The 57,671-nt window shown below is 46.3% G+C and carries 44 protein-coding genes; 33 read left to right on the forward strand and 11 right to left on the reverse strand.

Annotated features, from left to right (window positions below; translation table 11 throughout):
- From HMPREF3190_RS04730 to HMPREF3190_RS04745, 4 genes are all read right to left on the reverse strand, one after another.
- The coding region (locus HMPREF3190_RS04730) for a type II toxin-antitoxin system RelB/DinJ family antitoxin (RefSeq protein WP_066781290.1) at positions 1-299 on the reverse strand (299 nt) is incomplete at its 3' end.
- 236 nt (positions 300-535) lie between these two features.
- Positions 536-1,975 carry a ribosomal protection-like ABC-F family protein gene (abc-f, locus tag HMPREF3190_RS04735; RefSeq protein ID WP_066780870.1) on the reverse strand — a complete coding sequence of 480 codons (1,440 nt, stop codon included), beginning with the start codon at positions 1,973-1,975 and terminating at the stop codon, positions 536-538.
- Between the two features lie 487 nt (positions 1,976-2,462).
- The gene (locus tag HMPREF3190_RS04740; RefSeq protein WP_449676236.1) at positions 2,463-2,957 is read right to left on the reverse strand and encodes a Csac_0668 family 2Fe-2S cluster-binding (seleno)protein; all 495 of its coding nucleotides are present in this window, start codon (positions 2,955-2,957) and stop codon (positions 2,463-2,465) included.
- A gap of 21 nt (positions 2,958-2,978) precedes the next feature.
- Positions 2,979-3,230 carry a MerR family transcriptional regulator gene (locus HMPREF3190_RS04745; RefSeq protein ID WP_066780872.1) on the reverse strand — a complete coding sequence of 84 codons (252 nt, stop codon included), beginning with the start codon at positions 3,228-3,230 and terminating at the stop codon, positions 2,979-2,981.
- 266 nt (positions 3,231-3,496) lie between these two features.
- Here HMPREF3190_RS04745 and HMPREF3190_RS04750 point away from each other — a divergent pair, with 266 nt between their 5' ends.
- A complete protein-coding gene (locus tag HMPREF3190_RS04750) occupies positions 3,497-3,739 on the forward strand; it encodes a prevent-host-death protein (RefSeq protein ID WP_066780874.1) in 243 nt (80 codons plus the stop codon).
- Positions 3,736-4,113 carry a type II toxin-antitoxin system death-on-curing family toxin gene (locus HMPREF3190_RS04755; RefSeq protein WP_066780879.1) on the forward strand — a complete coding sequence of 126 codons (378 nt, stop codon included), beginning with the start codon at positions 3,736-3,738 and terminating at the stop codon, positions 4,111-4,113. The genes HMPREF3190_RS04750 and HMPREF3190_RS04755 overlap by 4 nt, the downstream gene beginning before the upstream one ends.
- Positions 4,114-4,410: 297 nt before the next feature.
- On the opposite strand, the gene HMPREF3190_RS04760 is transcribed toward HMPREF3190_RS04755, so the two are convergent.
- Positions 4,411-6,309 (reverse strand): class I SAM-dependent RNA methyltransferase, encoded by a 1,899-nt coding sequence (locus HMPREF3190_RS04760; protein WP_066780881.1) that lies wholly within the window; start codon positions 6,307-6,309, stop codon positions 4,411-4,413.
- Between the two features lie 223 nt (positions 6,310-6,532).
- Here HMPREF3190_RS04760 and HMPREF3190_RS04770 point away from each other — a divergent pair, with 223 nt between their 5' ends.
- Positions 6,533-8,017, forward strand: a complete 1,485-nt coding sequence (locus tag HMPREF3190_RS04770) for an aldehyde dehydrogenase family protein (RefSeq protein WP_066780883.1) — start codon at positions 6,533-6,535, stop codon at positions 8,015-8,017.
- Between the two features lie 500 nt (positions 8,018-8,517).
- On the opposite strand, the gene HMPREF3190_RS04775 is transcribed toward HMPREF3190_RS04770, so the two are convergent.
- From HMPREF3190_RS04775 to HMPREF3190_RS04785, 3 genes are all read right to left on the reverse strand, one after another.
- Positions 8,518-9,627: a TetR/AcrR family transcriptional regulator gene (locus HMPREF3190_RS04775; protein ID WP_449676240.1), complete on the reverse strand. Its 1,110-nt coding sequence runs from the start codon at positions 9,625-9,627 to the stop codon at positions 8,518-8,520.
- A gap of 181 nt (positions 9,628-9,808) precedes the next feature.
- Positions 9,809-11,884 carry a YhgE/Pip domain-containing protein gene (locus HMPREF3190_RS04780; RefSeq protein ID WP_066780892.1) on the reverse strand — a complete coding sequence of 692 codons (2,076 nt, stop codon included), beginning with the start codon at positions 11,882-11,884 and terminating at the stop codon, positions 9,809-9,811.
- Positions 11,874-13,019 carry an ATP-binding cassette domain-containing protein gene (locus HMPREF3190_RS04785; protein WP_066780893.1) on the reverse strand — a complete coding sequence of 382 codons (1,146 nt, stop codon included), beginning with the start codon at positions 13,017-13,019 and terminating at the stop codon, positions 11,874-11,876. Before HMPREF3190_RS04785 ends, HMPREF3190_RS04780 begins: the two co-directional genes overlap by 11 nt.
- Positions 13,020-13,719: 700 nt before the next feature.
- Between HMPREF3190_RS04785 and HMPREF3190_RS04790 the strand changes: the two genes are divergently transcribed.
- A complete protein-coding gene (locus HMPREF3190_RS04790; protein ID WP_082715173.1) occupies positions 13,720-15,186 on the forward strand; it encodes a cytochrome ubiquinol oxidase subunit I in 1,467 nt (488 codons plus the stop codon).
- Positions 15,186-16,280, forward strand: a complete 1,095-nt coding sequence (gene cydB / locus HMPREF3190_RS04795; RefSeq protein WP_066780894.1) for a cytochrome d ubiquinol oxidase subunit II — start codon at positions 15,186-15,188, stop codon at positions 16,278-16,280. Before HMPREF3190_RS04790 ends, cydB begins: the two co-directional genes overlap by 1 nt.
- A 502-nt stretch (positions 16,281-16,782) precedes the next feature.
- Here cydB and HMPREF3190_RS04800 read toward each other — a convergent pair.
- Entirely contained in the window at positions 16,783-17,919 is a 1,137-nt protein-coding gene (locus HMPREF3190_RS04800; protein WP_066780900.1) for an ABC transporter substrate-binding protein, read from the reverse strand.
- 237 nt (positions 17,920-18,156) lie between these two features.
- Between HMPREF3190_RS04800 and HMPREF3190_RS04805 the strand changes: the two genes are divergently transcribed.
- From HMPREF3190_RS04805 to purB, 7 genes are all read left to right on the forward strand, one after another.
- The gene (locus tag HMPREF3190_RS04805; RefSeq protein ID WP_449676242.1) at positions 18,157-19,266 is read left to right on the forward strand and encodes a FecCD family ABC transporter permease; all 1,110 of its coding nucleotides are present in this window, start codon (positions 18,157-18,159) and stop codon (positions 19,264-19,266) included.
- On the forward strand, positions 19,266-20,072 hold the full coding sequence (locus HMPREF3190_RS04810) for an ABC transporter ATP-binding protein (protein ID WP_066780903.1): 807 nt from the start codon (positions 19,266-19,268) through the stop codon (positions 20,070-20,072). Before HMPREF3190_RS04805 ends, HMPREF3190_RS04810 begins: the two co-directional genes overlap by 1 nt.
- Positions 20,073-20,182: 110 nt before the next feature.
- Entirely contained in the window at positions 20,183-21,481 is a 1,299-nt protein-coding gene (locus HMPREF3190_RS04815; protein ID WP_066780905.1) for a hemolysin family protein, read from the forward strand.
- A 20-nt stretch (positions 21,482-21,501) separates the two neighbouring features.
- A complete protein-coding gene (locus tag HMPREF3190_RS04820) occupies positions 21,502-22,422 on the forward strand; it encodes a PspC domain-containing protein (RefSeq protein WP_066780907.1) in 921 nt (306 codons plus the stop codon).
- Positions 22,423-22,693: 271 nt separating this feature from the next.
- A complete protein-coding gene (locus HMPREF3190_RS04825) occupies positions 22,694-23,353 on the forward strand; it encodes a potassium channel family protein (RefSeq protein WP_066780909.1) in 660 nt (219 codons plus the stop codon).
- Positions 23,354-23,372: 19 nt separating this feature from the next.
- Positions 23,373-24,044: a potassium channel family protein gene (locus HMPREF3190_RS04830; RefSeq protein ID WP_066780911.1), complete on the forward strand. Its 672-nt coding sequence runs from the start codon at positions 23,373-23,375 to the stop codon at positions 24,042-24,044.
- 239 nt (positions 24,045-24,283) lie between these two features.
- Complete coding sequence (gene purB, locus HMPREF3190_RS04835; protein ID WP_066780915.1) at positions 24,284-25,642, forward strand: adenylosuccinate lyase; 1,359 nt, start codon at positions 24,284-24,286, stop codon at positions 25,640-25,642.
- Between the two features lie 84 nt (positions 25,643-25,726).
- Here the strand turns inward: purB and HMPREF3190_RS04840 are convergent, their stop codons facing one another.
- A complete protein-coding gene (locus HMPREF3190_RS04840) occupies positions 25,727-27,481 on the reverse strand; it encodes a hypothetical protein (RefSeq protein ID WP_066780920.1) in 1,755 nt (584 codons plus the stop codon).
- A 203-nt stretch (positions 27,482-27,684) separates the two neighbouring features.
- Here HMPREF3190_RS04840 and HMPREF3190_RS04845 point away from each other — a divergent pair, with 203 nt between their 5' ends.
- The 16 genes from HMPREF3190_RS04845 to HMPREF3190_RS04920 all read left to right on the forward strand — a co-directional run bounded on the left by HMPREF3190_RS04845 (position 27,685) and on the right by HMPREF3190_RS04920 (position 47,808).
- Positions 27,685-28,404: a response regulator transcription factor gene (locus HMPREF3190_RS04845; protein WP_066780922.1), complete on the forward strand. Its 720-nt coding sequence runs from the start codon at positions 27,685-27,687 to the stop codon at positions 28,402-28,404.
- A gap of 98 nt (positions 28,405-28,502) precedes the next feature.
- Entirely contained in the window at positions 28,503-29,837 is a 1,335-nt protein-coding gene (locus tag HMPREF3190_RS04850) for a sensor histidine kinase (protein ID WP_449676245.1), read from the forward strand.
- Positions 29,838-30,073: 236 nt separating this feature from the next.
- Complete coding sequence (locus HMPREF3190_RS04855; protein WP_156425727.1) at positions 30,074-30,946, forward strand: phosphoribosylaminoimidazolesuccinocarboxamide synthase; 873 nt, start codon at positions 30,074-30,076, stop codon at positions 30,944-30,946.
- Between the two features lie 97 nt (positions 30,947-31,043).
- A complete protein-coding gene (locus HMPREF3190_RS04860; RefSeq protein WP_066780926.1) occupies positions 31,044-31,634 on the forward strand; it encodes a DUF805 domain-containing protein in 591 nt (196 codons plus the stop codon).
- A 285-nt stretch (positions 31,635-31,919) separates the two neighbouring features.
- Positions 31,920-32,627: a queuosine precursor transporter gene (locus tag HMPREF3190_RS04865; RefSeq protein ID WP_066780929.1), complete on the forward strand. Its 708-nt coding sequence runs from the start codon at positions 31,920-31,922 to the stop codon at positions 32,625-32,627.
- Positions 32,628-32,881: 254 nt separating this feature from the next.
- Positions 32,882-34,312, forward strand: a complete 1,431-nt coding sequence (locus HMPREF3190_RS04870) for an alanine/glycine:cation symporter family protein (protein WP_082715199.1) — start codon at positions 32,882-32,884, stop codon at positions 34,310-34,312.
- A 70-nt stretch (positions 34,313-34,382) separates the two neighbouring features.
- Positions 34,383-34,877: a preQ(1) synthase gene (gene queF, locus HMPREF3190_RS04875; RefSeq protein ID WP_066780931.1), complete on the forward strand. Its 495-nt coding sequence runs from the start codon at positions 34,383-34,385 to the stop codon at positions 34,875-34,877.
- Between the two features lie 331 nt (positions 34,878-35,208).
- Positions 35,209-35,634: a TOBE domain-containing protein gene (locus tag HMPREF3190_RS04880; RefSeq protein ID WP_066780932.1), complete on the forward strand. Its 426-nt coding sequence runs from the start codon at positions 35,209-35,211 to the stop codon at positions 35,632-35,634.
- A 614-nt stretch (positions 35,635-36,248) separates the two neighbouring features.
- On the forward strand, positions 36,249-38,624 hold the full coding sequence (locus HMPREF3190_RS04885; RefSeq protein WP_066780934.1) for a cell wall-binding repeat-containing protein: 2,376 nt from the start codon (positions 36,249-36,251) through the stop codon (positions 38,622-38,624).
- Positions 38,625-38,829: 205 nt separating this feature from the next.
- Positions 38,830-39,894, forward strand: a complete 1,065-nt coding sequence (gene ychF / locus HMPREF3190_RS04890) for a redox-regulated ATPase YchF (RefSeq protein ID WP_066780936.1) — start codon at positions 38,830-38,832, stop codon at positions 39,892-39,894.
- A gap of 174 nt (positions 39,895-40,068) precedes the next feature.
- Entirely contained in the window at positions 40,069-40,401 is a 333-nt protein-coding gene (gene gatC / locus HMPREF3190_RS04895) for an Asp-tRNA(Asn)/Glu-tRNA(Gln) amidotransferase subunit GatC (protein WP_066780938.1), read from the forward strand.
- Entirely contained in the window at positions 40,401-42,035 is a 1,635-nt protein-coding gene (gene gatA, locus HMPREF3190_RS04900; RefSeq protein ID WP_082715175.1) for an Asp-tRNA(Asn)/Glu-tRNA(Gln) amidotransferase subunit GatA, read from the forward strand. Before gatC ends, gatA begins: the two co-directional genes overlap by 1 nt.
- Before the next feature lies 1 nt (position 42,036).
- Positions 42,037-43,623 (forward strand): Asp-tRNA(Asn)/Glu-tRNA(Gln) amidotransferase subunit GatB, encoded by a 1,587-nt coding sequence (gene gatB, locus HMPREF3190_RS04905; RefSeq protein WP_066780940.1) that lies wholly within the window; start codon positions 42,037-42,039, stop codon positions 43,621-43,623.
- Between the two features lie 135 nt (positions 43,624-43,758).
- Positions 43,759-44,865 (forward strand): glycosyltransferase family 2 protein, encoded by a 1,107-nt coding sequence (locus HMPREF3190_RS04910; RefSeq protein ID WP_449676250.1) that lies wholly within the window; start codon positions 43,759-43,761, stop codon positions 44,863-44,865.
- Positions 44,862-46,094 carry a glycosyltransferase family 2 protein gene (locus tag HMPREF3190_RS04915; protein WP_066780944.1) on the forward strand — a complete coding sequence of 411 codons (1,233 nt, stop codon included), beginning with the start codon at positions 44,862-44,864 and terminating at the stop codon, positions 46,092-46,094. The genes HMPREF3190_RS04910 and HMPREF3190_RS04915 overlap by 4 nt, the downstream gene beginning before the upstream one ends.
- Positions 46,095-46,461: 367 nt before the next feature.
- Positions 46,462-47,808, forward strand: coding sequence for an ATP-binding protein (locus HMPREF3190_RS04920; RefSeq protein WP_066780946.1), 1,347 nt, complete (start codon positions 46,462-46,464; stop codon positions 47,806-47,808).
- Positions 47,809-47,874: 66 nt separating this feature from the next.
- Here the strand turns inward: HMPREF3190_RS04920 and HMPREF3190_RS04925 are convergent, their stop codons facing one another.
- Positions 47,875-49,164: a polysaccharide deacetylase family protein gene (locus tag HMPREF3190_RS04925; protein ID WP_066780952.1), complete on the reverse strand. Its 1,290-nt coding sequence runs from the start codon at positions 49,162-49,164 to the stop codon at positions 47,875-47,877.
- Between the two features lie 505 nt (positions 49,165-49,669).
- Here HMPREF3190_RS04925 and fsa point away from each other — a divergent pair.
- The 5 genes from fsa to HMPREF3190_RS04955 all read left to right on the forward strand — a co-directional run bounded on the left by fsa (position 49,670) and on the right by HMPREF3190_RS04955 (position 57,587).
- Positions 49,670-50,353 carry a fructose-6-phosphate aldolase gene (gene fsa / locus HMPREF3190_RS04935; protein WP_066780956.1) on the forward strand — a complete coding sequence of 228 codons (684 nt, stop codon included), beginning with the start codon at positions 49,670-49,672 and terminating at the stop codon, positions 50,351-50,353.
- Positions 50,354-50,381: 28 nt separating this feature from the next.
- Entirely contained in the window at positions 50,382-52,604 is a 2,223-nt protein-coding gene (gene rho / locus HMPREF3190_RS07655; RefSeq protein ID WP_449676252.1) for a transcription termination factor Rho, read from the forward strand.
- A 178-nt stretch (positions 52,605-52,782) separates the two neighbouring features.
- Complete coding sequence (gene sppA, locus HMPREF3190_RS04945; protein WP_066780958.1) at positions 52,783-53,919, forward strand: signal peptide peptidase SppA; 1,137 nt, start codon at positions 52,783-52,785, stop codon at positions 53,917-53,919.
- Between the two features lie 67 nt (positions 53,920-53,986).
- Positions 53,987-56,350: a class I tRNA ligase family protein gene (locus tag HMPREF3190_RS07660; RefSeq protein ID WP_066781302.1), complete on the forward strand. Its 2,364-nt coding sequence runs from the start codon at positions 53,987-53,989 to the stop codon at positions 56,348-56,350.
- A gap of 121 nt (positions 56,351-56,471) precedes the next feature.
- Complete coding sequence (locus HMPREF3190_RS04955; RefSeq protein ID WP_066780960.1) at positions 56,472-57,587, forward strand: coiled-coil domain-containing protein; 1,116 nt, start codon at positions 56,472-56,474, stop codon at positions 57,585-57,587.
- Positions 57,588-57,671: the final 84 nt, after the last annotated feature.

The following is a 57,671-nucleotide window of genomic DNA, read 5'->3' on the forward strand; positions in this document are numbered from 1 at the left end:
AGACCCTGTTCAAGCTCTTCAAAAACATCATCTATAGGATAACTATCACCTTGAACTGCCTGATCATAGCCTTTAGCCATCAGCGCATTAAACGTTTTCTCATCCATATCATCTTGTGCCGGAAGCGACTTTGGAATAGTAAGCGAAAACGGAATACCCTTATTAAGAATGATTTGACGGTAAAACATGTCAATAGCTGTAGCTCTAGGAACTCCAATCGTTGCTAAAATCTGCTCAGCCTGCTGCTTAATATTTTCTTGTATTCTCACATTCACATTCGCTGTTTTAGTAACTGCCATATCAATCAACCTCCATGCGCATATCATAATTTATTGTGTCGCATATTGCAACACAATTGCACGAATGGGATTTTTCGACTGTCACACACGCTTTTCGTGTTCGCATTCCTGCATCTTATGGTACGGTCAAGTGCCATGATAGTGGGGAAGACCCGCCTATTTTTTTTGAGTTTGAACATAAAAATAGCAGATAAAGGGAAGGAAATGAATTTACACCAAAGTTAAGACTTGACCGTCTAAACCTCATTTTCCTCATTATATTGCTGCAAATTACTTTCAAAACTAGTAATCTTTTCATTCTCGATAAGTAACAAAGAATCCGCTACATTATTGATAAAGGACACATCATGCGTCACGAAAAGCAAGGGTCTGTCGTAGCCTTGAAGCAGCTCTTCTAAGGCTTCTATGGCACGAATATCTAAAAAGTTAGTTGGCTCATCCATCACCAAATAATTAAAGTTACCTGTTAGAAGCTTCGCCAATTTCACCTTGGCTTTTTCACCATCACTAAGCACATTTACTTGCTTGAACACATCATTTGTTTTGAAACCTAGACGAGCCAAGATGATTCTCGTTATTGACTGGTCATAGATTGAATAAGGTAATACGTTGTCTAGAATCGTTTTTGTATAGTCGAGTGTTTCTCCTAGCTGACTATAGTAACCAATTCGTAAATTCGGATGTGTCCACGTTTCACCGTTAAGAATCATGTTGAGCAAAGTGGTTTTCCCTGAACCGTTGTCACCTAATAAGGCAACTTTATTTGTATTGTCTATCGTAAAATTGACATTTTTAAAAATCACCTTGCTATCAAAGCTCTTATTGAGATTTTCTGCCCTGATGAGTACCTTGGAATGAATTTTTTCTCGCTCGTCCATATTGAGCTTGATGGCTGCATTTTGATATGGCTTACTCTTCACCTCTAGTTGATTTACTCTTTCTAAAGTGGCTTTTACCTGCTTGTCGAGCTTCTTCTTATTTTGTTGCCCACCCATTTTATGCAACCTAGCTTCTGAGTTACCCATCCTTTTGGGTGTGGTTTTTACTTTTGCTGACTGATATTTTATTGCATTTGCAACCTGTAAAAGACGCTTCTTTTCTTTTACATAACTCTCATATTCCCTCTCAGCACACTTATACCTCTTTTCTCTTTCGCATAGGTAAAACGAATAATCACCGCTATAAACCTCAATTTTCCCATTGACCAATTCGAAAATTTTCGTACAGGTTTGATTAATAAAATCTCGATCATGGGAAACAAGAATAAAACCCTTATTGCGAGAATAGAGCCGTTTAGTTAATAGCTTTCTTTGTTTAATGTCTAAATGTGATGTAGGCTCGTCAATAAGCAAAAATGCTTTATTATCAACTAAAAGGTGCTCCAGTTTCAATTTTTGCTGCTCGCCTGGACTACTACAATGCTGCTGAAAACGACGCTGATATATAAAACCGAGTTCATCTTCTAAATTGTTGAGCAAATAACTAATCTCGTTGTTCGTTTGAACTCGCCCCGCGTAGTCAGTATCAAGACTTGAAAGTATGCGTAAAAAGGTGGTTTTGCCTGTGCCGTTATCACCAATTAAACCAACCTTGTCACAAGCACCAATAGATAGATGATCAATCGCGAATAAAGTTCTTGCACCTACAACTTTTGTTAAATCATCAATACGTATCATAAATTCTCCTTGAAAATACCGAGAGGATTTAACCTCTCTACATTAGTTAGAACAGGATTTATTAATTACCATCTTTTGATACCTCCGAAAATAATTGTCACTATCATACCATGTCTTCATATATAACTTAGTACCTCAAGCAACTTAACTATCTTCTTACTTATTTAACAAAGCTGGGTGCAAAGTGTGTGCACCTTTTAACGTTAACATCCTGTGCACTCGACCCTAGAGCGTCGATATCTTCCCTCATACAGAAAAATCGCGCTCAAAAACCGCAAGAATCCAGCCTAAAGCCGCCGCACGCTAAACCTTTTAACGATAGCCTTCGCAAACCCCTGCTACACAAAGCCTTCAATACACCCACCTATTAAGCCCGTGACATCAATACAACACTCTCAACCCCTATGGTTATGGGGAACATATCCACGCTCGTAGATGGAAACATATCAAAGATTGGCTCTCGTTTGTAGGAACATATCGACTGTAACTATTTCATTTTCAAGCCTTTATCGATAGCTTCCTGAATAATCTTATGACAACAAACTCCCAACGGATTGTTTTCTTTACAATTAGAATTTTTCATTGCCCCAGTGATGGCATTTACTTCTTTTACGGATTTCGCGCCATGCTTTACAACTGCTTCAATTACCTGATTTTCTGTGACTTCGCTACAATAACAAGCATACTTAGGATCTGCATCTTTCTTAAACCAGATAGGAACTCTAACTTGGTCTTTCAAGAATTTTATTTCATTATCTAAGTTATAGTAAACAACGTCGCAGTCCTCGTTCATGCAAATCTTATATTGATCTCCGTTAACAGCATTACGATAATCATCCACCACTAGATGTTCAACAGTTACTTTACTAACGGAAATCCCTTCATTATTACATACAGGACAATTGTCTTTAATTTGATCCGACTTTTCTGTTTTGCATCCACAACAACATTCATTATTAATCTTCATATTCTTAGCTTCCATATTTTCATTATAATTTCTTTTTTAAACTTTGTCCTTTAGCTTCAAATTCCTTGAATAATGCTTACTGGTTATTATTTCTTTAATTTCTTTGAGCGGGAATTCCAGAGCTTTAAACAGCAAAATGGATTGTAGTACCTTTAGATCCTCATCACCATACAACCTATATCCTGACTCCGAATAAGCGGACGGTTTTAACAAACCGATTTTGTCGTAATACTGAAGAGTACGAATACTAATTCCTGCTATCTTGCTGACTTCATTCACTGTTTTCACTATCTCACCTCCTTCCTTATCACCAGAATAAAGTATTACGCAACGTCATAGTCAAGTATTTTTTGCAAGCATTTTTTGCTAGCGTTGCCGTCTAATGCTCAACCTAAGACTGTTGTATTTATACAGCCTCAATCGGCAAACCATGAGTTTCTATTGACACCTGTCACATCTTTTCTGAGTTAATAGTTATGACGTAGATTTGAAATACTTAGGATTGATTAATCCTAAAATATAGGGTATAATCTTCTTAAAAGGAGGCTATCGTTATGAATGTAAATACAGATACGCTGATTTCAATTTCTGAAGCCAATCAAAACTTCTCAAAGGTTGCTCGTCTTGTCGATAAATACGGCTCAGCTGTAATACTAAAAAACAACTCTCCGCGCTATGTGATTTTAGAGTTCCCTAAAGCCGAAGAGGTTTCTGCTCCAGCTGATAATGAGGTCATGGCTTTATCCGACATGTTCATCAAAAAGAACAAAAAAGTCTATGAAGAATTAGCTAAATGAAGTATTTAACTCAAGATCAAGTAGTTAGACTTCATCAAGCTCTGATTGAAACAAGTGGTGGCTCGTTAGGTATTCGTGATGAGGGAATGCTCAACTCTGCGATAAAAACTCCACTACAAACTTTTGATAAAAGCGAACTTTTTCCTTCACTACTGGATAAAGCTACACGGCTAGCCTTTGGTTTGATCAAAAACCACCCTTTTATTGATGGCAATAAGCGTATTGGCACCCACGCCATGCTAATCTTTCTGGCTCTAAATGGCATCACGCTTTCTTACAATGATGAAGATTTGATCGATATCATCCTCAAAGTCGCATCTAATCAAGCCAATGAAAGCGATCTTTATCAGTGGATAGAAAACCACCAAGAATAATGCCCCCTCATTCGAGAGCATTTTTTACAACTTGTCAAAGTCTGCCTGACCTGCAAAGCCTATCTTTTGTTTTACCTTCCGAGCTGTATTTTCCCACTTCACCACCCTGGGTGCAAGGTGGGTGCACTTTTTAACGTTAACATCCTGTGCGCTCAACCCTAAAGCGTAGACATGTTCCCTCAAACAGCCAAACTGCGCTCAAAAACCGCAAGAACCCAGCTTAAAGCTGCTTCGCATTAAACCTTTTAACGATAGCCCTCGCTAAACCCTGCTACATAAGGGCAAACTTGCACCCACCTAATCAGCCCTTGACATCAACACAACACTCTCGACGTGAGGAGTGTGGGGAAACATGTCAACTGGTGTTATGTCGGTGGCAGTGTAGCCAAACTCCTGAAACTGCAGGATATCGCGCACCATCGTTTTTGGGTTGCATGAGATGTACACAATCAGGCGTGGCTGCAAATGCGCTGCTCCCTCGATGAATTCAGGAGTTGAGCCACTGCGCGGAGGATCCATAATAATGCAGTCGAAGGGACGTGTGGCGTTCGTGTCGTTTTTGGTGGTGAACTGGGAAAATGCGTAATGCTTGCGGGTGCTGCTGCTGGAGGTGTGATCATCAGTACTTCCAGCAGGACACGCTTCTGCACCATCAACAATATCCCGAACAGGCACATCTGCACCATCAACAACATCCCGAACAGGCACATCTTCGATAGGAGCCACAAATTCCTGCGTACTCGCTAGCATGTCCGCGTGCAGTTCGTGCATGAACTGTGTGGCATCGGCGCAGATAAACGAGCAGCGTTTCTTCACGTGATTGGCTTGCGCGTTTTTGCGAGCGCACTCAATTGACTGTTCCACCTGGTCAACGCCAAGAACGTGCGCGTGGGGAAGGTGTTTTGCAACGCACACGGAAATGGTGCCACATCCGCAGTAGGCGTCAAGGACGGAGATGCTGTTCGCGGAGCGCGTTTCGGAATTGAACGTGACGGAAGGCTGCATGTTAAGGGTTCGCATCTCGGGTTGCGGTGTGTCGAGAGTTTGCATCTCGGTTTGCTGCGCGTTGAACTGGGGCGCTGCGGGTTTCTGCACATCGAGTTTCGGCGCTGCGGGTTTCTGCACATCGAGCTTCTGTAGAGCACGTATTGCGCACAAATACAGGCGCTCTGTTTGCGCTGGGTTCGTTTGGAAAAACGTGGTTGCACCAATCGAAAATTGCGCTCCCAGCAGCGTGTCTTTCACGAACCCCGACCCGAACAGCACGCGGTTCGTGCTTGAGAGCACCGCGTTTGTGCGGCGTGTGTTGATGTTTTGCACAATGCTGCAAATGGCGGGGAAGCGCTTCAAAATCCTGCTGATAAGCGCTTTTCGTTGCGGAATGTGCGCGCCATTGGTTACCAGCACACACAAAATGCTGCCGTCATGCTTGCTGATGCGCAACAGCGCGTGGCGAAGCAGGCCGGTATGCTTGTCTTCGTCATAGGCGGAAATTCCCAGTTCAGAAGCTGTTTTTGCGAGGTAATTCAGAAGTTGGCGCCCCACATGCGGCTCGGATGGGCAGTTAAAACACGGAACAATGGTGTGCGTGCCTGGCATATAAAAACCGCAGGCTATGTGGGCACATTCACGGCGCGTTGGCTTGCGCTGCGCTGCCGTTTGCGCTGCATTGCGCCTTGGCTGCGTGCGTTGCGTTTTCGCTGGTAAAGGTGCAAAAGGCGTCACAATTTTATGGCGAAACGCGCGCGGATTGTCGCTATCCATGGGAACAATCGCATGCAGTGTCGGCGCCGGAAATGGCGTATCGTTTAACGGTTCAAGCAGCTGTTTTAGAGCATTTTGTTTGCGCTCGAGCTGCTGATCATAGGGAACATCTATCCACTCGCATCCGCAATACAGCTTTGCACTGCGGTTATAGGAACTGCTGTTGGCTTGCTGTTGCGTTAATGGTGAACGCAGCGCAGTGATACGGTTATGGGAGTGGAGTTCGGAATTGCGCTGTGTAGATGTGGAACGCGGTTTTGCACTGCGCTTGTGAGAACAACCGTTAGACGCTTGCTGGTTTGGATTGGCGTTTGACGTTACGCCGCGTTTATGGTCGCTTGCGGGCGCTTTCTGCACTGGCTCGTAATATGCCTTTAAACTGCGGTTATTGTGGCGTTTTGTGGACGTGTGGCGCTTTGTGGTGGTGCTCATCATTTCCCAATCTGGTACCTAAAAATAAAACAATTCTGGAACTTTATTCCATATCAGATGTGCGATACGGTGTAAACGTAATGAAGAAGCCGAGCGCTTTACCTGCAAGAAACATTGCAAGCCACGCGGCCTTTTGAGGCATCGCACCGAGGCACTTCGCAAGCTTGCAACCGCGCACCGAGGCACACCGCTTCACACGTACCTTAATTGTAAGGAGTTTATCATGAATGCACAACTGAAAGATACATATAACCTGTTTATCGGCGGAAAATTTGTTCCTGCGTCCGACGGCGCAACCTTTGAAACCACAAACCCCGCCACCGGCGAGCACCTGGCTTACGTTGCCGAAGCCACCAAAGAAGACGTCGACAGCGCCGTGAAAGCTGCGTGGCGTGCGTTCCCCGCGTGGAAAAACACCTCCGTTGCACAGCGCAGCGCCATCCTGAACAAAATTGCCGACGTCATCGACGCTAACAAGGAGCGCCTTGCTACCATCGAAACGCTCGACAACGGCAAGCCCATTCGCGAAACCATGAACATCGACATTCCGCTTTCGGCCGAGCATTTTCGCTTGTTCGCCAGTGCCGTTCAAACGCAGCAAGGCTCAAATAGGCTGCTCGACGGCAATTTACTGAGCATCGTCATGCGCGAACCAATCGGCGTTGTCGGCCAAATTGTGCCGTGGAACTTCCCGTTTTTGATGGCCGCGTGGAAACTGGCGCCCGTGCTGGCGGCAGGCGACTGCACCGTGTTCAAAACCTCGTCGAGCACGCCGCTGAGCGTAATTGTGCTGATGGAGCTTATCCAAGACATTGTTCCTGCCGGTGTTATCAACATCATTTCGGGGAAGGGTTCGGGCAGCGGTCAGTTCCTGCTTGACCACCCTGGCCTGCGAAAACTTGCGTTCACGGGTTCAACCAGCGTTGGCTACAACGTAGCGCGCGCGGCAGCCGACAAGCTTATTCCGGCAACGCTTGAGCTGGGCGGCAAGAGCGCGAACATCTTCTTCGACGATTGCAATATGGACCAGGCCATCGACGGCTTAATGCTGGGAATTTTGTTCAACCAAGGGCAAGTGTGTTGCGCTGGCTCGCGTGTGTTTGTGCAGGAAGGCATCTACGACGAGTTCGTGAAACGCGCAACGGAGCAGTTCAACCGCGTAATTCAGGGCAATCCGCTTGATCCGAAAACGCAAATCGGCGCGCAAATTAATGAAGCGCAAATGAAGAAAATTGCGTCGTACATGGACATCGCACGCGAAGAGGGGGCTACGATTGCCGCAGGTGGCGAGCGTAATACCGAGGGCGATTTAGCGAAGGGCTGCTTCTTCAAGCCAACGCTGCTTACCAATGTAACGAACGATATGCGCGTTGCGCGTGAGGAGATTTTTGGCCCCGTAGCTGCGATTATGAAGTTCAAGACCGAGGACGAAGTGGTGAAGCTTGCCAACGATTCCGACTACGGCTTGGGCGGTGCGGTTTGGACGCGCGATATTACGCGCGCGCTGCGTGTGTCGCGTGCCATTGAAACCGGCCGCATGTGGATAAACACCTACAACCAAGTGCCTGGTGGGGCGCCGTTTGGTGGCGTGAAGAAGTCGGGCATCGGCCGTGAAACCGACCTGTCGATTTTGGAAGCATATACGCAGGTGAAGAACATCATCATCAACCTGAGCGATGCGCCCAGCGGGTTTTATCCCGAGCACTAGAACGCCCCACCTGCGCCAATCGCGCAAACCGCCTGCGTAAGTGCGCAAACCGCGCACAACGTGCAAAACGCGCACAACACGCAGGAAGTCGGGGAGCGCCATGTGCCGCTGATGTGGGTATCTTGTGTAGGTGTGGGTATGCTATACCAGCACATGCATGATGAGGGGAAGCGGCACGTGGCATTCATAATCAGAGAGAGGCGAAGCGCAGCATGCACGAATCCGCAACACTATGCGGTGTGTGTGCTGCATCTTTTGTTGAGCAGCGTATGATCACGAGAACAGATTTTACCTGGGCAGACGGCTTCTTTCTAAAATTTTTCTTGGAACGTTTGCTCGAAATTACCTGATGGGTCGCTCGTCGTTTGGCGGGGCGCTTGTGGTTTGGTTTTTAACGGGTAGATTCAGCGGGTAGAGTAGTTCTCAAAAGCGTGCTGTTCTCGATAATTAGAACCGCACATGCTGATGTTACATGCTGGCATATGTTCACTACATAGTGCTTATGAGCACAACGCCGCATGTGAGAAGTCGAAAACGCGCTGCTGAAATTGTTCTTTGGTAAGAAGCTCGTGAGTATGCGGTGCTGTTGCGTACAACGTATTAGTAATCACCATGCCAATAATGCTGATGGCCGCAAATGTTGCATCAATTTCTTTGCGATAGATGCCTTCGCGCTGGCCCAGGCGAATTTCATGCGCGATGAACTCGATTACTTCCTGTTCACGCGCTTGCATTTTCGCTGACCACGCGCGTTCTTCGCGCCACAGTTCGCGCATCAGGAAGTGCGTGAACGGTGGATTGCTGAACGCGAAATCGGAAAACGCTGCAAGCATAGCGGTAAGAACCTGGCGCGCATCAGTTTCTTGATGCTTGCTTACTTCGTTATGCAAGGCTGTTTCATTGTGCGCTCTCGTTTCATGGTGAACGTTCACATCAGAGCCTTTGTTGGTATCGTGGTGCGCATCGACGCCTGTTTCATCACGTTGACCAGCTCCAACCGAGGCAACCGAGTTGCTTGCCTTGTTGCTACGTTCCCCAGTTTCAGCACGTTCCCCAGCATGTGCATGCTGCTTAGTTTCTGTACGATGACCAGCGTTTTCGTGCGTGCTGTCCGCTTCACTGTCGCGCTCTGCACCTGCAGTTTTGCACGCTTGCAGCAGCGCTACCAGCTGCGTTGTTTGTTCCTGCAAAATACACGCGCCAATTTCTTCCTTCGTTTTGAAGTAGTAGTACACGCTTCCTTTTGCAATTCCTGCTTGCTTGCAAATTTCGTCAACGGTGGTTGCGCTGTATCCTTTTTTGCTGATAATCGCTAGTGCTGCCGTAAGAAGTGCCGCCCGCGTGCGATCCGATTTCTTGGTTGGTTCTGGTTTGGCAGATTGCATCGCAGTATCTACACCGTTACCTGCGGATTTGTCGCGTTCAACGCCTCTACCTACTGCTTTGCCACGTTCCACGCGTTTACCGGCGACGTTGTCACGTTCAATGCCTCTATGTGCGGCTTTGCCACGTTCCACGCGTCTATCTGCTGCTTTGCCACGTTCCACGTTTCCACCTTCTGCGTTGACACCTTCTGTTGCGTTCGTATCTTTATGTTTTGAAACGCTCACAGCACCGCTTCTTTCCAAAACATCACGCGCCGCATCAAAATCTCCCGCGCCGCGCAACCCGTTCCCGCACCACTTCTTCCCGAAGTTCTCACGCGCCGCTTTTCCCCGAAGCCATCACGTGCCACATCAAAATCTCTCGCGCGGCTTTTTCCCGACACCTCACGCGCCGCTTCCAAAACCCCTAGTCAAGCGTGAAAATCGGGTGCAAGTCGGTCATGCGAACCATCTGACGATGCCGCGCAAGAATGCTGCTAAGCGCAAGTGCCACTATGGCAAACACTACCAGCACCAGCGCCGAGAACGCCATCATGTTGCCATTGCTGCCCGACATCGCCTGGCGCAAGCCCATAACCGAGTACGTCATCGGCAGCGCAGGATGCATCGCTTGGAAAAACGGCGGCGTCATTTGAATGGGGAACGTGCCCGCCGCGCTGGTAATTTGCAGCATCAGCAGGATAATTGCAACCAATCTACCAGGCACTTTGAACGCCATAATGATAGTTTGCATAACAGCCATAAACACGCAGCCCGTCAAAATACCAAGGCCGTAGTACGCGCCCACGTTGTTTATTTGCAGGCGAATCACGAACTGTATAACGAGCATCAAAATAACTGCCTGAGCTGCGCCAACAACTGCCAGCGGCACGTAGCTGATAAGCGTGCTTTTAATGGGATTCATGCCGCACAGCAGCGCGCGCCTGTTCAGTACACGCATGATGAACGTGCTGATCAGCGAGCCAACCCACAGTCCAATCGAAATGAAGTAGGGCGCAAATCCGGAACCGTAATTGTTTACAGTCGTGAAGTTTTCTTCGTGAAGTGCCACCGGCGAGCTCATCATCGTGCTGTGCAGCTTCGGATTGTCAAGCTTTGCGGTGTCGTGCGCCTCATTCAAGCCGTCATGCAGTTTGTTCGCGCCGTCTGTCAAATCGGGCATGCGACCAGCCAATTTGCCCGTGCCGTCATGCAGTTTGCCTGCGCCGTCATGCAAGCTGGCAGCTCCATTCGCCGCCTTTGCGGCACCGTCGTGCAAGTTTTCCGCTCCGTGCGAAATGCACTCGTTTGCTTGCGAAAGCGCTGTTGCACCCTGCGCCAAACGGCTTGTGCCGCCGCTTATGCTTTGCGTGCCTTTGTGCAGGTCAGCTGCTGAATTTTCCAGCTTTTGCGCGCCCTGCGATAGCTGAGTTGCTCCCTGCGAAATGCTTGCAAGCTGACTATCAAGCACATCTTGCTGTGTTGAAAGCGACGACCCCACGCCTTGCAGCATCGTAAGAATGCTCTGTTTGCTTGCTTGCGGCTTCGACGCAGCGGCAAGCAGCTGCTCAAATTGCTTTTTCGTGGCAGCGTTGTTTGCCTGCACCGCCTGATGCAGCTTCTGCGTGCCCTGCGCAAGTTGCGTGGAATGCTGCGCCAACTGCGCGCTTCCTTGCGACAGAGCACTCGCCCCACGTTCCAGCGATTGCGCACCTTTGCTCAGTTCATCGCATTTCTTGGTGAACGTATCTGCGCCGCTTGCCGCCTGAGTTGCCCCGTCACGAAGCGTTCTGGTACCTTTATCAAGCGTTTGCAAGCCCTCGTGCAAGGTACCAGTCGAGCGCTCCAAGGTGCCCGTTGCGTCGTTAAGCGTGCGCGCACCATCGGCCGCCTTCGTGGCGCCATCGGCAAGATCCCCCGCGCCATCAGCCGCTTCACCCAATTTCTTGCGCGAATCTTCCATCTTCTTGAAGAACGCATCCCAGTACTCTTCCACAACCGCTTCGCTAATTTCGCTGCGCAGCGTTTTGAACCCGCTGGCACCCAGCTGCGACGCCAGCATATTGCTTGCCTGGTCGTACTTCACCAGCAGCTTCGCTTCTACCGGATTGGCCTGCTCAGCCGACGCAATGCACGCGCTAAAATTTTCGGGAATCGTTACGCTCATAAAGTAGCGCCCGTTCGCCAAACCATCGCGCGCCTCATCGCTCGACACAAAATTCCACTGGAACCCCTCTTGCTTGGCCGTTAAATCTTCCAGGCGCTTTTTGATGTCGTTCCCTAAATTGCGATGCTCATCTTGGATTATGGCACCGCGGTCGTCAATGACAACCGCCACCGGCACCGCGTCGAGCGTTTTGTACGGGTTCGTGAACGCCCACAAATACAGGGCGCCATACAGCAGCGGAATAAGAACAATCGCGCCCACCACAATTTTGCGCGCTTTGCCTTTCAGCGTGCAGCGCAGTTCGTGAAGCGCCAGCAAAAATGTATTAGCGTGCATTTTGAGCCTCCTTGCTAAGCGAACGAACCTTGGTTGTTTTGTTTGGCGCGGGAACGCGGTCATCCCTGTTTGGTGCCTGGTTGTGAGTCTTGTTCGATGCATTGCTCGACGCAGGAACGCGGTCATCCTTGCTCGGCGCCTTGTTCTGCGCGCATACGTGATTGTCCTTGCTGAGCTTCAAAACGCAATCGGCGTGCTGGTGAAGATCGTGTTGCAGCATTTCCACAATACATGCGCACGTGTGCGTGTTTACGTAAGCACGAATGTCGCGCAGCAGTTGCTCGGTTTGCGCGCCCGTGAGTTCGCTTTCAATATCGTCGATGAACAGCAGTAATGGCTTTTTCAGCAGCGCCAGCGCGATGCTTACGCGCAGTTGTTCGTCAATCGTAAGCGATCCGATTGCTTGTGACAGCGGTGCCGTTACGCCCCACGTTTCAAGCAGTCTACATGCGCTTTCAAAACTCGGAAGCTCGTTTTTGCTGCCCAGAAATTCGTGCGGCACTTGCATAGTTTCTGGTCGCTGCGCCAGCGCGCGCTCGTGACGCAGCCGCCGCCGATAGAGTTTTTGTGCAATGCCCAGCTCACAGTTAATTGCCTCTTTGATAGTTTGCGTGTGATAGAAATCGTTGAGTCCTCTGACCAGCGCAATTCCGGTGTAACAGCGCAGCATCGAGCGATAGTGCTGCACGGGAAGTTCCATGATGTGAATGCTGCCGTGCGTTGTTCGCATAACGCCTGCTAAAGAAAGCAGCAGCGCCGTTTTTCCTGTTCCGTGTTCGCCTGAGAGCGCAAGTATCTGATGAGGGGATACACGCAACGATACATCCCAAAATGCTTTACCAGAAATATGTTTGATACCCAGATGGTCGGCGCGCAGCAAATAGGGGAGTTGCGTGTTTACGTTTTGGGGAACGGAGTGCACGGATTTTGCGGCTGCTTGCGTGGTTTGCACGGTGCTCGCGGCTGCTTGCGTGGCTTGCGCGGAGCTTGCCGATTGCGTGGCGTGTGGCGCTTGTACTGGTTGCGCGCCTTGCGCAGTGTCGTTTGACCCTTGTCGCGTGCATGTGTGTGTTCCCTGGTGAAAGTCACGTTCGATTGTATCTTGAGATACGGACTGCGTTTGTTCGTTTGTCATGGATGACACTCTCCCTGCTATTCATACTAAACAATCTGCCCAGTTTATGAGTGAATTCCTGCTTACATACGCGTGTGCTGGTGTACAAGAGTCGTGTCGCCTACAGACAGTGCCGCTACCTATAAGGCGCGCTTCAGCGTTGCGTTTTAACCACTCGATGCTCTCACGTGCGAGAATCGGGATTTCATTAAGTCGACATTCTCACGTGCGAGAACGGGGCTTCATAAAAACCGACCGAATAGTCAATTAAGCGTATGCCACTGTATGCCTTTTGTTTCAAGAAAGAAAGCACATTGTCATTTTTTGACTGAATAGTCAAAAAAAATACACAAAACAGCATTTGCCGCTTGTCAGATTTGTTGGCTTGCACGGTGCAGTATGTCGCTTACTATATTCGTTGGCGCGCACCGCACACGCACGCCACACACCGCACAGTGTGCCGCTTACCGTATTCGTTATCGCGTCTCGCATATTCAACTCGTGTTGCCATTTTGTTACTTATAGAGGCGACCTGCTTTTTTGCCGCTTAAAATAATATTGTTAAAAAACAAATTGCTTCCAACTTACCTCTCATAAAATTTAACAGTATAATGATTGTAAGCATGTTTGTACCCTATACGTTTCGTACAGGTAGCCGCTGTCAAACGTAGTATAAAAGTGCTTGTGAATTAGTCGAATAGAGAGATAGGGGAGGTGCAGTATGGGATTCTTAACTGACGTTATAGCGCTGTCGCGCTTCCAGTTTGCGTTTACTGTGGCATATCACTTTATTTTTGTGCCATTGTCAATTGGCCTTGGTCTTATTGTCGCAATTTTAGAAACGAAATATTATCGTTCACGCAAACCTGAAGACGCTGCTGCGGCACATTTCTGGTTAAAGATATTCACTACTACCTTTGCAATCGGTGTTGCTACAGGAATTACCATGGAGTTCTCATTCGGAACAAACTGGGCAAACTATTCTCGTTTTGTAGGCGACATCTTTGGAGCGCCACTTGCAGCTGAAGCGCTTTTCGCGTTCTTCTTGGAGTCGGTGTTCTTAGGAGTTTTGCTATTCGGAAGAAAACGCACTTCTCCGCGCTTTTATATGGTGTCCGCTTGGTTGGTGTGGATTGGCTCTCTGCTTTCAGCTTTGTGGATTCTTATTGCGAATTCGTGGATGCAAACACCAGGCGGTGCTGAGCTTGCATCAGATGGCTCCAAGGCAATTATTACTAATTTCTTTGCAGCCGCGTTTAACCCTTCAACTGCAACGCGCTATTCACACACCGTTTTGTCGTTGCTGGTCATGGGCGCGTTCGTAGCGTTATCGGTAGCGGGATACTATTTCTTGAAGAAGCGCCACATTGAATTTGCGCGCACTACTGCAAAAGTAGGTGCGATTGTTGGTTGCGTTGCTGCTATCTTACTGTTGGTATCGGCGCACGCTACCGCTGTTGGTGTTTCGGTTGAACAGCCTACAAAACTTGCAATGATGGAAGGTCAGTACAAAGATGAACCTGCTGCCTTGTATCTTTTTGGTTGGGTTGATCAGAAGAATCAGCAGGTTATTGCACCATTTAAGATTGAAGGCGGCACAAGCTTTTTAGCAACAAACTCCTTTGATACAAAAGTTCCTGGCTTAAATTCACTTGCAAAAACCGACAAGTTTAAAGATTTAAACCCCGAGCAGCTGCCTGTAAACGCTGTATTTCAATCATATCACCTGATGGTTGCGTGCTTTGGACTTATCGTTTTGGTTATCATTCTTGCATTTGTTGGATTGAAAAAGCCAAAACTGTTCGAGAAAAAATGGGTTGGTCGCATCTTGCTTATTGCGCCTGTATTCCCCTTTCTTGCAATTCAAGCCGGTTGGATGACCGCAGAAGTTGGTCGTCAGCCATGGGTTGTATATCCGTCAACCTCAGGCCCTGATGGCGTATCAATGCTTACCGCAAATGCTATTTCGCCTTCAGTTTCAGCTGTTGAGTTGCTTATCACTATTTTGTTGTTTGTAGTTGTGTACGTATTTTTATTCATTGCGTGGGTGCGTGTAATTTCGCACTTCCTGCATGAAGGACCTGTTGAAACTCCGTTTGCGCCAAGCCCTAAGGCGGCACAAAAGCATGTTGCTGCAGCCCAAAAAGCTACTCACGAAAAAGCTCAAGCGGAAGGAAGTGAAGCATAATGGAATTCACCGTTCTTGAAGTTCTTTGGTACTTCCTCATTTTCCTTCTTATAGCAGGATATTTTGTACTTGATGGATTCGATTTAGGCATCGGCGTTCTCTCGCCATTCGTTGCAAAAGACGAAAAAGAGATGCGCATATGCCGTCATGCAATTGGCCCTGTATGGGATGGTAACGAAGTATGGCTTCTTACCGCAGGTGGCGCGCTGTTTGCGGCCTTTGCGCCTGCGTATGCTACTACGTTTTCTGGTTTTTATCTTGCAATTATGTTGGTACTGTTCGGTTTGATTGTACGTGTATTCGGTTTGGAATATGCTCATCACGACCCAGCATGGATGAAAGTTTGGAACGCGTTGTTCTTTATTGGATCCTTGCTGCCTGCACTGTTAACTGGTGTTGCTGTTGGTAACGTTTTTGCTGGTATTCCTATGGATGCTGCTGGTAACTACAATGGCATTCCGCTGTTTGGTCTTATTTCACCCTTTACGCTGCTGTGCGGACTGTTCGGCCTGTGCATGATGCTTACTGCTGGTGCGTGCTGGCTGTCACTGAAGGCGCCGCTTCACTCTAACTTGCGTAAGCGCGCAGTTGCTATTCGCGTACCGTTACAAATTGTAAACTTGGTATTATTCGTTTTGATGACACTCCATGCACTTCTTATTACGAAGTTTGATACGGCACCTGTTTTAGCGCCCGTACGTTGGATTTTCTTTGTACTGTTTATCGTGTTGTCACTGGTGTCATTGTTTACGAACCTTAAAGGTAAGGCTTTGCTTGCACAGGGTGCAACCGATGAAGCAAGTGCGAAAGCCGCCTACAAGCTTGATTTGATTGCTTTCATTACGCAATCTGCAACAGCTATTATGGTTGTATTCCTGCTTGCAACATCAATGTTCCCGTATTTGGTGGCGGCAAGTGCTAACAGCGTTGGCCCTGCTCTTACCATTGCGAACACTGTTGCAGCTGACGGCACGCTGTTCTGGATGACAGCTATCGCATGCGTTGGTGTGCCAATTGTACTGGTGTACCATGTAATAACGTACTACACCTTCCGCGGACGTATTAAGGAAGAAGACTTGGACGCAGGCTATTAAGCCAGTTGCTCAGGACGCACCTTATTAAGCGTGCTGTTCAGGAACGTTCAATTGAAAGCACCTTGCTTTTTGCGAGGTGCTTTTTTTGTGGCTGCTTCATGCAAAAATGTGCTGAGTTTCGTACAACGTAAAGTCTTGCAAAGTGTTGATAGTCATAAATATATCCACTATAAAATGGTATAAAAAACGCCCCGCATAACACGGGACGCTTTGAGCACCGCAAGAACCGCGCCACGCAAGAATGAAACGCCCCGCATAATACGGGGTGCTCACTTGCAAGAATGTATTGAAAACGCAGCCGTCATACTGCAATCATGCAACTACGTAGCAGTTACGCATAACGAGTATCGCATAACGAGTATCAATTACGCACAGCTCGTGTGGCAACTATACCGGCAGCGTGCGCAACTTCGTACCACTACGCCGCAACTACGCAGCAGTAATACCGCAACTATACCGGCAGCGTGCGCAACTCCGCATCACTGCACAGCAGCCATATAGCTTACTCAGGCTTCTTCGCTGTAAGAATTTGCTTTGCCTGATCGTCGGAAAGCGTAAAGTTATAGAAATCTTTATAGAACGCTTTTGTTTCTTTTACCATATCAAGGTCGCGGAACAGCTGCGGATGCAGTTTCGCAGCAGCCCACAGTAACTGCAATGCTTCTTCGCCTGAATAACGATCCCATGGGAATGTTCCCAGCGGATTTGCATACACGGTATGATTTTTAACAGCTTTAATGCCTGACCATTTTTTATCAGCCATCAGCGTTTGTACACTTTGAACATTGCCGTTACCACCGATGATAATAACGTCTGGATCGGCTTTTACAACCGCCTCAAGGGTAATTTGCATAAGGTTTTTACCCTCATCAATTGCATTTACACCACCAGCTTGTTCAATCCATTCATTTACGATGGATGTTTTGCCATCGATGGTAAGTTTCTCGAGATTAGCAACATGCAGCACTTTTGGCTTGTCTTCTTTTTTCAGTTTGTGCGTTTTCGCGGCTATGCGATCGAGGTTTGCATCAAGCAACTTTGCCCATTTCTGCGCACGTGTTTTAGCTTCACCACCAAGTACATCACCAGTTAGCAGTACACTTTTGCGCATTCCTTCAAAATTCTGGAATTCGCAGTTCACAGCCACTAAACCGTTGTCGCGTGCAGTTTTGATGTCAGCATCTGAGGAACCGAACACCACGGACGGCTTCAGCTTGATAAGCTCTTCAGAGTTCAGAACGGCTGCTTTACCGCCACCAGTTACCAGTGTTGTTACATCTTTGATGCGCGGGTACACTTTTACAAACCAGTCGGTTTTCTTGATGATTTCAGTAGTGCCTACTAGCTTGTCGGCTGCACCAAGCATCAGTGTTACTTGGTTATGTGCGTGCCATATATCCGCAATTGATGTAATTTCATTGGGGATTTCTACTTTTGCACCCTTCATATCGGTAACGGTATGCGTTTTAACAGGTGCTGCCGCTTGTGGTTTTTTGTCAGTTCCTTGCGAGGCGTTCTTGGTTCCCCCTGAACAGGCACTAAGACCTGCAATACCAAGTGCTGCAACGCCGCCCGCACCTACCTTTACGAATCCTCGTCTCGAGAGTTGTTGCTCTTCGTTAATGTCGGAAGATTTCATAAGCTCCTTCTTCCCGGTTCGTGGTTTTTATTCCATCTTGAGAATAGTACAAAATGAAAATTTCGCAAGTAGTAGCAAGGTTTTATAAGTAAATTGTATATTTTTTATGGGTCATTTGTATGCTTATGTAAGAAGATAACTCCCTGTACACCGCTTATATAAGAGATGATAATTTTATAAAGCCTCTTGTTTTATATTGAAATGAGAATAATCTTTGCCTAGTATAAGGCGCGTGTATTGAGCAGCAAGCTCGTAAAAGAGCAGTTTATTGTGGGGATACAGTACATGAAGAACGTTATACATCACCATCAGCCCAACCGGCCGCAACGCTTCGCACTTAACGCCCTGCCTTTAAGCGTTACCCTCACAGCGCTCTTAGCGCTTTTGGCAATTTTTGCACTTATTGCATTGTGCGTTGGGCGTTTTCAGGTTGATCCGCTTCAAGCGGTGCGCATTATCGCATCTCCTTTTATAAATGAGCCTGTCACCTGGACATCAAATGAATATAGCGTCATTATGAACGTTCGCGTGCCGCGCGTTATAAGCGCCATATTGGTAGGTGCTGCCCTTGCTATTTCGGGCGCATCGTATCAGGCAGTGTTTAGAAATCCGTTAGTGTCGCCCGACATTTTGGGTGTATCAGCTGGTGCATGTGTAGGTGCTGCCGCTGCTATTTTGTTGAATTTCACCAGTTGGTACATACAAATTTTCGCATTTGTAGGTGGCATTATTGCGGTACTTATTACGGTTGGTATACCTCAGCTTATGCGAAAATCGTCCAATATCGTGATGGTTCTATCAGGTATTATTGTTGGTGGATTTATGAGTTCCGTTATCGGCTTGCTGAAATATGTTGCCGACACCGACACACAACTTCCAGAAATTGTGTATTGGCAGCTGGGTTCTATCGCGAAAGTGAATATGGAAACGCTGCAATTTACCGCTCCTGTTTTGGTGATTTTTATCGCGTTGTTGCTGTTATTCCGCTGGCGGCTTAATTTGCTCGCACTTGGAGAAGCGGAAGCAAAAACGCTTGGTGTGCATTTAACGCTTGAACGGGGATTTGTGATTGTTGCCTCTACGGTGCTTACGGCATCAGCGGTGAGTGTTTCAGGAACGATCGGCTGGATCGGCCTTATAATTCCGCACGTGTCGCGGCGTATTGTTGGCTCTGATAATAAGCGTTTGCTGCCTATTACCATTGTAGTTGCTGCTATATTTATGCTGATAGTTGATACTATTGCACGCAGCGTGTGTTCGCTTGAAATTCCGCTGAGTATTCTTACTGGTTTCATTGGCGCGCCCATCTTTGGATATTTGCTGGTACACCAAAGGAGGGTTGACTAATGGCTGGGCCGTCTTCTTCCTCTCATCAGGTGTTATTGCAAGCACGATCGATCTCATTTGCCTACAAACACAATCAGCCTACGTTTCAAAATGTAAGTTTTGACATCCGTAAAGGAGAAATGTTCTCGCTGTTGGGCCCTAATGGTGCCGGTAAATCGACGTTATTGAATTGTCTTTCAGGCGTCGATCACCCGTATGAGGGCACGGTACTACTTAACAATAAGCCTATATCGCGTTTAAGCCCCCGCGAAGTGGCAACGATGCTTGCGTATGTTCCACAGCACATTTCAACAACCTATGCCTTTTCAGTACGCGAATATCTTGCATTTGGTGCAGCACCGCGTTTAGGTGTATTCACATCTCCTGGCAAAAAAGTGTATGAACTTGTTGATACTGTTGTGGAGCGCCTTGGATTACAACCGCTGATAAAGCGTCGAATTTCAGAGTTGTCGGGCGGGGAGTGTCAGCGGGTAGCGATTGGTCGCGCTATTGTGCAACAGCCATCCATTATTTTATTTGACGAACCCACAAGCGCGCTTGATTACGGCAATCAACTGCGCGTTTTGCGCTGCATGCGTCAGCTTTTAAGCGATGGCTTTACTATTGTCATGACAACGCACAATCCTAATCATCCACTTTTGCTGGGTGGACGGGTTGGTTTGTTGAACAAACAAGGGCAATTAACGGTTGGCAATGCGCAAGATGTTCTTACTGAACAGGTGTTATCCGAACTCTACGATGCACGGCTGCATATGGTGCGCATTGAAACGTTGCGTCGTGATTGCTGCTTGCCTGATAATTTGTAGCGCTTATCCATTCCAGCACATCCAACTGCGAAGCATTAAAAGGTAACAGCTCAGCACCTCTTTGTTATTGCTTTTTATAAGGCGCTCCACAATATGATAAAGTGACAATTATGAACACAGCTTCTTCAAAAACATCAGATACTCCAGCGCAGGCGTCTGCTGATACTTCTTCGTCTGCTTCTTTTTCCACGTCATTTTTGCATCGTGCACGCCGCTTGTTCTCGAAGCGTACGATGCGTGATGTATCGGAAGACGAAATAAAAAGCCTGGTAGATGACGCAGATAACCTCATCGATGATAAAAAACGCATGATTGGTGAGATTCTCGACTTAGACGAGCTTGCTGTAAGCGATGTTATGACGCCACGTGTAGACATGATTGGTGTTTCCGATGATGAAACGGTACGCAGCGCGCTTGAACGTATGCTAGGAACTGGCTATTCGCGCATGCCTGTGTTTCACGAAGATCTCGATTCTATCGTGGGGCTTATTCACTTAAAAGATTTAGTACAGCCGGCACTTGATGGGCAAGAATTGCAGCTCGCAGTGCAGTATTCTCATGACACTTTTTTTATTCCCGAAACGAAAGACCTGTTTTCACTGTTACGTGAAATGCAGGAAAAGCGCCAGCAAATGGCTGTTGTCGTGGATGAATATGGCGGCACTGATGGGCTTATTACCGTTGAAGATATTGTCGAAGAGATCGTTGGAGAAATTATTGACGAATCCGACTCACAACACGCATTTCTTATCGAACAGGGAAATGGCGAGTGGATTGCTGACGGACGCTTGACGGTTGAAGATGCGCGCGAGGCTGGTTTTCCTATTGAAGAGTCGCAACAGTATGACACTATTGCTGGTTGGTTTATGAGTGTTATCGATGCTGTTCCACAAATTGGTCGAGAAATTCAGCATGAGGGCTTTTGTTTTAGGGTGCAAGATATGCGCCGCCGTCGCATTCGTTTGTTGCATATTTCTCGTATGCTATCAGGTAATCTATCCGATTCTACCTCAGAACATCACACACCAGAACACCAATCATTGCATAATGCTGAACGCACGGTAGTGCACGACGCAATACATAATGCATCGAACAACACATCTCGCAAACACGCAGATTGCTTAGAGCCTCATACCGACAATGCCACCAGCACACAGACTTCCAGCATACATGCTTCAGTGCAATCGTCAGCGCCATCCTTGGCAAGCGATGGTGTGGTACGTACTTCCCCTAGTACCGTTTCTGCAGATCAGTCATGCATATCTGAAGTCATATCTGAATGTGCGCATACCACTCATCATGCTGCTGCACAGCAAGCAGAGCAATCGGACACTTCGCGCCTCGCGAAAACACCTGAAAAAGACACAGGACCTGCCAATGTTTGTCCGAGTCGTATCGATACGCCTTAAGTTTGCGAAATGGATCGCGTATGTCGCCTGAACGTTCTCATCATTCACATGTGTTGTATCGTACCAAATATGGTCGCGTAGCAGGCATTTGCGCAGGTCTTGCCAAGCATTTTAATGTTCCTGTGCATACAATACGTTCGGCTTTTTTGCTGTTGATGGTTATGACGCTTGGCATTGCAGGTGTTGTTTATTTGGTGCTTTGGCAAATACTTCCCGTGAAAGATGATACGTGCGATCTGGTAGATGTTGTGCCGTTTACAGCACATTCAATGCGCTACCACGTTGTTGCATCGCCAACACAACACAGCGAACACGTAACGTCTCATGCTTCTACGCCAACGCATCGCCATCCGTTTATGCCGCCTCAAGCTACTAAAATGCCTTTTGAACGCCTGAAAGAAAAATGGCGCTACTGGTTACAAGACGATTTGCGCTCCGTTCCGTTTATTGCACGTATCGCCTTGTCAGTAGGCTTATTTGTGATGTTTACCTTTATTGTATTGTCGGGACGATTTTTATTTCCCCATAGTCAATGGTGGTATTTCTGGCCATTATTCTTTATGGCGCTTGGAATGATTTGCATTGTTGCGCCAGTAAACGACTTTTATTATTGCGTTGCTTTGCATATTGCTGGAGTAGGCGTCACCTTGTTTTCAGGCGCATTACTGCCGTGCTGTTTAGGTGTTTTAAGCTGGCTTACCTGGCTTAATGCTATTATGTATCTGTGGCCATTTATTGCTGTTGCGCTTTCATTATATTTTGTGGGAGTATTGCGCAATTCAGTACTATTAATGCTGGTAAGCCTCGGAATTTTTGCTATTTGTGTAGCGGTAGTTTTGTTTGTGCTCTACGTTCCAGGAAGCGTGCAAACGGTATGCTTGCATGGATTGGGAGCTTCCGATTTATGCCTTTTTACACCAGATGGAAAGTGGATTTTCTAGCCGCTTGCGAATATGCCTGCTTACTGGTACACCTACCACGTATCCTCATGTTGTGCTCGCACGTTTATCTTCATGTTCCGCTTGCCTGCTTTCGCGTCTTCTTATCTTTACGTGTGATAGCCTGCTTTTTTATCTGCGCTTGTTACATTCGCTTTTCTGCTTGTGGTTGTTACATTCCTTTTCCGTACACGAAAATATCACGCACACCCGCGCCGTCGCCAGAGTATAATAAGCGCTAAACAAGCTCAGCAAATCAGAAAGGCGCTAGCATATGAGCAATATCATCATTGTTGGATGTGGGCGAGTAGGCTCACAACTTGCAATCATGCTTTCTAATAATGGCGATAACGTGTGCGTAATCGATAAAGACGCCGAGGCGTTTTCTAATCTTGGGCGTAACTTTAATGGTCAAACGTTGCAAGGCATTGGTTTTGATGAAGAAACGCTTATGCGCGCGGGTATTGAAGATTGCGATGTGCTGGCAGCTGTTACGCAATCGGATAACGCAAATTTAATGGTAACGGAAGTAGCAAAACGCCTGTTCAACATCCAACATGTTATTACGCGCTTGTACAATTCCGATCACGAACACGCGTATTTGCAACTTGGTATCGACTACGTATGCGGTACATCGCTTGTAGCCGAGGAAGTGTTTGGCAAGGTTGTTTCGGGGCATTCGGGACATCTTGATACATTTGGTGAGTATGAAATTTTGCGTTTTTCACTTAATCTTTCTCATATCAAAACTCCTACCATTCGAGTAGGTGATATTGAAAAAGAGCACAATATACGTATTGTTGTATTTGAGCGCAGTGACGGTTCAGCATCGTCAATTCCTAATGCCGACTCAATTTTATATCCTGGTGATACGGTGGTTGCTTGTGTGCATCACGAGCTTATCGATTCGTTCATGAAATTTGTACAAGATTAAATGCAGATGAGGAGCTTGCATGCGCATTGTAATTTGTGGTGGCGGCAAAGTGGGAGAGTATCTTGCACAAGTGCTGCTTGACAAAGGAAATGAAGTTTCTATTATCGAGCGAAATACGCAAATTGCCGACCGTCTTTCGATGATACTCACGGGACGCTATCTGGTAATAAATGGCGATGGATGCGACTCGAAATTTCAGGCTGATGCAGGCGTGGGTAGGGCAGATGTGTTTGTGTCTACCACGGGACAAGATGACAATAACCTTGTAGCGTGCGAAATTGCTCAGCGTGTCTTTCATGTTGCGCGTTGTGTCGCGCGCGTGAACGCTCCTAAAAACCAGCGTATTTTTCGGGCGTTGAATATAGAAAGCGTGTCGTCTACCCAGCTTATTGCTACGCTTATTCAAGAAGAAGCATCTCTTGGCTCGATGACAACCATGGCAGCGCTTGCCGATAGCAATGTAACGCTTACCGAAATTTCTCTGCCGAAGTTTAAAAACGCGGATATTTTAAGCGGTGTTGCGGTAGGAGATATTCCTATGCCTGATCAGTGCCTTATTGTTGCTGTGCTTGGTGATGCAGGTGTTGAAGTAGCTATGCCATATACTATTGTACTCCCCGGTAATAAGGTTTATGTGATTGCGAATAAGGAAAACATTGCCGATGCGCGAGAAATTTTGCGTTCGCTTTAGGATAGTTATCCCCTGAACAGGTAATTTGCTACTATTTCATAAAGCATCGCATGAATTACTGTATGAGTACTGTGCGAATCAAGGTACGAAGTGCTACGCGACGTATCGCACAACCTAACAACTGCTACGCGAAGAACTGTGCGAAGCACCATGTGATCTACGGTAAAAACTATAAGCACGAACTACGGTAAAAACCGCCCCGTGAACGGTATAACTACTACACGAAAGGACACGCTGTTATGATCGATCGTTATACGCGCCGTGAAATGGGCTCTATTTGGGAGCTGCAAAACAAATACTCCATCTGGAAAGAAATTGAAATTCTTGCGTGCGAAGCGCAGGCTCAGCTGGGAGTTATTGGCATAACAGCAAGCGATGCGCAGTGGATTCGTGACCATGCGCAGTTCAACGTGCAAGAAGTTGCTGAAATAGAATCTGTTACCAATCATGATGTTATTGCGTTTCTTACGAATATGGCGCACTATATCGATGCCGACTTGCCTGAAGGTGCTGCTCCGTGCAGCCGTTGGGTTCATTACGGCATGACATCTTCCGACTTGGGCGATACAGCGTTGTGCTATCAACTGGTACAAGCACTCGATATTATTTTGCACGATGTACGTGCGCTGGGCACCGTGTGCAAAAATCGCGCTTTTGAGCTGCGTGATGTGGTGTGCGTTGGTCGCACTCATGGTATTCATGCTGAGCCTATGACCTTTGGCATGAAATTTGCAAGCTGGGCATGGATGCTGAAACGTTGCGAAGAGCAGGTACTCGATGCACGAAAAACCATTGCTGTAGGTGCCATTTCAGGTGCTGTAGGAACGTACTCCAACATCGATCCGTTCGTTGAAAGCTATGTGTGTGAGCACCTTGGGCTTACTCCCGATCCACTATCGACGCAGGTTGTAGCGCGCGATAGGCATGCTCACGTGGCAGCTTGTTTAGCAACGGTTGCGGCGAGTTTAGAGGCGCTTGCCACGCAGGTGCGCTTAATGCAACAATCTGATGTTTTGGAAGTGGAAGAGCCGTTTAAGCAAGGGCAAAAAGGCTCGTCAGCAATGCCTCACAAGCGCAATCCCATCACTGTCGAGCGCGTGTGCGGTCTTGCGCGTACCGTTAAAGCGAACGCCCAGGTAGCCTTCGACAACGTGGCGCTGTGGTACGAGCGCGATATTTCACATTCAGGTGCCGAACGCACAGCGCTTGCTGATAGTTTTATAGCGCTTGATTATATGTTTGGCAAAATGCAAGGAATTTTTGAAGGCTTGCGCACGTATCCCGATAAAATGCACCACAATTTGTGGCGCACGCGTGGTCTTATTTTCTCGTCTCGCGTTTTATTAGCACTTGTTCAAACAGGCATTACGCGCGAAGATGCCTACGTTATCGTGCAGCGTCATGCGATGAGCGTATGGAGTGATATTCAAAATGCTCGCGCCGGTAAAAGCTTTGAGGAACGTTTAGCAGCTGACCCTGAAGTAACACTATCGCCTGATGAATTAAAGAAAATTTTCGATCCACAGGTATTTTTGTCGCGCGTAGATTACGTTTTCAAGAAGTTGGAAGCATTGCAGTTTGATACCGAACGTTCATAACGCGTACCTTTTATAACGTGTACACCTTTTATACTGTGCAGTAGTGCGCTACGATGAGCAGTCGTGCGGAGGCGCGTTGTATACTTATGCTTTTTCCCACACTTTTACACGGCATGCGCGTACGGGTTCTTTTCCAATAGGCTTATCGTCTATGCTGGTAAACGTGGCAAACGCACCATGAGTTCCACTGCTTGCGCACCACTCACCCCACTGCTCTGCACCAGAATCAACAGGCAGTGTTACGTAGGTTTTTGCACGCACGTCAAGCACTAAAATTGAATAGGTCGACTTTACAACAACAACATCATCGCACCAGCAGGGGGCTGTTGTAGGCATGCGTCCAAAATGAAACCATGGCGATGCATTGTAAAATGCCGCATATGAAGTGTCTGCATGCTGGGTATTTTCTGGGGCGTTTGCTGGTGTTTTGCCTGAGTTTGCGCCCTTTGATGCCGCTTGTGACGTTTGAGACGCTTGTGACGTTTTCATTGTTTGATCAGCTGATATTCCATTGCTCGTGTTGTTTTGAGCGCTTGCTTGTGGCGCTGTTGTTGCAAGAGGAAAGTATGTTCCAAGTTTAGTAATGCCCGTTTTATTTTTGTAGCTTCCCTCTATGCCAAAAGTAAAGCCGCTTGTTCCATAGCTAACGTTCACAGGGCGTATTCCAGCAGGTAATACCAAGCTATCTACCAGAGCACCAGTAGTATCAAACGCCATAAGGCGTGTATGCGAGCGCGATTGCTGCATGCGTTCAGCAGTACAGATAAATGTATTGCTTATAGCAAGTGATGCAACAAAACCCGCCTGTGATTCGCGAAAACAGCGAACAGCATTGTTGGTGTTTCCTGGCAAAAATGCGCTTCGAATACAACTTACTGATGGTTGTGAACTTGTCGGAGAAGCTTGAGTACGGGTGTTTTGTTGGTCATGTGACGCACCGCCGTGTGTACTATCGTGTGCACTACCTTGTATGTTACTTTGCACACCTGATCCAGCACCAGTTTGTATGTCTGATCCAGCACCATGCTGCGCACTGTCCTGCACTCCATTTTGCGTACTATCAGCTTGTTTGCTTGTCGTACCTGTTGCTTGTGTTTCAGGAACAGCAGTGCTTGTTCCTTTTGTTGTTGCCAGTGTTTGTGCAGCAAGCGTTGCCGATGCAGATGCAGCAACCGATAAAGATTGTTCGTGTGCGTTTGCTTTGGTTTTGCGCAATGGCACGTTAATCTGCCAAAATACTTGTTTGCCAACAATTCCTATGGTGGGCATCGCTTCGCTTTGCAATCCCTCGTCTAATAAAAGCGGCTGTTCAATTCCTGTAGCTGTTAATCGAGCACACCATATACGCCAGGTGTTGGTAAGAATGTGTGCTTCAAGCCATACGATGCCTTGTTGGCTTGCGCGCACGTCATAAATATCAAAACCCTCAGCATTATCGCGCGCCTGAGAAAGTACAATACGTGGCTTTTGTATGTCTTGCAGTTTACCTGCTGCAGTGCTGTGGCTCCCAAAACGAACAATCCCAACAGCATTAAGCGGATGTCCTGTTTGCGTAGGCGTAAGATAGGCAAGTATTCCCTCATCGCTCATCCACATAAGCGAGTGGTACGGCAAATCAAAACTTCCACGCAGGCGCATCATCGCATTTGGGTCGTCAAGCTGCGTAAATGCGTCCAGTGATACAATGTTTTCAGGTGTAACGGCAAGTTCGCTGGTAAGCGTTGTATTTTTTTTCGACTTTACGACACCGTTAACGCCAACAATTCCTGCCAAAACACCAGCCCCAATAGCGCCTCGTACAAGCGTTCGGCGTGTTATAGTAAGCTTTTGTTTTTGCATATATTCTTTCTCCTTTAAGAGTACTTGTTATTATATAGCCAGTAACGTGCATAAAATCATAACTTGTGCTACTTTTGAGCTTCTTTTGTTGGAATTGTGGATTACTTGTTAAGAATAAATTGGTACAATAGGCACGGAGCAAAAGAATACATAAGGTCGTTGCCTTTGTTTGCTCTTGCAGCGGGAGGATAGGTGAAATGTTCATGACCAACGAAGCCACTCGACGTATTCTGCTCGTCGAGGATGAAAAAGCAATTCGTGATGCCGTTACTGCGTATCTCGAGCGTGAAAATTACTGGGTAACAGCTGTGGGAGATGGCCAAGTTGCGCTTGACGAATTTGAAAAACACCACTTCGATTTGGTAATTCTCGATTTAATGCTTCCTCATGTAACAGGCGAACAAGTATGTCGTGTTATTCGCGATAATTCAGATGTTCCTATTATTATGCTTACGGCAAAAGGCGAAGTTGAAGATCGTATTATTGGTCTTGAACTTGGCGCTGACGATTATCTTATCAAGCCATTTAGTCCGCGCGAGCTGGTAGCGCGTGCGCGTGCGCTGTTGCGTCGTGTACATGCCGATAGTGAACCACAGCGTGAAGTGCTTGATTTTGGTGGGCTTATCATTGATGTATCAGGGCATAAAGTGCTGGTCAATGGCGAAGAGATTGATCTTACTGCCAGCGAATTTAAGCTGCTTACTACTTTGTCGCGTTATCCAGGTCGTGTATATTCACGCATGGAGCTTGTTGAAAAAGTTCTTGGCTACGATTTTGAAGGCTACGAACGCACTATCGATTCGCATGTAAAAAACCTTCGCGCAAAAATTGGTGACAATCCTCGTCATCCGCGCTGGTTACATACCGTTCATGGCGTGGGTTATCGTTTTGAAGATCCCACCAGCGCAAACACTTCCAATTAAATGCAATGCGGCTGTTGATGCGGCGCTTCGGTCATTCAATATGCAATGCGCTTAGCAAACTGCGCTCAGTAGTAATTGGTGTTGAATATACGCGCCGCATGACGGTATATTTTGCCTGTATAGCAGCCATGACAGCCTTTATTGCCGTGTGTGTTGTTTCTATTGTATGGGAACAATATTTCAACTTGTACACACGCGACAACATTCAATCGCTTGCCAATGCTACTGCACAGCAGATTTCTCGGTCATACGACAATAGTCACTCGTTTTCTGCATCCACGCTCGCAACAGCCGACAACGCTGCGCGCTTATATGCAGGCATGGGCGTTATGATTACCGATGAACAGGGGACAGTGGTATACAACTCAGCCGATCACGATCGCCATCGCAGTACGTTAGAGCGCGTTGTACCTGCTCGTGTTAATGGTGCAACATCTCCTATTTACAGTAACGGAAAAATTGTAGGCACGGTACGCTTGTGGATTGAAGGGTCTGACACCTTATTGCGCAATGCCGACAAGGAATTCCGTTCGCAATCGTACGGCGCAATGATGTGTTCTACTCTTATTGCGCTTGTATTAGCATCTCTGCTTGGATATTTATTTGCGCGTAATTTAATGCGCCCTATTAAGCGCATGCGCGAAACAGCAATGCAGCTTAAAGAGGGGAATTTATCTGCTCGAACAGGGCTTAAAGGTCGCGACGAAGTATCGCTTCTGGGTCGTACGTTTGATGATATGGCGTCTGCTATCGAGCGCGATCGTACGATGGAACGCCGCCTTACTACCGATGTTGCTCATGAATTGCGCACGCCGCTTATGGCAATTCAATCGACGGTTGAAGCAATGATTGATAAGGTATTCCCCGCTGATGAGCAGCATCTTGTAACCGTTAATACCGAAGTGCAGCGCTTGGGTCGTTTGGTTGACTCATTGCTTAAGCTGTCTCGGTTGGAAAATCGCTCCGTGCCATTTAAGGAAGATAGACTGAACTTAGCGCAGCTGATAGATGGCATAATTTCAACACACAAGTCGTACGTGCATGATGCAGGCTTGCGCTTGCACTATCATGCGCAGCACGATGTATATGTACGCGGAGATGGCGATATGTTGCGTCAAGCAACGGCAAACCTGATCTCAAACGCGGTGCGCTATACCCCCGCTGGCTCAGTTACCGTGCAAATTGGTGCAAGTGCTACCGAGGCGTATATAGCAGTTCGTGATACAGGAGTAGGCTTATCACCCGAAGAAGCAAAAATGGTTTTCGAGCGTTTTTGGCGTGCTGATGAGCATCGTAGTCGTGCAAGTGGCGGTTTGGGTATTGGTCTCAGCGTTGTGCGAGAAATTATTGAGCGCCACCATGGACGCATTCAAGTTGAAGGAGAAAAAGGCAAAGGCGCGTGTTTTACCATCTTTTTGCCGCGCTGTTCGTAGTGGGGAACGTGGCATTGTTGTAGCGTGTCGATGCTGGTAGAAGCGCGATTTGCCGCGCTGCTCGTAGAGGGATTTGTAGGGGAGTTTGCCGCGCTGTTCGTAGTGCTTGCCCGCGTTTTGCTCTCGTTTTTTCTGTGAACCTGATATAAGAACAGCGCATTGTGCGTGTATTGCGCGATAATACAAACGTTCACGCACTCTCCAGTTATGCGCTTTACAGAAAGGAAGCGGTTTTCGTGCTAGAAATCGACATTAAGCCAGATGCACAGGGCAAAGTTCGCGATATTTACGACCTGGGCGATTCGTTGTTGCTTGTTGCAACCGATCGCATTTCCGCGTTCGACTACATTTTGTCTGATACAATCCCCAATAAAGGTATTGTCCTTACACAGCTTTCATGTTTTTGGTTTAAGTTGCTTGAAGGCGTGGTAGAAAACCACCTTATCTCTAGCGATGTTGCCGACTTGCCCGCAAAGTTCAAGCCGTATGCCGATTACCTGCGCGGCCGTTTTATGCTGGTGAAAAAGGCAAATATGTTCCCAGCTGAATGTATTGTTCGTGGTTATTTAGCAGGAAGTGGCTTGAAAGAATATCGCGCAACACAAACAGTGTGTGGCATCACACTTCCAGCTGGTTTGCAAGAGTCGTCGCAGCTGCCTGAGCCTATTTTTACTCCGTCTACCAAGGCTGAACTGGGAGAACATGATGAAAATATCAGCTTTACGCGTTTGTGCGAAATCCTTGGAGAAAAAGATGCAAATACCTTGCGTGACCTTGCTGTTCGCATCTACACAACAGCGCGTAATCATGCTGCCGAGCGCGGTATTATTATTGCTGATACCAAGTTTGAGTTTGGACGCGTGAACGGCAACGTTATTCTGGCAGATGAGGTGCTCACACCCGATTCATCGCGTTTTTGGCCTGCGGAAAGTTATCATGAGGGCGTTGAACAGCCAAGCTACGACAAACAATTTGTACGCGATTGGCTTAGTGCACATTGGGATAAACAAGGTAACCCGCCTGCATTACCTGCTGACATTATCCAAAAAACAAGCGAAAAATACGTGCATGCGTATGAAGCTATCACAGGCGAAGCGTTTAAATTTTAAGTGCGCGTAATACATTTTTGTGTGTGACAAACGTGTTGCACATAGGTATACGCAACGGTAAGAACGAGACATTATAGGTGGTTAGGAGCCAGAACGTATGACTCAACGAAACCCATTGAATAGTCGCTATCAAAGCGATGAGAAACTTGGCAAAACACGTAAAAGTGCCGCTGCAGCAAAACCAAGCACAAAAGCTGCTGCTACGGTGTGTGCTGCGCCTCCGAAAACGAAAAAAGAAAAGCGCGCTGAAGAAGCTGCACGTGCTCGTAAGATACGTGCACGCCAGCTTCCCCAACAACGCGATGCTCAGTTTAATGTTCCAACACCCGAGTATAAGCGTGTTCGCCGTTTATGGTGGATTGTGCTTATTACAGCAATCGTGCTGGTAACAGTGTCGTTTTTACTTACAAAGGTGCCAGGTGTTCCCGTTGAACTTTCAACGGTGATACTTGTTATTGCGTATGCGTTTATTATTTATGCCATTTACCTTGATGTAGGAAAAACGCGTAAGCTGCGCCGAGCCTATCAAGTTGCTGTGCTTAACAATAAGTCGAAGGCTATTCGTGCTGAACAAAAGCGTATGCATGCCCAAAATGTGGAAGCAGCGCGCAAGCGTGCAGAACAGCCTGAGGAAGCACCTACGCCGCGAAAGGGGGTTTTTGCTCGTTTGTTCGGGAAAAAGAAATAGCCCCGAACGTTGGCGCTATGCGCCGCTCGCGTTTCCACACTGCTTGCTGGCTATGGGTCTTACCATTCGCTTTGTTCGCAAAGGAAATACGCGTGTCTCGCATTTCTAATATGCTACTAAGTTGGTATGATATATCATGCAAATATGCTACTATGTAGATATGATATACCATGTAGCATGTGACCATGGAGTATTCGACCATGTAATATGTGGCATACCAAGGAAATGCGCTGGTAACAATATGGTTGTTCGCAAAATCCAACCGAAAAAAACTAAGGATGAAACATGAAAAAAACGAATCGTAATTTAATGCTGTGCGCTATGATTTTTGTAGTTTCGTTGGTTGTTGCCAACATGGTTACTGCAAAAACGTTCACTACTGGAATTCCCCTGTTTGGACACGACATTATTCTTCCTGGTGCTGTATTCTGCTATGCACTTACGTTTCTTATGACCGATGTTGTTGGTGAAATTTGGGGCAAACGTGAAGCTCAAACCGTTGTGTTATGCGGTTTTGTATGCCAAGTGTTTGCGCTTATTTTGGTACTGTTTACACAAACACTTCCTGCTGTAAACCCCGATATGCAACATGCTTATGACATGCTGCTTGGGCAAAATGCGGTATTTGTACTGGGTAGCATGACTGCTTACTTACTTTCGCAATCGTGGGACGTTGTTATCTTTCATAAGCTGCGCAATCATTTTGTGTCGAACACCGGTGAGGGTGTTGCCAAGCGTTGGATATGGAACAACGCTTCAACTATGACATCGCAGATTATCGATACAGCGGTATTTATTATTATCAGTTTTGGTTTTGGTATGGGATGGATTTTCCATTTAGAAACATTGCCTCAGTTGGGCGGTATGATAGTAGGCCAATACTTGTTAAAATTTGTGTTAGCTGCACTTGATACGCCTGTGTTTTACTTCTTAACACGCCGCAGCCATGCTGGTTTACAAGTAGGGAAGCAAGTATCAGTGCTTGATGCGTAACATCGGTGTTGGATGTGTAACGCATCACGCACACCACACGCGTGCGCATGCGGTATATTTTACGTGCATGTAACGTTAACTGTGTAGACGCGCATCACATATGTGTAATGCATCACGCGCACCACACGCGTGCACGCACGGCAACCGATGGCACGCTCAGAATTTCTTTTAACGCTTTCTGCGCACTTCATGGTAGAATATTGTCCTTATATGCTTTATGGGGTGCATATTTCCACACAAAGAAAGATTCATGCATTATGGAAATTCTGGAACAAATAGACAGTTTAGTATGGGGTCCAGCAATGATATTGTTGTTGCTGGGCTCGCATTTGTATCTTACTATTCGCACACGTTTTATTCAGCGTAAACTTCCGAGCGCTATTCGCATGTCGCTTATTAATGATACATCAGAAAGTGCAGGCAAAGGCGACATCAGTCATTTTGGAGCACTTGCTACCGCACTAGCTGCAACAGTTGGAACAGGCTCTATCGTAGGTGTTGCAACCGCTATTTTGTCAGGTGGGCCAGGGGCTATTTTTTGGATGTGGATTACCGGTATTTTTGGCATTGCTACGAAATACACTGAAGTATTTATTGCTATTAAGTATCGCGTTATTGACGCACATGGCACTATGCTTGGTGGCGCGATGTATGCATGGGATCGCGCGTTCAAAAAGGATGGCAAAACTCCCTGGTATGCAAAGTTTTTTGCAATTGTATTTTCCATTTTTGCAGCTATTGCCGCGCTTGGCATTGGTAATGCCGTACAATCGAACGCCATGACAGGCATTATTACAGCACACAGTGGTATTCCTGCATGGATTGCAGGGCTTATTATTGCTGCTCTTGCTGCTGTTGTAGTAATCGGCGGCGTAAAATCTATCTCGCGCGTGTGCGAATTTTTGGTACCGATTATGGCAGTTGGTTATGCGCTTGGCTGCTTTATCATTCTTGCTATGAACGCTGAATTTATCATTCCCGCATTTCAGGAAATTATTCTGTGCGCTTTTACGCCACGTGCTGCTTTTGGTGGTGCTGTGGGTTCAGGAATTATGGTTGCGTTGCAATACGGTTGTGCGCGCGGTTTGTTTTCAAACGAAAGTGGACTTGGTTCATCGGCTATTATTGCTGCGGCAGCACAAACAAAAAACCCTGCTCAACAGGCACTTGTTGCCATGACAGGTGCATTTTGGTCGACGGTTGTTATATGTTTGCTTACGGGTATCGTTATTGTGTCAACGCTGTTAGCACACCCCGATGCGGTAAGTTATGTTGCAGGTCATCCTACGCTTTCCGGTACCGATTTGGCTAATTTGGCATTTCAACACGTGCCTTTTGTAGGAGCACCTATTTTAGCGCTGGGAATTATTGCGTTTTCATTTTCTACTATCCTTGGCTGGTATTATTACGGTAACCGTGCAGCAGCCTATTTGTTTGGAAGTAAAGGTATACGCGTTTATCAGGTGCTTTACGTGCTTGCTACGTTTTTTGGTGCGGTAGGTGTTGGCAATGTGGTATGGACTATATCCGACATCACCAACGCGCTTATGGCAATTCCCAATATCATAGTAACGTTATTGCTGTCAGGTATTGTCGCACGCGAAACGAAGCATTATGTTTATCAGCATCATATGGATGAAGAATCAAACGATCCTATTCCTACTATCACGAGCGTGCAATCATAGCGCACGATAAACGTGTGCACATATACGCACGAAACCGTACACATTCTTAACGGTACTTAAAGGAGATACTATGTCACAACGCGAACGCGACTCGCTTACATTGCTGGGAAACAAGCAGGTAGAATATCCAACTACCTATGATCCGTCGCTTCTGGAAACCTTTCAAAATCAGCACCCCACACGCGATTACATGGTTACGTTTCGCTGCCCCGAATTCACAACCCTGTGCCCTATTACGCATCAGCCCGACTTCGGCACCCTGTTTATCAATTACATCCCCGATCAGCGCATGGTTGAAAGTAAGTCGCTGAAGCTATATCTATTTTCGTTTCGCAACCACGGCGATTTTCATGAAGATGTTACCAATATCATTATGAACGACCTTATTGCGCTCATGCAGCCACGCTATATTGAAGTGCGCGGACTGTTTTACCCGCGTGGTGGAATTTCCATTTACCCGTTTGCTAATTGGGCAAATCCGCAGTTTTCATACGAGAGTATGGCACAACAACGCTTATTTTCGCAGTTAAGCGATATTGAAACACCTGCCTCATCTCATGTGTAAGAATAAACTGCCAGCTGTTGCACTCGATGAGCTGCCACACGCCATTAGTTGCCATTTCCTGTTAACTGCAACCCTCCCTCAGTTGCAACGTTCCGTTAGCTGCAACCCTCCGTCAGTTGCCACCCTCATGTGCACGTTTACGAGCTATCCAGCTCATAACACGTATATCGCTGACCCTCAAACAAAACGTTACGAAACATTACAAAACATTAAATAGAGGCTCTTTCTCGTATATGTGTGCGCTCACGATGCTTTTATCAGTCATAGTAAACGGTGTCGAAACGCGGTACATGCAAGCGTATGCACCGCACGCACAGAGGAAGGAACTATCATGAAATTATCTGCACGCAATCAATTTACGGGTGTTGTATCGCATGTAACAGAAGGTGCGGTAAATGGCATTGTAAGCATTAAGCTTGGCGAAGACACTATCAAAGCCAACATCACAAATGAAGCAATCAAAGAGCTTGGCTTGCACGAGGGTACAAAAGCTATGGCAGTTGTAAAAGCAACTAATGTTATGTTTGCCGCCGGATCAAGCAAAATCGAAGGTATTTCTGCACGCAATCAGTTTGTTGGTAAGATTGTTTCCCTTGAAGAGGGTGCGGTGAATGGTCACGTAAGCCTTGAAACAGCATCGGGATTGCGCATTTCTGGCTCTATTACGAACGAAGCTATTGAAGCGCTTGGTTTGGCAGAAGGCAACAGTGCTGTTGCACTGGTAAAGTCGACCGACGTAATTGTTGCGGTTGACTAAGTGCGCGCATGCTTATCGCGCTTCGTGTGCCTGCACAGGAAAACGAAGCGATAATGTACTGAACGATGCAAGCTTATACTGCTCTGCATAACATGCATATGCGTATGCTACGAATTGCAATTACATTGTGTGCGTATACGCAACGTATTTAGTCTGGGAAAATACAATATAAAAAGCATATGGCACACAAAATAAGCAACATATGACGAGTGAAGTAGGTTCACAAGCCCCTTGCAAAAGGGGCTTTTTTGCGGTGTAACACGTATCGTTATTACTAACACACAGCAAGCATACGGTATTATATGGTTGTGCTTGCTATATAAGCCCATGTAAACATTATAATTTTAATTTTTCGAGAAGCGATTTTGTTACGTGTCTATCGTTACATAACAAGCTAAGTTTTATCAAAGTATAAAAATACTATATTATATTCATAAATAAAGCACAATTATCATAGATGTAATAAATTATAACGAATGAGCATTTAGATACGGTTTTTCTTACACGAATGCTACCGGCGCGTGCATGGTACGTGTATTTGTTATGTGTTTGTAACCGTATATTAGAAAACGTGTTTAACCGTGCAATTAGTAGGATAACAGTAAGGAGAAGTTATGTTAAACGGAACTAAGGCAGTTTCATTAAGGTGGGCAATTCCTGCAGCCGTAGCATGCGCTGCAGTTTCAGCCGCTTTATTTGCTGCACAACCTGCTCAGGCAGATGAGTACGATAGCAGCGTACCAGTAGGTAATTTTAGCCGTATCGCTGGCGCAACTGCGCTTGATACAAACGCTAAGATTGTATCGAAATACATTGAAGCCTACGGTGCAAACTACGATAGGCAAAATGTAATTCTGGTAACCAAAGACTTGTATCATGACGCATTGAGCGCTTCTGCTCTTGCTGGTCAGCTTAATTGCCCCATTGTTTTAACAGGAAGCACTAAGCTGTCAGCTCAGTCTGCTGATGCTATTTCTGGTATCAATAACCTTAAAGTTTCCGATAAGGACATGTCTCTTAAGCAAATTAAAGAATGGAATAATACAAAGAGAAAAGAAAACAAAGACACCAACACAACGCTTACGGTATGGATTGTTGGTGGCGAAAAGGTAGTTTACAAGCAAGTTGAAAAAGATCTTGCTGAATTAACTCAGCACACTGGCGTGAAATATGAAATTAAGCGTATTGCCGGCGATTATGCTTCTGATACTTCTCTTAGAGTAGCAGAAACCATTGAATCGCTGAAAAAAGCTCAAAAGGCAGATAACAAAAAAGACTTCGCAGGTAATGCTGCAGTTGAATACAAAACATGCTATGTAGCAACCTCTGCCGATTACTTTGACGCTCTTTCAATTTTTTCAATGGCTGATGCAGAAAAAACACCTATCTTCCTTACTAATAGCATGAACAAGCTCGATCAAAAAGCGCTTGATCAAATTAAGAAAGACGGTTACAACACTGTAACAATTGTTGGTGGTCCAAACGCAGTTGATTCATCAGTTGACGCAGCTCTTAGAGGCGTTGGCGTAGGCAGTGTTACCCGCGTGTTTGGTGAAACTGGTTATGACACATCTCGTGAGTTTGCTCGTACGGTTGTTAATGGTAAAGTTGATGATGGTGGTAACAAAGTCGCGAGCAATATTACTCTTGCAACTGGCTGGGGTTATCAAGATGCTATGTCAGCAGCTCCTCTTGCTGCAAAAACTGGCAACCCCGTATTAATTGCTGATGACACGAACTACACAGCAGCTCTTGATGTTGTTAAAGCAATTAAGGACAAAGATAAGCGTATTGAAAGCGGTACCATCTTTGGTGGTAAATCGGTAGTATCTGAAACTGTTCGTCTTGCATTTGAAGATGCAATTTCAGACCTTAAAGTAACGCTTACTGACGCTGATGGTAACGTAATGAATGCTGGCGAAGATGGCGACCCAGTTTCGCACATGTGGTTCCGTAATACAGAGCTTACGCATACAACTACCGCTCAGGAAACTGTATACTTTAATCAAAAAGAAGGCGCATGGTATCTGGTACGTGCCACTGATTACACTACATTAAAAGATGTTATGGAAAAGGCACTTAAAGACGTACAAAAAGACACCCTTGCAGATTACGTCGTTAACCTTGGCAGCGGTAAGGATGCTGTATCCTTCAATGGTTATCTTTTGGACAATGCTCAGCAGTTCAAAGGTGTAGCAGGTGACGGCCATTCTGCTGATCCTGGTCACGATGAGCAGCTTGCTCTTAAAGCTAAGTATAAGGAACTTGATACTCGCTTAAAGGCATTCCAGAAGCTGTTAACGGCTGACGTTACGCCGCAACTTTACGCTCAACTTGACGCATTTAATAGCGATACCTACTTTGGTTATCTTGGCGATGTCAAGGGTGCTGTGCTTAAGCAGTTATTTGTTGACATTAAGAATATTAACGAGAATCCAGCATTAACAACTGACGATAAAACTGGAAAGCTGACAGCGAAGTATAAAAAAGTTCAGGATACTCTTAAAGATGGTGGTACAGAGGCTGCGACCAACACTATTCTTAAGGCACAGAACTATCAAGATCAATTAGACGCTGTTGATTATTCACTGCATGGTGCAAATGATGGTACACCTGAAAAGACACGTTGGGAGAAGCATACGTTCAAACTTGCAGCTTCTACGGCTTTTGCTCCTTGCTTAGCGTATCAGTACTATACGGTAAAGATTGACGGTGCGAGCGCAACTGTTAAACCTACGACCGAGCAAGTAACTGCTGCACATGATGCGCTTGACAAAGCCATTGCTGCTGCTACCGATCCAATGAAGTTTGCTACGTATCTTGATGCGAAATTTGTTGGTGCTGATACTCAGTTCTACAAGGCAACAGACAAAGCTCGTTTGCTGCAAGGTGTAACAACAGAAGACTTCTTCAAGCCTGAGGCACTTGTTTCACACCTGCCAGCTGGTGTATCAAGCATTACGTTTGGCGTTTACAAGCCTCAAAAGTAGTCGTTACTTTATCCTTACTCATTCCTAGTAGGTCAGAAAGGTAGTCTTCTTGAGGGGCTGCCTTTCCTCGTTTATAGCGCTTTCCCAATACAATAGTTTTTACGTATCGTGCGGTATTCATGCGGGTATTTCATTTTTGCTGTATGCCGGCATCTTTCATACTATAATAAACACCATACAAATGTATTCGTTTCAAGGAGCAAGTATGTCGCTTTCTATTGGTATTGTTGGACTTCCCAATGTAGGCAAATCTACCTTATTTAATGCGCTTACCAACAACAAAGCGCTTGCTGCAAATTATCCCTTTGCAACCATCGAGCCTAATGTGGGTATTGTGCCTATTCCCGATGCACGTTTGCACACGCTTGCTGCTATCGATAACGCTCAACGTACCATCCCTGCTACGGTTGAGTTTGTCGATATTGCAGGGTTGGTGGCAGGCGCATCGCAAGGAGAGGGGCTTGGCAATCAATTTCTTGCTAACATACGTGAAACCGATGCCATCTGTGAAGTAGTACGTTATTTTTCCGACCCTGATGTTGTACATGTTGCAGGTAAAGTGAACCCCTCAAGCGACGTGGATACTATCCACACTGAACTTCAACTTGCCGATTTGGCTACTGTTGAAAAAGCGCTTCCGCGCCTTGAAAAAGAAGCAAAACGCGAAAAAGCGAAAGCCGAAACGCTTGCTACTGCTAAGCTGGTGTACAAAGCGCTTTCTGATGGTATTTCTGCGCGCGATGCGAATTTAACGCTCGAACAGCAAGCACATATTGCCGATCTGCATTTACTTACCATGAAACCCATTTTGTATGTAGCAAATGTTGATGAAGATCAGCTTACGTCGACACTTGCACCGATACACGGATCACAACCGGTTTTGGTAAGTGCTAAAATTGAACAAGATTTAGCAGGCCTTGACGCCAGTGAGGCACAGTTGTTCCTTGAAGAGCTTGGCTTGCAAGAAAGCGGCCTTGCTCGTCTTGCGCGCAGTGCATATGCGTTGTTAGGCTTGCAGTCGTATTTTACGTCAGGTGAAAAAGAAACACGCGCATGGACTATTCCTATTGGAGCAAAAGCGCCCCAGGCAGCAGGCGTTATTCACTCCGATTTCGAGCGTGGATTTATTAAAGCTGAAACAGCTTCCTATGACGATTATGTTGCGTATCAGGGAGAAGCGGGCTGTCGTGCTGCAGGGCGTCTTCGTCAAGAAGGCAAAGATTATGTGGTATGTGATGGCGACGTGATGCATTTTAAATTTAATGTATAAGCGCCTTATGGCGCATAAGGAGCGTTCTAGAATGTGAGCAGCTCTTTGGAATGTGAGTAGCTTTTTGATGTAGTTAGTGTACAGGATTGTAAGGAACATTCTGCTGCTTGCATATTTGCTGCTTATACATCCGCTGTTTATACAGGTGTTGTTTAAAGAGAAAGAAAGTAACGTATGACTTCAACGAACCAACCACCGTGTGAATATGTTTCGCAAGCTGATGTACGAGCTATTGCATCGTACGCGCGGCTGCGCTTGTCTGATGATGAAATTGAGCCTATGACACGCGATTTAAACAACATCATCGAAAGTTTAAAACCTATTACCGAGTATAACCTTGATGGCGTTCAGCCAACATTTCATCCTATTGGCGGTATGGAAAATGTTATGCGCCCCGATATTCCCGAATCAGAGTTTTCTCAGGAAACTGCCTTGGAAAATGCTCCCTCAAAGCAAGGAGAATTTTTCTTAATTCCATCAATTTTAGGCGAAAGTGGTACTAACTAATGGAAAAAACGCCCTGTATTGCAACACTGTCTATTGCTCAGTTGCACGATCATTTAAAGCGTAAAGATTTTTCTGCAAAACGCATCGTAGACGCGTATTACGCGCGCATTCGCGATTTTGAGCCCGAAATACATGCTTATACGCAACTTACGAGCACACAAGCCTATGAAGCTGCAAAGCGTGTTGATGACGCTATTGCTAACGGCACTTTTGATGAACTGGGTTTGTTGGCGGGTGTTCCCATTGCTTTTAAAGACAATATGAACATGCAAGGAACAAATACTACTTGTTCATCGCATATGTTAGAGCATTACGTGTCGCCTTTTGATGCAACGTGTGTTGCGAACGCACTGCATGCGGGAGCGCTGCCGTTAGGCAAGTTGAATATGGATGAGTTTGCGTTTGGTTCCTCTACGGAAACGTCCGCGTTTGGAGCAACGCACAATCCGTGGGATACAAGCCGTGTACCAGGTGGTTCTTCGGGCGGATCGGCCGCTGCGATAAGTGCAGGCTTAGCAAGTGTTACCTTGGGTTCAGACACGGGTGGTTCTATTCGACAACCAGCAAGTTTTTGCGGCTGTATTGGCGTAAAGCCATCGTATGGTATTGTTTCGCGCTATGGAGTAGTTGCGTTTGGCTCATCGCTCGATCAGGTTGGGCCTTTTGCGCGCTCAGTGCGCGATGCTGCTATAACACTTGATGCCATTAAAGGCTACGATAAGCACGATGTTACTTCGCAGCATTTGAATGTGAACTATGCAAGCGTACTTCAAGGCGATGCGCGCAGTGTGCTGCGTGGTATGCGCATTGGCGTTGTTCCTGAATTTATGGACGCACAAGGTTTGCATGCAGACGTGAAAGAGCGTGTTCACGATGCGATTTGTGCACTTGAGCGCATGGGAGCGCATATTGTAGAAGTATCGCTGCCCGATGCGCGCGCTGCTATGAGCGCCTATTATGTGTTAGGTCCTTGCGAAGCGTTCTCGAATTTGGCGCGTTTCGATTCGGTGCGCTATGGTCATGCTCACGTTGATGCCACTAATTTGGAAGATCGCTACGAGCTTTCGCGCTCTGAAGGTTTTGGAGCGGAAGCGAAACGTCGCATTATGCTGGGCAGCTATTTGCTTTCTGCTGGTGTATACGAAAAGTATTATTATCCTGCACAGCAAGTACGCACCCTTATCACGCGTGATTATGTGGAGGCATTTAAGCAGGTAGACACTATTGTGTGTCCTGTGGCTCCTCGTGTTGCCTTTAAGTTTGGCGAGATAAGCGACCCAACCGCTATGTATCTGTCGGATATGTTTACTATCTCGGTAAATATTGCAGGAAATGGTGCCATGAGTTTCCCTATGCCTCCTAAATCGCCTGATAGTTTACCTATTGGTGTACAAATTATGTGTCCGCAGTTCAAAGATGAAAATATGTTTAAAGTTGCGTATGCTCTTGAGCAGGAATATGGAAGTGCACCGCTTGCACCTGCGTTTAGACACGAAGAGAGCAGGGCGCATAGCAGCAACGCAGCGTCCGCACTCACATCAACTACTGCGTCCGCGCCCGCATGCAATACTGCGTCCGCTCCCATATCCGCATCGGAACTTGCGCCATCAACCAATGAAACGGCAGGTGAATAGCATGAAAACGCTTGAAGAAATTCTTGAAACATGGGAGCCTGTTATCGGTCTTGAAATTCATGCCGAACTTACCACGTTAACAACCAAAATGTTTTGTGGTTGCAAGCTTGAATACGGTGCAGCACCAAATACCCATACCTGCCCCATTTGCCTTGGTTTACCTGGGGCGCTACCCGTTCCTAATAAAGCGGCAATTCAGTCGATTGTGCGTGCAGGGCTTGCTACGAATTGCGATATCGAGAAGCGTTCAATGTTTTATCGCAAAAATTATATGTATCCCGATATGGCGAAAAACTTTCAAACAACACAAGGTCCTATTGCGTTTTGCATGCGTGGACATTTGACGCTTGATGTTGATGGCGCAGCGGTAAACGAGCGCTATCGTGCGAATTCATTGCAGGTAGGTCAGCAGTTTGAGAACATCGTTAAAACTGAACAAGGCTACAGCGCGCACGTTGGTATTACGCGTATTCATATGGAAGAAGACGCAGGTAAAATGATACATATCGGCGGTGATGAGGGGCGTATTGCAGGCGCTACCCACTCGCTTGTTGATTACAATCGTGCTGGCACACCGCTTATCGAGCTTGTTACCGAGCCCGATTTGCGCACGCCCGAAGAAGCACGTTTGTTCATGCAGAAATTGCGTCAAATTTATATGGCTATCGGCATTTCTAATTGTTCTATGGAGCAAGGCTCAATGCGTTGTGATGGTAATATTAGCCTGCGTAAACGAGGAACAACTACCTTAGGTACTAAAACCGAGCTTAAAAATTTGAACAGCTTTAAGTCGCTGCATGATGGATTGCTGTATGAAATTTGTCGCCAAGCGGAAGTGCTGGAAGAGGGCGGTACCATTTATCAGGAAACGCGCCATTGGGATCCGTCCTTGAAGTGCACCATTGTGATGCGCACTAAAGAATCGGCTGATGATTATCGCTTATTTCCCGAGCCCGATTTAGCCCCTTTTAACTTGTCAGATGAGTTTATCGAGGATATTCGTGCAAGCTTGCCCGAGCTGCCCGATGAAAAAATACAGCGTTACCAGAACGATTACCATTTATCTGCCTATGATGCGCGCCATATTGGCGATGTTGAACAAGCATCCGAGTTTTTTGAAAGTGCGCTTGCGTGTGCAGGCGATGCTGCCATAAAGCTTGCAAAACCGCTTGCTAATTTGGTGTTAAACGATCTGTTCGCTCAATTGTCATCGGTCGATATTGATGAGGCTGAATCGGATAAATCGTACTGTGTGCTTACTCCTTGTGATGCGGTGCGTTTAGTAAGCTTGGTTGATGCATCAGAACTTTCAAGTAGGCAAGCAAAAGAAGTGCTATCAGCTGTTTTAGCAGGTGAGGGAAGCGTTGACGATGTTGTTTCAAAACGCGGTTTAAAGCAGGTATCCGATACCAGCGTTCTTGAGGGCATTGTTGATGGTGTATTAGCACAATTTCCCGACAAGGTACAAGAATTTAAAGCTGGTAAAACAGGCTTGATGGGCTTGTTTGTAGGACAGTGCATGAAAGCTACGAAAGGGCAAGGCAATCCAAAACTGCTTAATGAGATTATTGCGCAAAAATTGCAATAGCGACATGTACATGCGAGTTGCAACGACGCGCTCGCGGATGCAAGCTGCAAGGTCGCACTCACGGATCTGAATTGCAACATTATGCACATGCGCGTAGCAACAACATACGCAAGAAAGCGAGGTACATCAGGGATTATGTCGTGTTCTACACCAATAACTCCCAACAGCAATCATTCGTCTGCTCCTGTTGTAAGCGTCATCATTCCCATGTATAACACCGAGCGCTATATTGACGAGTGTATCGCTAGCTTACGAGCGCAAACCTTTCCTTATTTTGAAGCATTTTGCGTGGACGATGCCTCTGAAGATGCTAGTTTTGTGAGTGCGCAGCGTGCTACGGCTGGTGATGCGCGTTTTACGTGTTTGCAACTGCCTCAGCATGGCGGCCAGAGTGTGGCGCGTAATGTAGCACTTGAACAGGCACGTGGCGAATATGTTGTTTTGCTTGATAGCGATGATTATCTGGTTCCTTGCGCGCTTGAACATTTGGTAGCATATGCGCACACCATGCAACTTGACGAGTTGTATTTTAATGCGCGTTCGTTTTATGAATCGCCACAAGCGCACCAGCTTGTTCGTGAAGATTTTTCTAACCGGCCATCGTTTTCGCAGGTAGCAACTGGTTTAGAGCTGTTTACGTTTTTTCAGCAGCACGATGCGTTTTTTCCTCAAGCGGCACTTCGCATGGTTCGGCGTGATCTTATTGAGAAACACGCTATTCGCTTTTATGAGGGTATTATTCACGAAGATGTGCTGTTTACGTTTATGTGCCTTGCGTATGCGCGCCGTTCGTCGTTTTTAAATGAGCAGCTGTATATGCGCCGCGTGCGTATGGGCTCAACGATGGTGCAGCCGAAACGAACGATTGACAATGTGCGCGGACATTATGTGTGTATGCGTGAAATTACTACCTGGGTTACACGGCATGAATCGGTGCTTTCACCTGCTATTATCGATGCGCTGGCAAAGCAGCTGTTTGCGTATCGTGCGCTGTGTGCACGCGATTGGGTACACGATATTGACCCGAGCGATAAACAGGCATTTTTGGCATCCCTTTCGGTACGTGAGCGTTTTGCGTTTAGCGAGGATATTATTGCGTTGGGTACGTATTTACACGCCAAAGACCAGGAGTTTTATCAGTCGTGCAGCTTTCGCGTGGGAAATGCATTGCTTGCAGCACCACGTGCTGTTCGTAATATGATTACACGTGCACGTAGCTTTCGAAAGGATAATGCGCAATGAGCACGTTGTTGTCTAATAACGCCGCACCCACGTCACATACTTCTGCATGCGGTGCGTCAAAACCGCTTGTGAGCATCATCATTCCGCTCTACAACTCCATGCCCTACCTGCGTGAATGTCTTGCAAGCGTTCAAGCGCAGCGCTACACCAATTTTGAAGTGTTGTGCATTGACGATGCATCGCCCGATGACGCGCGTGCATACGTAGAATTGCTGCAGCGAAGCGACCCGCGCATCAAGCTTCTGAACAGCACAAATTCCGATCAGCAAAAAAACTTGGGGCCCGGCTGCGCGCGCAATGTGGGGCTTTTGCATGCGCAGGGCACGTATATTTACTGTCTTGATTCCGATGACATTTTGCACGCGCGTATGCTTGACACCTGTGTTCGCACGCTGCAACGCACCAACGCCGATATGCTGCTCTTCAACTTCACCACCTATAACCAGCGCGGCGCGTGTGAGCTGGAGGTTCAGTGGGGAATGCCGTATCGCAATGAACTTCCTTGCGATGCACGTACGCGTTTTGTGTGGGATACGTGTCCTGATGTATTTTTCCAATGCGTAAAAAATGTTCCGTGGAACAAAATGCTGCACAAGCGCTTGATTGAACGTTTTCGTGCCCGTTTTCAGCAGCTTTATCTTACGGAAGACATGATGTATTCGCTTACGAGTGCAGTGTGTGCAACGCGGATTGTTCGCAGCGCGCAGCCTTTGCTTGCGCATCGGGAGTTTAGTGGCACAAACGCTATGTCTGATAAAGGAAAACATCCACTCGATGTAATAGATGCTTTTAAGGAGCTTTATCAGTGGCTTACTTTGCACAAGCACTATGAAGCACTTCGTGTGTCATTTATTGCGTGGCTTGCCGAAGCGCTATATTACAACTTACCTGCCTATAAGCACACGGACGATTTTGCTCGTGCGTGTGCTGCTTTAGCGGAATTCTTACATGCTATTCCTGAAGCTGATATACGTGCAGCTCGCGATTGTACGTATCATACATCGGTAAGTGCCGTACTCGATGCATTGCTTGATGTGTTTTATTGCAACGGAAGCATACGACACAGTTTTTCGGATCATGAGTGGCTAAAGTTTTTGCTTCATGTAACTAATTGCGCTGTTCAAGAGGTTGATAGCAAGGTGTGTGAGTTTCAAGTAGAAGCGAACGCGCTGGTGAAGTTGCTGCGTCGTGTGCGCCTTGCGCTGCACAAGCGCGGCCTCGCGTTGTAGTGTAACCCGCACACGCATGCTGCTCGCGCTCGTAAATCGCAGCATCAGCACGCACCAACGCCACCATCCGCTCGTTTCCGCATCTGCCTTTCCCGTTTTTTGTCGTGCCTGCACTCCTGTGTGTTTCGCCGCCATCAGCTTGTTCGCGCTACCGTCGCCGCCACCTGCGCTGCCCCCCTTTTTTCATGCCGCTTCGCCATCTGGCTCGCACATGCACACATTCCCACTCGTTCCCGCTCGTCGGGCAAATTCATAAAAATGTGATAAATCTCACACAAAACGCTATAATTATGTGATAATACTCACATAAAAATGTATAAAAGTGTGATTTCTATCACATAAATCTAATTTTTGAAAAGAGAAACGTATGCAACGTCTGATTATTGAGCAACTCAAGCAGTGGAAACGCTCTGATTATCGTAAGCCACTTATCGTGCAAGGTGTTCGTCAGGTTGGCAAAACATGGATCTTACGTGAGTTTGGAGCGCGCTGTTACGAACATGTAGCCTATTTTAATTTTGAGGAAAATGAAGATTTTAGGCAATTCTTTAAACTTTCAAAAGACCCGCATCGCATTCTACAAAACCTTAGAATTGCAAGCAATCAAATAATTAATGCAGATAATACGCTTATCATTTTTGATGAAATACAAGATTGTTCTGAACTTATTACATCGTTGAAGTATTTTTATGAAAACGCACCTGAATATCATGTTGTATGCGCTGGTTCACTGCTTGGTATTGCGCTTGCAAAACCTCTGTCATTTCCTGTTGGTAAAGTAAATATGATGTGTATGTATCCCATGACATTTACTGAATTTTTACTTGCAAATAATCAGTCAAATTTAGTTGAATACTTAGAACAACTCAATAAGATTAGCCCTATACCCGATACATTTTTTAAGTTGTTGCTTGAGTATTTAAAAATGTATTATGTAACAGGTGGTATGCCTGAGCCAGTATGTAGGTGGGTTACTGATCACAATGTGCAAACTATGCATCATGCGCTTGAAGAATTGGTTAAAACATACGAATTTGATTTTTTAAAACATATAAGTCCTATTCAATATCCAAAAATTTCTTTAATTTGGAATTCGCTTCCATCTCAGTTAGCACGTGAAAATAAAAAATTTCTTTACAAAGCTGTAAAACAGGGTGCTCGTGCTCGTGAGTATGAAGATGCCTTACAGTGGTTAGTAAATGCTCAACTGGTCTATAAAGTATATCGTAGTACCGCTCCGCGTATTCCACTTTGTTCGTATGATGATAGTTCGGCGTTTAAAATATATCTTGCTGATGTGGGCATTTTGCGTTGTCTATCACATCTTGATATTCAAGCATTTACGGAAGGGAATCGTTTATTTACAGAGTTTAAAGGTGCGTTTTCCGAGAATTATGTTGCACAAGCTTTGATAGCGCAAACACATTCTACATTGCATTATTGGTCACAGACTAATCCCCCGTATGAAGTTGACTTTTTGCTTCAGTATAAAAATGATATATTCCCTGTTGAAGTAAAAGCAGACACCAATATTACCAGCAAAAGCCTCAAAAAATTTAAGGAATTGTTTCCTCAGTATACAAAATTGCGTATACGTTTTTCGTTGAATAATTTATCGCTTGATGGTGATGTATTGAACATTCCACTGTTTATGGCAGATTTTACACCTCATGTGCTTGAATGTGCGCTGGCGCAGCTTGGGCGGCGCGAATAGTGCATTTCTCGCGCGCAACAACAACGTAGGCAGCACCGAAAGCACGTTACACCATTTGAACGCATGCTATGCCAGTTCAGTAGGCAAAACGCACTGTTCCGGCATACGCGCAACTCCATCGGCAATTTCACGTGGAATACCGCTATCGCTTGCAAGCAGTTCGTGAATACTCATTGGCTGCAAGCCTTTTGCTTTAAGGCCTTGCAAAATGCGAGGAAGTGCTTCCAAATCTTGATCGCGCTTGCCACCACCATCATGCATAAGAATAACACTACCTGGCGTTATATTATCAAGCGCTCGGTTGACAATGGCGTCAACGCCTGGTTGTTTCCAGTCGAATGTGTCGTGTGTCCACATAATTTCCGATGAAATAAGGCCACCTGTTGCTAACCAAACATTAAGATTGAAAGCGCCATAGGGCGGACGCAGCATGGTGGTTGCAACATCGGTTGCTTTGCTGATACTTGCTGCCGCTTCGCGCAGTTCATCTTGCACTTGTTCTTGATTACGTTTGTTCAGTGGCGGATGCGTATACGTATGTGATGCAATATGATGTCCTTGCGCTAACAGCTGTTGTGCCAGCTTAGGATACATATCAACATTTCGTCCAATATTGAAAAACGTTGCGTGCACGTGGTGGTCACGCAAAATAGCTAAGTAACGCTCCGTGTAAACACTAGGGCCATCATCAAAGGAAATTCCAACACCTTTACCGTTGTTATCGGGAACAATAGGTTTTGTAGTAACAATGCAATTTTTTGCAGGAACGATAACATCGTTTTCAACTACTTCGCCTGATATTTTGCCGGTGCGTTTCTGTATTTTTCCCGCTTGTGGCCATTGTGTCACGTAGCTTACGCAGCCCAAGCGCTTTGCATCGCCATGACGATGTTCCAGCTTTGGTGCAAGTATACTTTCTTCTGAGGTAAATGGCTCGGTTTTATTTTCTCCATCAAGAATTTCAATGCGCTGGTGAGCAACAGGGCGCCACAGTGCAGCGTCATCAAAATCGAGCTTTTCGCCATTGAGAACAACCGAGTAGGGGTAACCTTGTGCTTCCTGCAGTAAAGCGCCCGTAACAGACATTAAATTGCCAGGTTTTGTAGGGATATTAAGCGCAGCAATAAGATCTTTGATGCGTGCGTTGCTTCGTATTTTTGTTGGTTTGCCATTGACAGTTATTTCAACTTCTTGGTGTGTGAAAGCGTACGCGCTTGTTGCAACAGCCGCCGCAAGTACTCCACCACCGATGATTACTTTACGGCGTGTAAGTGCAGCTATATCGCTTGACGAGGGGAGCTCTTGGTCGTCATGTGGTGTGTGTGCAGTGCGAGAATGACTATCTTGCTCGCTCATTGTTATTCCTTCTTCGATAGCACGTCAATACATGCAGTTGCTTTGTGTAGGGGGTGCTGCGTGTGGAACATCTGCTAAGCAGGCGCAGTTTTCAGGGAAAACGATATATTTTGCCGCAGGAAATTCCACAAGTTATTGTACCATGCAAGCCTGTTTATGCGTCCGTTTGCCTCCATTTTGATACCAATATTCACCGTGCTTTCAGGTTTCTTTCATACAGAGAAAAAGAAGTGTTTTTGCGTGTCATTTCACGCGGTATACGTGCATGTTTCATGCGTGTTGTAAAAAAGCTTGCACGTGTTCTTATTTTGCGTTACCATGCTTTTTAGACACAGATTTAACAAACGAGTGTGTGTCTTCTTTTTCACCTATGCGAAACACAGCTTAAAGGAACAATACCCTCTCTTGCATTTTCAAATTTAGGTAAACTAGGCAACTTTCATGGGCTTGAACAGGTATGGTTTGCACAGGTATGTTCATATAACCACGTATGTTAGGAGGAGTCGTGAAGTTTTTTCTCGACACAGCAGATTTGCACGAAATTGAAGAAGCTGCAAGTTGGGGTGCTCTTGCAGGTGTAACTACCAATCCATCGCTTTATGCGAAAATTGGCGGCAAAGTAAGCAATTTTACCGAGCATATCAAGCGCATTTGCAGCTTGGTTGATGGGCCAGTATCAGCTGAAACAGTTGCTATGACGCGTGATGAGATTATTGCTGATGGCCGTAAATTAGCAGCGATTGCTCCTAATGTTGTTGTCAAAATCCCTACGATGGTAGAGGGTTTAGCAGCTACGCGTGTTCTTGCTGATGAGGGTATTCGTGTGAATATGACATTGTGCTTTTCAGCTCCTCAGGCACTGTTGGCAGCACGTGCTGGTGCGCGCTACATTTCGCCTTTTGTAGGACGCTTTGATGATATTTCTGAAGATGGGTTATCGCAGTTGCAAGACGTGGTATCCGCGCTTGAAAATTACGATTTTACTAGTTCAACCGCTCGTGGCGAACGTCTTGAAGTTATTGCTGCCTCTATTCGTAGTGCGCATCATGTTACGCAAGCGGCTTTGATGGGCTGCGATATTGCCACCGTTCCGTTCGCCGTGTTGAAAAAAATGGTGCAGCATCCGCTTACCGATCGTGGTTTGCAAGCATTCTTAAACGACTGGAAAAAAGTAGAAGCCAGTGAATAGTGGTATGGTATCTCATAAAGGAAGTGTAATGAACGAAGAAGAGAAGCAAAACCAAAGCTCAGACGCACATGTGTCATCGCTCGAGCGCTCTGGTACGCCTGATCAAACAACATCACAAACGGCTGATATTGCACCTGATAAACCACGCAGACGTGGTCGGCCAAAAGGATCAAAAAATAAAAAAACGCTTGCGATGGAAAAAACAACCATTCATACCGCGCTTCGTGAAGACACTCCTGTGAAACATACCAGTGCTGCATTTGCAAGTGCAGCTCGTGCACAGTCTGAAACGCTTGCCAGTGAAAGCTTCGCTGCGCATGAGGACGCTAAGCGTACAAGCACGTTTAACGATCATCGCATTTCAACGCGTCTTCCGCGTCGTACTACGCATGCAACCATTGCGTCTCAAGAAAAAACAGGCTTTAGAGCAGCAGCTTCACGTGCTCCTCAAACGTACGAGCGCGCAATAGGCTTTGTTGCTGATAGCGGCGATGCATTGCACGGTGATGCGCTTCATGCAGACACTAAACGCAGTGATGCGCTTCGTGCAGAAACAACACGTGATACAGCGCAACAAGGAAACAGTTCACGTTTTGAGACATCGCGCAGCACGAGCGTACGAAACACAGCTTCACGTACGGGAAAAACATCGCGTTCTATTGCAGCAGGTGAAGGGGAGATTGCTGTTTCGTTAAGCGACAGTGATACGCCCCGCACGCGCGTAGTATCTCGCTATGAGCGTCGCACTGATCGCGGGGAACGTGCGGAACGCATTGAGCGCGCTGATCGACCTGAGCGCAGCTTTGACCGTGCTGACGAGCGCGTATCAGAGCGCAGCGAGCGTTTTCAAGAGCGCACACTCGATCGTTCAACATCCTCAAGTGATAGAAACGAAACCAAAACGCGCCCTCAACTTTCAAAACCTACAACGCGTGTGTATCATCAGCGACAAGAGCGTGTTTGTACACCGAGCGTTTCTAAAGAAGAACTTTCGGCTGCAAAAGTTGCCGATTTGCGCGCTCGTGCAATTGAATTGGGAATTGAAGCAACAGGCTTGAAAAAAGCCCAGCTTGTTGACGCAATTTTTGAAGCAAGCAGCGTTGCAGAGGGATTCCTTGAAGTGCGTGGTGTTCTTGACATTTTGGCAGATGGATATGGTTTTTTGCGCACGCAGGGATATTTACCAAGTGAAACAGATTGTTATGTTTCTATGTCGCTTATCAAGCGTAACAAATTGCGAAAAGGCGATTATCTGGTAGGTCAAACGCGTCCTGCTCGTACGAACGAAAAATTCGCTGCGATTCAAAAAATTATTTCCATTAATGGTATTGCTCTTGAACAGCTGAGCTCCCGCGTGCGTTTTGCCGACTTAACACCTGTGTATCCGCAAGATCGCCTGGTTATGGAGCATGGTGCGCAAACTATCACTGCGCGCGTTATTGATTTGGTGGCTCCTATCGGAAAAGGTCAGCGTGGACTTATCGTATCACCTCCTAAAGCTGGTAAAACTACTATTTTGAAAGATATTGCGGCGTCAATTTCCGCCAATAATCCTGAAGTCAAATTATTGTGCTTGCTTGTTGATGAGCGTCCTGAAGAAGTAACTGACATGCAGCGTTCTATTAAAGGTGAAGTTATTTCATCGACATTCGATATGCCAGCGGAAAATCACATTGCAGTTGCCGAAATGGTTATTGAACGTGCAAAGCGCATGGTTGAAATGGGCGATGACGTAGTAATTCTTCTTGATTCTATCACGCGTTTGGCACGTGCGTACAACTTGGCTCAGCCTGCATCGGGACGTGTGTTGTCAGGTGGTGTCGACTCGACAGCATTGTATCCACCAAAGCGCTTTTTAGGTGCTGCACGTAATATTGAACATGGCGGCTCGCTTACTATCTTGGCATCTGCGCTGGTAGAAACTGGTTCAAAGATGGACGAAGTAATCTTTGAGGAATTCAAGGGAACGGGCAACATGGAACTGAAGCTCGATCGTGCACTTGCCGATAGACGTATTTTCCCTGCTATTGACCCAATTTCAAGCGGTACCCGTAAAGAGGAATTGTTGCTTGATGCTCAGTTAGCGCCATTGGTATGGGCGCTGCGTCGCATTTTAGCGAACATGTCGAATACTGAGCGCGCGATGGATACGCTTATCAAATCGCTGAAGCAAACAAACGACAATCAAGAGTTTTTGGTACGTACTGCCAGAAAAGCGCAACAATCTAAAGGCGAGCCCGTAACGTTGTAGTATTTTGTGTTACCGTTAGGTATGATAGTACAAAGCGCTTATGGATAACGTATTGCATGCGTAATGCAATGAGCTAAACCATATGGGTAGGTTGTGCAGATGCGTTCGTTTAAGCGCGTGGTATATATGATATGTTTTTGCATATGCAACACGCCTCAAGCTTGTGAAAGGAACTACCATGTTAGAGCCTGATACTAATTCTGTGCAACCGCCAGAGTCTTCTGCATCGTTGACGCCATCACATACGGATATGCCATCTGCGGTTAGTGCTGGTAATTGTGGTACGCCAATTGATTTTGCTGCATTGGGTGCAACGGCCGCTTCTGGTTCGGCTGGTTCAACGGCTGCTTCTGGCGCTCCCGTTCCGCCTGCTCCGTCCGTTACAAACGATTCATCTGCGCAAACACCATCTAAAAAGAAAAAATCACGCAAGCCTTTGGTAATATCACTGGTCATTGTTGCAATTTTGGTACTGTGTGCTATTCCATCGCTTATTCTTCCTGCTACTGCAAACATTTCTGCCAACAACATTGGCATTATTACCATTAACGGAACGATTGGTTATGATGGTTCGGCATCTTCTCCCGAAGGTCTGAAAAAGTTGCTTGACCAGGCACAAGACGATCCCACGGTGCAGGCAGTTGTGTTGCGTGTTGATTCAGGCGGCGGTTCTGCTACTGCTGGTGAAGAAATGGCCCATTATGTAAAAGAATTCAAAAAGCCTGTTGTAGTATCAAGCGGTTCAATGAACGCCAGCGCTGCATATGAAATTTCTGCTCAAGCACAAAAAATTTACGTGAACAAAACCACAGCAATTGGCGGCATCGGTACGGTAATGCAGGTTCACGATTTGTCACGACTGCTCGATAAACTGGGCATTTCGGTAGAAAACATTGCGTCTGCCGAGTCGAAAGACTCAAGTTATGGAACGCGTCCACTTACCGATGCCGAGCGCACGTATTACCGCAATTTAATTAACGAACTTAATGATACGTTTTTGCAAAATGTTGCTGATGGGCGTCATTTGCCACTTGAGAAAGTGCGCAGCCTTGCAACGGGTATGCCGTTTGCTGGCACGACTGCCGTTAAAAATGGTATTGCCGATGAACTGGGCGGACTGTCCGAAGCAACCAGCGCGGCGGCAGCCTTGGCGAACTGTTCGACGTACACCACTAAAAAGCTTGAGCTTGATAATAGTTCATTATTTTCATTAAAATCATTGCTTAAAAACGAAGTAAAGCGCGCAGTGAACAGCACTGTTAATGAAGTCTTTCGCTCGGTTAAGGAATCGCTGAATGCAACAGAAATCAAATAAGGTATCGCCTGTGTGCGATGAAAAGCAATCTGCATCATCTGCGTGTCGTGCGCATGACGTGGCGCCTATGAATGCATCTTCGTCTGAAGCACCAAGCTTTCGCCAGCAGCTTGATGCTCGCCCGTGGCCCAAGCGTGCCGTTGTAACAGCGGGTATGCCCTATGGTAATAAGTCACTTCATTTTGGTCATATTGCTGGAGTTTTTGTTCCTGCTGATTGCTTTAGTAGATTTCTGTGCCATCGTTTGGGTGCACGCAACGTGCTTTTTGTAAGTGGTACAGACTGTTTTGGCTCACCTATCAATGAGGGCTATAGAAAAGCATGTGAACAGGGGTTTAATGGTACGTTATACGATTATGTTGCTAAAAATCATTCTACGCAAAAAGACGCACTTTCTCGTTATGGTATTTCGCTTTCAATATATGAAGGCAGTGGCATTGGGCGCTGCGGTGAAATTCATCAGCATATCACCAATGAGTTTATCACGCGTTTGTTCGAGCAGGGAGTTTTAAAGCGTGAAACCACGTATCAGTTCTATGATACGCAAGCGCATACGTTTTTGAACGGTCGACAGGTCGTTGGACGTTGTCCTGTTCAGGGTTGTAAATCGGAACACGCATATGCCGATGAATGCGACATGGGTCATAGCTATGCTGTTGAGGAACTTATTGCACCACATTCTACCTTAAGTGGCACTGTTCCCGAAATGAAGCCTGTTGAAAATTGGTACTTTGACTTACCGCGTTATCGCAGCATGCTTGACAATTTTGTTGAAGAAAACAATGCAAATCCGCAGGTACGTGCCGTTGTTGCACAAACGATCAGCGAGTTTTTGTGTGACCCTGTGATGTATATTAAGTGCTCGGAGCGTGAAGCATTCAATGCGCTTGCGTCTCAGTTGCCTGAGCATACCCTGATTGAAGCAGAAAACGGCAAGCAAAGCTTCGAGTTGCGTTTTAGTACCATCGAGCAGCGTGATACGGCACGCGATATCTTACATGCGCATCAAATTCGCTTTAGAACAGGTAAAACACTTGTTCCTTTCCGCATTACGGGCAATATTGAGTGGGGTGTTAAGGCACCAGTACTTGATGGCGTTGAGGGGCTTACCGTATGGTGTTGGCCAGAGTCGTTGTGGGCGCCTGTTTCGTTTACTATTGCGGCACTTGAACAGCGCGAATGCGGCGCAGCTGGCGCACATGGGGTTGCTTGTGAGCAGCGTGAATCTAATATAGCTTGCGAACACGACGCTGCGTACAAGCACAACGATGATGGCGAAAATGCTGCCACCCTCACGCATGCCGCACTGACTGCGCAGGGCGATCTAGCCATGCATGATGAACAGGAAGAACACCGTTCGTGGCGCGATTATTGGTGCAGCGATGACGCGCGCGTGTACCAGTTTATCGGACAAGATAATTTGTATTTTTATGGCGTTGCTCAACCAGCTCTGTTTGAAGCGTTGCAGGGTTGCGATCTTGAAACAGGAAATCAGTTACCTGCACAAAAGTCATTGCATCAAACAACACTTATTGCAAATCACCACGTGTTGCTGGGTGGCAAGAAAGCTTCATCTTCGGGTGCTGTTAAACCACCTTCCGCTGCTGAATTGCTTGATTACTATCCTGTAGAAACCTTGCGTGCGCATTTCTTAGCACTTGCGCTTGGCGAAAAGTCAGTTGGTTTTAAGCCGCAAATTTTACTTGGATCTCAGGAAGAAAAAAACAACCCGCGCATTGCCGATCCAGTGCTTAAAGAGGGCGCATTGTTGTCGAATGTCTTTAATCGTTTGGCGCGTAGCGTTTTGTATGAAGCAAAGAATTCGTACGCGTGCCTTGTTCCGATTCACACTCCTTCACCATGCGTCATTAACGAGGCTCATCAGGCTCTTTTACGGTATGATGAGCTTATGTTTAAAGTTGAACTTCATACGATTATGGCGCACTTAGATAGTTATTTACGTGCTGCAAATAAACGATGGGCAACAGCGATGAGTACGCTTGCAGCAAAAGAGCAAAACTCACACGAGCGCACCGCACAAGAGCAAGCTTCAAAAGAGAGCGATACGCCAACACAAGTGGCCTACGAGACTTCCTTGCAGGAACAAGCAGTTCAACAGCATGCTACCCACGTGCCGTTTTCGCCAGAATATGCAGGCACGAGTGTTGATACGTGTCAGCAATTGCGCTTGCAAACACTCAATGATGCTTTGTACCAGCTGTGGGTATCGTGCCTTATGATGGAGCCTATCGCGCCGTTTGGTTGTCAAAAGATTTGCGACTTTTTAAATTTTGATCCTCATAGCTTCTTTTCATGGAACCATGATTTTGCATCGGTGAGCGAGTTGTGTTCGCCTGCGGATTGTCCTCAAGGAATGCATCGTGTAAAGGAACTACCTGCGCGTTTCGACTTTTTCCAGCGCGAACTGTAAGTGTGAGGGTGTTCTTTTTAAGGAAAATATGAGCTAGGGCTGCTATTCTGGTATCGTGTAAGTGTTGTTGTTTCATTATATGAAGTACCATAAAGCAAGATATACCTGAAAGGAGCCGTTTATGCTTTCTGCTATTCGAACTCATACGGCCCGTATTGTTATAGCATGTGTAGCGAGCGTTGCGCTTATGGCTGTTGGAGCTGCCGCTTTCCATGTATCTGAAGTAGCGTATGCACTTCCAAGTGCTGCGCAAAAACAAGCCGAAGCTGAAGCGGTGCTTGTGCGCTTAAACGCCATGCAAGACCAACTCGATCGAGCATCCAATAATTATACTGATGCGCTTATGGCTCAAGATAAAGCGGAAAAATCACGCGATGCCGCCCAAGCCAAAATTCAACAGCTATCCAAAGAAATAAGTGCTGTTCAAGAACGCCTTAATGACCGTGCACGTTCAATGTATCGCGGTGGCCCTGCGTCAGTGCTCGATTTATTGCTTGGTTCATCGAGCTTTAAGCAGTTTACGCTGAATTGGGAAATGATTACGCGTATCAACGAAAGTGACGCCGCTTTGATTCAGCGTTCAAAAGATTTGCGTGCGCAAGCAGAAGAGCAGCATAAAGTATTTAACGAACAAGCTACTCTTGCAAAAACGAAAGCTGATGAAGCAAAAGTAATTGCTGATCAAGCTAAGCAAACTGTCAATGAAATGCAGTCGACATATAACAATTTGAGTGCAGAAGCAAAACAGTTGCTTGCTCAAGAGGAAGCTGCGCGTGCAGCTGCTCAACAAGAAGCTGCTAATCGCGAAATTGAACGTCAACGTCGCATGGCTCCTCGTGATTCCAATGGCGCATCGTCTGGTTCATCGTCAGCTTCACGAGGCTCCTCTGCGCGTCCTGCGCCTCGATATAGCTCTTCATCTGGTAATGTTATTATTGACCGTGCGCGCGCTCAGTTAGGTAAGCCTTATGTGTGGGGTGCTATTGGTCCAAATTCATTTGACTGCTCAGGCTTGGTTGGTTATGCCGTAACGGGGCGTATTGGTCGTATCGGAACTGCGCGCTCCTTTATGAGTTGGCCGCGTGTATACGATCCAAAGCCAGGTGATATTGCGGTAAATAGCCATCACTGTGGTGTGTATATTGGCGGTGGACGTATGATTCATGCTGCTACTGAGCGTGTCGGTGTTATAGAGGGGCCTGTTCAAGCGGGTATGATCTTTGTGCGCCCAAACTAAGGTGCAATGCGAAGTACGAAGCAACTCATACGTCGCAGCCAATAAGCAGTAACGAACAAGTAGTACACAACAAGGCAGTACGTA

The organism is Umbribacter vaginalis (genome assembly GCA_001552935.1).
Classification (GTDB): Bacteria; Actinomycetota; Coriobacteriia; order Coriobacteriales; family Eggerthellaceae; genus Berryella; species Berryella vaginalis.

Bases quoted from the DNA above. Each gene is read 5' to 3' on its own strand.
- abc-f (WP_066780870.1), bottom strand. From the start codon at position 1,975: ATGATACGTATTGATGATTTAACAAAAGTTGTAGGTGCAAGAACTTTA.
- HMPREF3190_RS04740 (WP_449676236.1), bottom strand. From the start codon at position 2,957: ATGGAAGCTAAGAATATGAAGATTAATAATGAATGTTGTTGTGGATGC.
- HMPREF3190_RS04750 (WP_066780874.1), top strand. From the start codon at position 3,497: ATGAATGTAAATACAGATACGCTGATTTCAATTTCTGAAGCCAATCAA.
- HMPREF3190_RS04755 (WP_066780879.1), top strand. From the start codon at position 3,736: ATGAAGTATTTAACTCAAGATCAAGTAGTTAGACTTCATCAAGCTCTG.
- HMPREF3190_RS04760 (WP_066780881.1), bottom strand. From the start codon at position 6,309: ATGAGCACCACCACAAAGCGCCACACGTCCACAAAACGCCACAATAAC.
- HMPREF3190_RS04770 (WP_066780883.1), top strand. From the start codon at position 6,533: ATGAATGCACAACTGAAAGATACATATAACCTGTTTATCGGCGGAAAA.
- HMPREF3190_RS04780 (WP_066780892.1), bottom strand. From the start codon at position 11,884: ATGCACGCTAATACATTTTTGCTGGCGCTTCACGAACTGCGCTGCACG.
- HMPREF3190_RS04785 (WP_066780893.1), bottom strand. From the start codon at position 13,019: ATGACAAACGAACAAACGCAGTCCGTATCTCAAGATACAATCGAACGT.
- HMPREF3190_RS04790 (WP_082715173.1), top strand. From the start codon at position 13,720: ATGGGATTCTTAACTGACGTTATAGCGCTGTCGCGCTTCCAGTTTGCG.
- cydB (WP_066780894.1), top strand. From the start codon at position 15,186: ATGGAATTCACCGTTCTTGAAGTTCTTTGGTACTTCCTCATTTTCCTT.
- HMPREF3190_RS04800 (WP_066780900.1), bottom strand. From the start codon at position 17,919: ATGAAATCTTCCGACATTAACGAAGAGCAACAACTCTCGAGACGAGGA.
- HMPREF3190_RS04810 (WP_066780903.1), top strand. From the start codon at position 19,266: ATGGCTGGGCCGTCTTCTTCCTCTCATCAGGTGTTATTGCAAGCACGA.
- HMPREF3190_RS04815 (WP_066780905.1), top strand. From the start codon at position 20,183: ATGAACACAGCTTCTTCAAAAACATCAGATACTCCAGCGCAGGCGTCT.
- HMPREF3190_RS04820 (WP_066780907.1), top strand. From the start codon at position 21,502: ATGTCGCCTGAACGTTCTCATCATTCACATGTGTTGTATCGTACCAAA.
- HMPREF3190_RS04825 (WP_066780909.1), top strand. From the start codon at position 22,694: ATGAGCAATATCATCATTGTTGGATGTGGGCGAGTAGGCTCACAACTT.
- HMPREF3190_RS04830 (WP_066780911.1), top strand. From the start codon at position 23,373: ATGCGCATTGTAATTTGTGGTGGCGGCAAAGTGGGAGAGTATCTTGCA.
- purB (WP_066780915.1), top strand. From the start codon at position 24,284: ATGATCGATCGTTATACGCGCCGTGAAATGGGCTCTATTTGGGAGCTG.
- HMPREF3190_RS04840 (WP_066780920.1), bottom strand. From the start codon at position 27,481: ATGCAAAAACAAAAGCTTACTATAACACGCCGAACGCTTGTACGAGGC.
- HMPREF3190_RS04845 (WP_066780922.1), top strand. From the start codon at position 27,685: ATGACCAACGAAGCCACTCGACGTATTCTGCTCGTCGAGGATGAAAAA.
- HMPREF3190_RS04850 (WP_449676245.1), top strand. From the start codon at position 28,503: ATGACGGTATATTTTGCCTGTATAGCAGCCATGACAGCCTTTATTGCC.
- HMPREF3190_RS04860 (WP_066780926.1), top strand. From the start codon at position 31,044: ATGACTCAACGAAACCCATTGAATAGTCGCTATCAAAGCGATGAGAAA.
- HMPREF3190_RS04865 (WP_066780929.1), top strand. From the start codon at position 31,920: ATGAAAAAAACGAATCGTAATTTAATGCTGTGCGCTATGATTTTTGTA.
- queF (WP_066780931.1), top strand. From the start codon at position 34,383: ATGTCACAACGCGAACGCGACTCGCTTACATTGCTGGGAAACAAGCAG.
- HMPREF3190_RS04880 (WP_066780932.1), top strand. From the start codon at position 35,209: ATGAAATTATCTGCACGCAATCAATTTACGGGTGTTGTATCGCATGTA.
- HMPREF3190_RS04885 (WP_066780934.1), top strand. From the start codon at position 36,249: ATGTTAAACGGAACTAAGGCAGTTTCATTAAGGTGGGCAATTCCTGCA.
- ychF (WP_066780936.1), top strand. From the start codon at position 38,830: ATGTCGCTTTCTATTGGTATTGTTGGACTTCCCAATGTAGGCAAATCT.
- gatC (WP_066780938.1), top strand. From the start codon at position 40,069: ATGACTTCAACGAACCAACCACCGTGTGAATATGTTTCGCAAGCTGAT.
- gatA (WP_082715175.1), top strand. From the start codon at position 40,401: ATGGAAAAAACGCCCTGTATTGCAACACTGTCTATTGCTCAGTTGCAC.
- gatB (WP_066780940.1), top strand. From the start codon at position 42,037: ATGAAAACGCTTGAAGAAATTCTTGAAACATGGGAGCCTGTTATCGGT.
- HMPREF3190_RS04910 (WP_449676250.1), top strand. From the start codon at position 43,759: ATGTCGTGTTCTACACCAATAACTCCCAACAGCAATCATTCGTCTGCT.
- HMPREF3190_RS04915 (WP_066780944.1), top strand. From the start codon at position 44,862: ATGAGCACGTTGTTGTCTAATAACGCCGCACCCACGTCACATACTTCT.
- HMPREF3190_RS04920 (WP_066780946.1), top strand. From the start codon at position 46,462: ATGCAACGTCTGATTATTGAGCAACTCAAGCAGTGGAAACGCTCTGAT.
- HMPREF3190_RS04925 (WP_066780952.1), bottom strand. From the start codon at position 49,164: ATGAGCGAGCAAGATAGTCATTCTCGCACTGCACACACACCACATGAC.
- rho (WP_449676252.1), top strand. From the start codon at position 50,382: ATGAACGAAGAAGAGAAGCAAAACCAAAGCTCAGACGCACATGTGTCA.
- sppA (WP_066780958.1), top strand. From the start codon at position 52,783: ATGTTAGAGCCTGATACTAATTCTGTGCAACCGCCAGAGTCTTCTGCA.
- HMPREF3190_RS07660 (WP_066781302.1), top strand. From the start codon at position 53,987: ATGAATGCATCTTCGTCTGAAGCACCAAGCTTTCGCCAGCAGCTTGAT.
- HMPREF3190_RS04955 (WP_066780960.1), top strand. From the start codon at position 56,472: ATGCTTTCTGCTATTCGAACTCATACGGCCCGTATTGTTATAGCATGT.